The following is a 56,347-nucleotide window of genomic DNA, read 5'->3' as shown; positions in this document are numbered from 1 at the left end:
AGCGCTCCGCTGGTGCGCCGAAGTTTTCCATGCCCTTGCCAAAGTGCTTAAAGGCCGCGGTCTTGCCACTTCCGTGGGCGACGAAGGCGGCTTTGCCCCTGACCTTGCCACTGATGAAGACGCACTGAAGATCATCATGGAAGCCATCGAAAAAGCCGGATACAAACCGGGCGAACAGTTCCGCATTGCCATCGACTCTGCTTCGAGCGAATGGTATCAGGAAGACGGCAGCTACCTGCTCACCAAGAGCCAGAAAAAACTCAGCCGCGGCGAGCTCATCAACTTCTGGAGTGATCTCGTTTCCAAATACCCGATCGTCTCCCTTGAAGACGGTCTTGCTGAAGAAGACTGGGAAGGCTGGACAGACCTTACCAAAGCACTGGGCAAGAAAATCCAGCTGGTCGGTGATGATCTGTTTGTTACCAACCCGGCCCGTTTGGCCAAAGGCATCGAGTTGGGCGCCGCAAACTCCATCTTGATCAAAGTAAACCAGATCGGAACTTTGACCGAGACCCTTGATGCCATCGAACTGGCAAACCGCCACAATTACACCGCCATTGTTTCTCACCGTTCCGGTGAAACTGGCGACACCACAATTGCCGACTTGGCAGTGGCCCTCAACGCCGGCCAGATCAAAACCGGTGCCCCGAGCCGCAGCGAGCGCGTCGAGAAATACAACCAGCTTCTCCGCATTGAGGAACAGCTGGGTGAAGAAGCCTATTTCCCGGGCCTCTCTACTTTCTACAACATCTAATCGCTACGCTTCTTGCGTACCAGTTGTATAGGGTCTTTGTACCACAGAAAAACCCCCAATCATTACGATTGGGGGTTTTTCCTTTGCCTGTTTGCCAGGGCAGCCGACGCGGCAGAAACTTATATCATTCTGCGACTATCACACCTGCTGCGGCAAAGCGGTCTTTTCAAACGTGATGACATCGTCTTTGATAACGGTATTGACGGTATCGCCCGCTTTAATTTTGCCTTCCAACATTTCCTCGGAGAATTTGTCCTCGATCTTAGCCTGAATGGCACGGCGCAACGGACGCGCTCCATAGATCGGGTCAAAACCCTCTTTGGCAATATGGGCAATCACCTCATCGGAAAAAGTGATGTCAACTTCCAATGTTTTGATACGCTTGGTGATGGTACTGAGCATCCGCCCGGCAATCTGCTGGATATCCGCGCTGGTGAGCTGATGGAATACGATGATATCGTCGATCCGGTTGAGGAATTCCGGGCGGAATGTGCGGCGCAGTTCGCCCATCACATCGCTCTTGATCTCCTTATCGGTGGTACCAGCCGGCAAGTCCGCGTTGGCGAAACCCAACTTGCGGTTGTCGGTAATCATGCGTGCACCAACGTTAGAGGTCATAATAATGACCGTATTTTTGAAATCGACCTTGCGGCCCTGCGCGTCTGTTAAGATGCCATCCTCCAGAATCTGGAGCAACATGTTGAACACATCCGGGTGTGCTTTTTCGATCTCATCAAACAGCACCACCGAATAAGGTTTGCGCCGCACTTTCTCAGTGAGCTGACCGCCCTCGTCATATCCCACATAGCCCGGAGGCGACCCGACCATCCGCGACACCGTGTGTTTCTCCATATATTCGGACATATCCACGCGGATCATGGCATTCTCATCCCCGAACAGCGCTTCGGCCAGTGCTTTGGACAATTCGGTCTTGCCGACGCCGGTCGGCCCTAAGAAGATGAACGAACCCACCGGACGTTTGGGGTCTTTGAGGCCCACACGCCCGCGGCGAATGGCCTTGGAAACGGCGGAAACCGCTTCATCCTGACCCACAACCCGCTGGTGCAGCACGTCTTCCATGTGCAGCAGACGCTCGCTTTCCTCTTGAGCCAGTTTTTTCACAGGCACACCGGTCCAGCCCGCGACGATCTCAGCGATATCCTCTTCGCCAACTTCTTTGACAGAACGGGCATTGCTGGTCATCCATTCCTTTTTGGCGTTGTCCATCTGCTCACGCAGCGTTTTTTCTTTATCCCGCAATTTGGCCGCATGTTCAAAGTCCTGCGCCTTGACGGCAGATTCCTTCTCTTCCGCCAGCTTTTTCAGCTTTTCTTCCAAATCGCGCAGATCCGGCGGCGCGGTAAACGCCTTGAGCCGCACACGGCTGGCCGCTTCATCCATCAAATCAATGGCTTTATCCGGCAGGAACCGGTCGGAAATGTACCTGGAGGACAGCGTAACCGCCGCTTCAAGTGCCTCGTCCGTAATGCGCACTTTGTGATGCGCCTCATATTTGTCGCGCAGACCTTTGAGAATCAGGAGCGCCTCCTCCTCAGAGGGTTCCCCCACGGTTACGGGTTGGAACCGACGTTCCAGCGCGGCGTCTTTCTCAATGTGTTTGCGGTATTCGTTCAGTGTGGTCGCGCCAATCACCTGAATCTCCCCGCGTGCCAGCATGGGTTTTAGGATGTTTGCAGCGTCTATTGCGCCTTCCGCTGCACCCGCACCGATAATGGTGTGCAACTCGTCAATAAAGAGGATGACATTACCCGCCTTGCGCACCTCTTCCAACGCTTTCTTGATGCGCTCCTCAAATTCACCGCGGTATTTGGTACCGGCGATCATGCCCGTAAGGTCGAGCGTGACCACCCGTTTGTCTTTTAGTGTTTCCGGCAGGCGGCCTTCCACAATTTTTTCCGCCAGTCCCTCGGCGATGGCGGTCTTTCCGACGCCCGGTTCACCGATCAGGCAAGGATTGTTTTTGGTGCGGCGTGAAAGAATCTGGATGACCCGTTCAATTTCTTTCGAGCGGCCGATAACCGGATCAAGACGCGAAACTTTTGCCAATTCGGTAAGATCGCGCCCAAACTGGTCGAGCGTCGGGGTGTTGGTATTGGCACGGCGTGCAGGCTGCGGATTGACAGGTGCCGCGCCCGCACCCTCGCCCTTGGCCTGCGGCTGCTGGGTGCTGCCGCCGATGGCGTGCACGATTTCCGTATACAGTTCTTTGGGGTCGCATCCCAGCCGCACCATGACGGCTACCGCCACACTATCAAATTCGCGAAGCAGCGCCATAAGCAGGTGTTCGGTTCCTACATAACCGTGACCCAGGTTCTGTGCTTCCATATAGGCCAGCTCAATGATATGCTTGCCGCGTGGGGTAAGGCTCTGTGCCGTCACGTGAGATGGCTGTGCGCCTTTGCCCACGGATTCGGCCACCAGCGTTTCCACTGTATCCGCTTGAATGCCGTGCTGTTCAAGGACCTTAGCGGCTACGCCGCTGCCCTCGCGCAGCAGGCCGATCAGGATATGCTCAGTTCCCACATAGGTGTGCCCAAGATCCCGGGCGCTTTCCAACGCAAGGTTCAGAGCGGCTGCGGCTTTTTCCGTAAATTTATCAAACATGTGCGTATCCTCCTTCAGGTGGTCCCATTTTCATTGGAGTGCAGGTGTGTAAGGGTCTCGCGCACAAGCTGCGCGCGCAGAATGTCGCGTTCGCGTTCATCCATCTGGTGATCCGACTTGGTTTGCAGCGTGGCGGGCTGTACCTCCCCCAGCAAAGCATTGACAGCTTCAAGCGGCACTTCCGTTATGATTCCCATTGTAATCCCAAAACGCACATCCGAGATGAGTTTCATAAATTCCTCGGATGTGAGCATCCGCGCGTTGGTCAAGATACCGTAGCTGCGGAAGATACGATCCTCAAACACCGGGCCGAGTTTCTTAAATTCCTCCCGAATACTACGCTCCTGTGCAATGATCTGCCCCACAATTCCAGTGAGGGAACGCAGCACCTCGTTTTCTGAAATACCCAGTGTCACTTGATTGGAAATCTGGTAAAACGCGCCTGTGCCTTTGGAACCCTCCCCATACAATCCACGGATGGTGAACCCCAGCTTGGTAATGGCTTGGGCGAGACTGGGCAGCGACCGGGAACGGGTCAGCCCCGGCAGATGAACCATCATACTGGCCCGCATTCCGGTGCCAAGGTTGGTAGGACACTCCGTCAGATAGCCAAAATCCTCATCAAATGCATAGTGCAAATGCTCGTCCAACAGGTCGTCGATCTGATTGGCTGTCTCCATCGCTTCTTCCAGCCGGAACCCTGCATAAAGCGCCTGAATGCGAATATGGTCTTCTTCATTGATCATAATGCTGACGGATTCGTCCTTTTTAAGCAAAAGTGCGCGGCCCGCCTGCTCTTTGGCAAATTCGGGGCTGATGAGATGTTTCTCGGCATAGGAAACTGCGCGCGACGGCGTCAGCTTCTCCATATCAATATAATCAAACTCCTGCGCAACCGCCTGATCAGCCATCAATGCATTTCTGGTCAGTTCTTCCACCTTGCGTGCCTGTTCCAGATTCATCTTGCAGGGAAACGGCATATCGCTGATATTCCGTGCCAAACGTACCCGTGTGCTGATAACGGCATCCCCTTCGGGACCGGTTTCCAAATACCACTTCATTGCTCCTCACCCCCCTGCTCAATGGCCTTGATCTGGTCGCGCAGCTTAGCTGCTTGTTCATATTCCTGTTTAGATACCGCGTCGTCCAGCTGGTGCTTGAGGGTACCGACCTGTTGCAGCCGGACGGCCTCTTCTCTTCTGGCGACGATATCACGCGAAGCACTGCGGGGAATCTTACCCACATGATGGGTTTTCCCGTGGATGCGTTCGATGGACGGCAGCAATTCCTGATAAAATGTTCGATAACAGTGCGGGCAGCCCGCCATGGCGTTTTTGGCAAACTCTTCAAAGGTGGTATCGCAAAAGCTGCATGATTTCCCTGCGGGTCCGTGGCTGGGCATCGCCTGTGAAAAGAGGCTGCCCAGAAAATCCTGCCAGTCCGGCGTCATCCCGGTGAACGGGGCGTGGCTGGCAAGCAGCTTGTCATACCCCATCTTGGCCGCACACTCGCTGCACAAATGTACTTCGTGGGTCTGCCCGTGGACAGCCTCATGAAAATGGACGGTGGCTTCGTTTTTTCCGCAGTGGTCACACAGCATAATTGTTGCCTCCTTTATTTGAGCAAGACGGCCAGCATTTGCTTGAAGATGGTCGCCCTAAGCGCATCCCTCATCTCCTGCGGCGCGGCCCGCAGCGCTGGGTCCGAAAGAGCGGCGCCGATAAGCCCCGCGGATGCCGCACTCAGGATACCGCCCTCGCGCAAGTTGGATAAAAAGATGCGGGCTGTTTCCCGATCCAGCTTCTCACCGACCGCATTGATCACATGCATGATCGTCTGCCCTCTCTCCAGCCGCACGCGGGAGATACGGATGTATCCGCCGCCGCCGCGTCTGGATTCGACAATATAGCCCTGTTCGGGCGTAAAGCGTGAAGTGATAACGTAATTGATCTGGCTTGGCACACAGCCGACACGACTTGCCAGCTCATTGCGCTGGATCTCCGCGATGCCGTTGTCTGCTTCGCGCAGCATCTGTCGGATGATATCGGAAATCATGTCGCTGAGTTTCATACAAGCACCCCCTATCATCATTTGACTTTCCTTGACCTTTTGACTTTATTATATCTCATTTTTCCATCAAGTCAATAGGGCTCAGAGAGATTTAGCTTAATTTATATACCATTTTGGTACATTTTTCGGCACCAAGCACGTTTTTTTACCCCGGCAAGATGTTTTTACTTAAAAAGCGGTTCAGCACCCTCTCATAAAATAGCACACTTCAGCGCAAATGCATATGCTGATAGTATCCGGCGCAGACCGGATGCGGAAAGCCCGCTCACATATAGGCGAAGGCGACGCAGGAACCCCAGACAGGCGTTCGCCATAATATGTTGATGAAAGCATTGAAAGGAGGTCTTTTGCATGTCTTGTGGCAATGGTTTCTTTGGAGGAAGCAACAACTCCTGCCTTTGGATCATACTTATCCTCGTCGTTCTGTTCTGCTGCTGCGGCAACGGGAACAGCGGCTTCGGCGGCTGTGACGACTGAGCCCCTCTACCCCCTTCTCTTATGAAAAAGCGCCGGAAACAAGAGTTTCCGGCGCTTTTTCCGTGCGTTGTTTTTACCATACATTTTTGGTACAATAAAAGGAACCGCTTTCTTTGCAATAAAAAGGATAGGACTATGAATAAAGATAAACTGACCCGGTATCTGCTGGCCGTCGCAATCCTGCTGTTCTGGCAATGCATCGGGTATTTTATACCTCTGCCGTTTTCTCCTATTTTCACCTATACGAACACATCGTCCCACATGAGCATCGTCGGCACGCTGATCGCCTTTTTCTCGGCGTTTATCGCGGACATTTTTCTGCGGCGCTATCAAAAAGCACATCCGCGCTCTTCAAAACCTGCCCGGAACACAAAAAGAAAACAGAAATAACTTTGTTTCAGGCACCTCTACCGATCAAACAGCAAGGTCTTGGGCAGAGCGAAAATCTCCCGCAGATAGAGATACCCTTGCAGCCGCCAATCGGTATCGGCCGGGACACCATAGGGCGTCAGCCCTTTCCGCCGAGCGATGATGCCGGCACGATAAAGATGGAAACCATCCGACACCAGCGCCACATGGGTAGAAAGACCCTTTTTGCGGATAATGGTCCGCGCGTTGTGCAGGTTCTGCATGGTGTTGGTAGACGTGTCATCCATCGCGATACGGGATGGGTCAATGCCGTGCCGCCACATGAGTGTATCCCGGATGCTTTCCGCCTCAGTAATCGCTTCCTCCGGGCCTTTGCCTCCCGTGGCGATACAGAACGCCCGGGGATGCGCGCGCAGATATGTACCCGCAGCATCTATCCGACCCATCAGGTCGATGGTGGGCACCTTGCCTTGCACCTTTGCACCCAGCACCACCACGGTGGCATCCTGTGGAGGCACTTCTCCAAAGCTGTGGGCAAAAATCACGCCGAACGACACAAGCAGCCAACCCAAAACCATAATGCAAACAGCTGCAAGCAGGCGCAACACCGGCCGTGCATACCTGCCGCAAAGCCTACGGATGAGCCACAACAGGGCAGGCAGGAAAATGACGGCCACACCGAGAAAAACCGGCATCAGGACAAAGCTGTTCATCACTTTCAGCTGCATGGGCGGCAATGCGGTAGCCATCAGCAACAGGCCGACCGCAACACGGGCAATATGTCCAACAAGTGTTCGTCGCTGCATAAAAGTCCTCCACTCAAAAAACCATACGGAACGGCGTCATCTATCGGTCGAACAGCAAGCTTTTGGGCAAAGCGAACAACGCGCGCAGATAGTCTCTCCACTGCCACTGCAGATGCGTAGCGGCTGGTATACCATAGGGGTGCACCCCCTGACGGTCAGCCAGTATCTTGGCGCGCAGCATGTGATAATTGGGCGTTATGAGTGCAATATTCTTGGAAAGCCCTTTCTGTTGAATAATGGCCGCCGAGTATTTCATATTTTCAAAGGTGGTCTGGGAGCGATCCTCAAGAATAATGCGGGAGGAACGAATGCCGTAGTTTGATACCAGCACCTCGCGCATTGCTCTTGCCTCCGTGGTGGTTGTCCCACGCATGCCGCCACTGGCGACACAGACCGCGTGTGGATGCGCTTGCAGATAATCCCCAGCTTTCTCGATAGACAGCATTAAATTAGTAGAGGGTTGATCACCCATCATTCCCTCTCCCAAAACCACCACCGTGGCATCTTCGGGCGGCTGTTGGCCAAGGCCTCCGAAAATAATCGCACAGCTTTCAATTATCAAACCGCCAAAAATCACCAAACAAGCGCTTGAAACACCCCAGAACACCCTGCGGCTCAGCTTTTGAAATCGCTGGCCAGGCAACTTAAGCAATATTGGCAAGGCAATCATGATGATGCCCGTCACAACAAACAGGGGCACAAACCGGGTTAATGCTTTGAGGCCCAAATTGGGGATGGCGGTAGCTATCAGCAGCAGTCCAACCACATTACGGGCGATTGATGAGACGGCGGTTCTTGCTTCCATTAGTCACTCCAAAACCAAGAAATTCCCTACACTAGGTTCCTTTTTCGCAGGAATCCGGATGAATCAGATGCAACCACATTCTATTCACAGCCACAAATGTTATGCGTCCTCCTGCACGGTATGTTTAGCAGTGTCATTTTAAAAAAAGCCGCCGGTTTTATCCGACGGCTTTCATAAGAGCCAAGCGCTTATTTTTCGGGTTCGTCGTCTTGATTGGCAGATTCTTCGTACCCAACATCGTCGTCATCGGTGCCAAAATCAAATTCCAACTTTTCCCCGCATTTGGGGCAAGTCATCTCTCCGTCAGAAAGCAAGTCGTCATCGAGGTAGACTTTTTCGCCGCACTTGGGGCAGGTAAGCTCATAATAATCGGAATCGTCGTCCTCATCATCATCGTCATCATCTTCGTCACCGTAAAAATCCTTTTCAAGATCTTCCAGATCCTCATCGATGGCGTCTACCTGCTCGGCCACTTCCGACACGCTGTCTTCCACTTCGGAGACCGTCAGCGCCACATCATCGAGCACTTCGACAATGGCCTTAATGATCCGGCCTTCTTTGGACGTTTCGTCCACGCCAAGACCTTCAACCAGTCCCTTGAGATACGCTACCTTTTCTGTTACTGTCATTTCAAGCGCCCCCTTGCGCCGCGCTATGCGCAGCATGTATGGACAGCGCGCGAATACGCGCCTCCGTTTGTTGCCGGCCGTGCCGTATACACATCATTGATTTATGAAACAGGAACCCGCAAATAGTATAGCCTTATGCGCGTTCCATATACTCGCCCGTGCGCGTGTCCACGCGGATCATGTCGCCCTCATTGATAAACAGCGGCACACGAATCTCCGTACCAGTTTCCAATTTGGCGGGTTTGGTCACATTGGTGGCCGTGTCGCCTTTTATGCCCGGCTCGGTTTCGGTAATCTGCAATTCCACAAAAGTAGGTGGTTCAATACCAAACACCTTTCCCTTATAGGAAAGCACTTTGATATCCATATTTTCTTTTACAAATCTAAAATTGTTACCGATATCAGCCGCGCTGACGGGCAGTTGGTCAAAGCTTTCCTTGTCCATCAAGTAGTAGATATCGCCGTCATTGTAGAGGTATTGCATATCTTGGCGCTCAATATAAGCCACGGGGAATTTGTCAGTGGGATTGAATGTTTTTTCCACTACGGCCCCGGTGATCACATTTTTCAATTTGGTGCGCACAAACGCCGCACCTTTGCCCGGCTTGACGTGCTGGAACTCTACAATGGAGAACACATTGCCGTCCATGTCAAATGTCAGACCGTTCCGAAAATCGCCTGCTGAAAGCATTCGTTAACCCTCCAAAAACAAAGAGCAAACCTGTGCCGCCGACACCAACCGGGCCGGGGCAAAACAAATCCGCATCATTTCACAATTACTCTGATAAGTGTATCCTATAAAACAGATTTTTGCAAGTGTTTACCCGGCAAAAGCGGACAATCCTTCCAAAATCCAGCCGCACACAGGTACTGCCACGCAGACGCGCTCACAGCACCAGCAATTCTTTGGGGCTTTGCGTAAGGATCTCGCAGCCATTGTCGGTAAGCACCGCCAAATCCTCGATGCGCACGCCGAAGCGCCCCTCCAAGTAAATCCCCGGTTCAATGGTCATCATCATCCCGCTTTGCAGCGTTTCATGGCAGGCGGGGGAGAGCCGCGGTTCCTCGTGAATCTGTAGGCCGACCGAATGCCCCAGCCCATGCCCGAAGCAACCCTCGTAGCCCGCACCGTAAATGATGTCACGGGCAATTTTATCCACCTCGCTGCCCGTTTTGCCGGGTGCCAGCGCCTGCTCGGCAGCCAACTGGGCTGCCAGCACTGTGTCGTAAACCTTACGCATCTCGTCGGTCACAAATCCCAGCGCAACCGTACGCGTCATGTCCGAGCAGTAGCCATCCACAATAGCGCCGGTGTCCATGGTGATGAAATCCCCCGCCTGTAGCTTGCGCGCGCCCGGCACACCGTGCGGACGGGAGGAATTTTCACCGGAAACCACAATCAAATCGAAAGATGGACCGGATGCTCCGTTTTGCCGCATAAAATATTCGATCTCCAGCGCGAGATCGCGTTCCGCCGCGCCCGGTTTCAAAAACGGCAGGATGTGTTTGTACGCATCATCTGTAATGACCTGCGCCCGCCGGATGGCGTCCAATTCCTCCGTGCCTTTGACCATGCGCAGACGCAGAATGGTATCATTCAGCGCATTGCCGTCGTCGAATGTTATATCCGGAAACAGCGGGCGGAACCGGTTGAGTTCCGCTACAGGCAGCTCGCGCGATTCAACACCCAACGTGCGCACACCCTCAGCCTTGAAAAACGCTTCCATTTGCTTCACGCCGTTCTGCAACAGTTCCACCTCGCAGCCACGGACTTCCTCACGGGCGGCCTCGATATAGCGGGAATCCATTAGCAGCATGGCGCGCGTCCGCGTCACCAGCAGGATGCCGTCTGTAGCGGCAAAGCCGGTGAGATACCGGCGGTTGTGCTCTGAAAGAATCAGCCCGGCATCCATCCCGTCCGGCAGCGCGTGCATAAGTGCGGTACAATGTTCCATTGGAAAAACCTCCTGTCAAAACAATCTGAACGGTGGGGCAGCGCAGCTTGAAATAATCTATATGGTCCCACCTGAACATAGCTGCGGACTGTACCCGCTAAAAAAGATCTTTTAAGCCCTGCAGGGCGAGAATATAACTATATTTTCCAAACCCCACGATAGCCCCCGCACAAACAGGCGCAATCACCGATTTGTGGCGGAATTCTTCCCGCGCCTGCACATTCGACATGTGCACCTCCACCGTGGGGATACGGATGGCGGCAATGGCATCGCGCAGGGCGATACTGTAGTGCGTAAGCGCCCCTGCATTGATGACAACGCCGTCAAATTCTCCGCGTGCACCGTGCAGCAGATCGATTAACGTCCCCTCGTGGTTAGACTGCCGAATCTCACAATCAATACCCATTGCCTGTGCGGCAGCTTGAATCTCCGCGTTGATATGTTCTATGGTATCTTTCCCGTAAATTCCTGTTTCACGCTCGCCCAGCAAGTTGAGGTTCGGTCCATGCAACAGCAACACCTTATGCCTTGGCATAACAAACATCCCTTTCTGTCTTCTTAAAAATACTTTTTCTTTATCAGAATCACATCAACCGTCATATTCCACGCGCCGCACGTTCCTACGGCGATATACATGCCAGATACCGGTCTTTCATACAGCGCGCATCTGCCGCCTGTGTCCCCGCGGACTCACAAATAACGGTGGGGCACAGCCCCCTCGCGGCTAATTCCTCCGCCAGCGGCGCAAATGGAGGGCCATATACCGTGTCGGCAAATGTGAGATGTCGTTTTTCGCCGCCTGCCGTATATTCAATCTTAGAAAAATGTGCATGGAACACGCGTAGCCTGCCCGTACCCAGCGCTTGCCCGATTGCATCCAGCACCGCAGCGTAATCGGCACGCGTGGCAAGCCCGCCGCCGGTACGGGCGTTCAGGTGCCCAAAATCAATGCACGGCAACAAGCGCGCATCCAGTTTGCAGATAGTCAGCACCTCTTCCAACGTGCCGAGCTGCCCGATTTTGCCCATCGTTTCCGGGCAGATGTAAACGTGCCCCAGACCTGCCGCGTCCAATGCATCTAATGCCCGACTGAACGTCTCACACGCCAGTGCCAGCACATCCGCGCGTGGGCGCTTTCCGCACGCACCGGGATGCACCACCACCCGTTCCGCGCCCATCCAGTCCGCGGCACGGGCGGACTGGAGAATATACGCTACGCTGCGGGTACGGATAGCCGCGTCTTCACTTGCCATGGAGATATAATATGGGGCGTGCAGTGAAAGTGCAATACCGGCTTCTTTGGCCGCCTGACCCACCGCCTCCCCGCCACTCTGTGAAACCCGTACGCCATGCCCGCACTGGTACTCATACGCATCCAGTCCCAAAGAGGCGACATAGGCGGGCGCCTGGACCGTATGCCGAAAACCCGCCGCAAAAAACGCATCTTCGTTCCCGGCCACGCCAAACCGCGGTTTCATCGATGTGCCTGTCCATCTTCGGGCGCACGGGCATGGATAAACGGTTTTTCCAACATACGCCGCAGATGATAAAACGGGGAATGCCCGCCGCCGCCATAGGGCGACACCATCCAAACCCGCAGACCCGCCAGATGCCCGCCGAGGACATCTGTATAGATCTGATCGCCTACCGCCACCACCTCTTCTTTTCGCAGATTCATGGCCTTCACAGCCAATGAAAACGCCAGCGGAAATGGCTTGAGCCCATTGGCACGATAAGGCAGCTGCAGTGCGCGGGCAAACCGCGAGACTCGGTTATGGTGGTTGTTGGAAAGGACATACAAACGGATGTCCGCCTGTTTGAGGGCGGTGATAAATGTCTGAATCTCGCTGTCCGGCAGCGGCGTGGATCTGTCAGCCAGCGTGTAGTCGATATCAAGCACCAGGCCCTTCACGTGCTCACGCGCGAGAAACCCGGCATTGATCGACGCAATATGCAGGAAACGTTTGTCCGGTACCAGAAGCACAGCGCCACCCGCCTTATCTGTTAGAATGATGTGTGAAAAAGGGCATACATGCGAAAAAGCGGGCACAAAGCCCGCTTTTAACGTTTCATCAATCTGCAATCAACGATGCTTGCGTTTACGCGCCGCCTCGGATTTCTTCTTGCGTTTGACAGAGGGTTTTTCGTAGTGTTCCCGTTTGCGCACTTCCGCAAGAACGCCAGAACGTGCACATTGCTTTTTAAAGCGGCGCAGCGCGCTGTCGAGCGATTCGTTGTCTTTGATTCGGATTTCAGCCATTTTTATTCCCTCCCTCCGTCTAACGAACGGATTTTCACCAAAAAATCGGCGCAAGCTCTAAATAGCCCATACCCCGTCGCTCAAAACGATGGTATGCGTGCGGCCTTTCAAACAAAAGACCCACAGATGGTATTTTCTATTATACAGCGCCAGTACATTGTTGTCAAGAGCAGTGTGCGCAAACACACCCGCCTTAACGGCATTTTCTTTTTGACGTGGAGGGCATGCCTGCGCCTTGCTGATTTTTTGTGGAAATCCTTACGTCCCCTATGCGCCGCCCAGAAAAAGGGGCGCAATACCCATCTTGTCCAGTTATATGGCGTTATACTCCAAGTCTTTATCCGGCTGCCTTTGAAAACACGCCTATTTTTTATCAAATATATGTACAGCGGTACTTTTTCAGATGTTTCCATTAAAACCGTTTCGGCGTGCATTGATTTTTGGAAAATAAAGGCGTACAATAAAGTAGGTTTATTGGCAGGCATAGCGGTGCGAAAAACGGATGCATGCCCTTTTTTTATCGATTCAATCAGCGGACAAGGAGAACATTGCGTGGATACACAAGTGCTGCAAGAGCAGGCCGAGCGGGTTAACCGCGCACTCGACCGCTACGGCGTCAAATTTGGCGTCTACAAAAACGGAGAATTTCACGAGCAGCTCTTTCCATTTGACGCTCTTCCCCGGGTTATCCGCGCCGACCAGTTTGACAAACTTGAAAAAGGTCTCATTCAGCGGGTCTGTGCGCTCAACCTTTTTTTGTGTGACATTTATTCTAAACGCTGCATCCTGCGAGATGGCATCATCCCGCAGGAATTTATCTATTCTGCCAAGGGCTTCCTGCTTCCCTGTCAAGGCATCCGCCCCCCGCAGGATGTTTACAGCCACATTTCCGGCATTGATCTCGTGGAGGCACCCGACGGGTGGTATGTGTTAGAAGATAATCTGCGTGTGCCGTCCGGCGCTTCTTATCCCATGATTGCGCGGGAAATTGTGCGGCGTACCAATCCAGCTGTGTTCGAGGAACACAGCATCTACGAAAACCGCAACTATGCCAAACTGCTGGCAAACATGTTCAGCGAAGTGCAATGTCCCGGCATCGTGGTGGTGCTCACACCCGGACGATACAACTCCGCATTTTTTGAACACGCATATCTTGCGGAAAAAACCGGCGCGACCCTTGCCTTCCCGGAAGATCTGGAGGTCACGGGGGACGTGGTCTATTATAAAAGCTTTAACGGGGGAAAACAGCGCGTAGGCGCTATCTACCGCCGGGTATCAGACGAATTCCTTGACCCGCTCCTTTTTGACGAGCATTCGGTCATCGGCGTGCCGCATCTGATGGAAGTATACCGTAAGGGTAACGTATCGCTCATCAATGCACCCGGCAACGGTGTCGCCGATGACAAAGGTACATACTATTTCGTCCCTCAGATGATTCGCTATTATTTGGGGGAAGAGCCGATTCTGCAAAACGCGCCCACTTACGTGCCCTATTACAAGCATGACTTGCAGTATGTGCTTGCACATCTGAAAACACTGGTTGTTAAGGACGTTAGCGAAGCGGGCGGTTACGGCGTCGTGTTCGGGCGAGACCTCTCTGCCGCGCAACTTGAGGATCTTCGTCAGGCCATTCTTTCCAAACCGCGCCGGTTCATCGCACAGGAAATTATCAATTTCAACGACCTTGGCGTGTTTCTGAATGGCAAGGAAGTGCCGCGCAAAGCGGACTTCCGCGCGTTCGTCGTGCAGGGAAAAGATATCCGGGTCTGGCACAGCGGCCTCACCCGTTATGCGTTACAAGCCGGTTCGTTCGTTGTCAACTCGTCACAAGGTGGAGGATTCAAAGACACATGGGTACTATCTCGATAACACAGGCTGAAAAGCTTTACTGGCTTGGTCGCTACGCGGAACGCGCCTATACACTGATTGGTCTGCTCGTGCGGTATTACGACCGTATGCTTGACGCGGACGCGGGCGCCTATCGGGACTACTGCTCCAAGTTGAGCATTCCGGATATCTACCGCGACAAATCGGATTTTCTGCACCGGATGCTGAGTGAAACAAGCAACGAGGCAAGCATTGCCTTTGCCCTGGGGCAGGCCAACTCCAACGCCATGCTTTTGCGCGACCGGCTGGCAACCGAAACGGTGTCTTACATCCAGTCATCCTACAATGCCGTGCAACGCAAATTCCAGTCAACGATCACCGTGGCCGCAATACGGGATGTGCAAAGTCTCCTGCTGGCGTTTTGGGGCGCGGTGGACGACCTGATCCTTGCGGACGATGTGCGTGATTTTATCAAAGCAGGCAAGTATACGGAGCGCGTAGATATCTACACACGCTTCGCATCGGATTCGGAAACCTTGGATGCGGCAAAACGCCGTCTCGCCCGTTCGCTTGCCCATCTCGACAGCGCCGGTGTTTGCAAGGACCTTGCCGACATGCTGGCCAACGGCCGCAGCGTGACCGCCCGGCAGATTGACAGTGGCATCCTTGATATGCTCCAATAACAGAAACAATCCGCATTTATGTTTTATTATAGATTGCGTTGAATGAAACAAACCGGGTCATCGGGTTGAAAGCATTTTCGTCAAAAACAATGCACGTCTATCCTGATACGCAAACGCCTTTATCCACAGGAGGAATGACCTATGAAACGGTTTTCTTTTTTATACCAGTCGGCCATCCGGTTCAGTCATCCGGTCAAGGCACATCATTTTCGACTGAAATGTCTGCCCGGGCAATTCCCGTTCCAGCACATCTATCAAGAGCACTGTGCCTTGGCCGGCGAAGTCGCGCCGGTGGAGGGAATCGACGCATTAGGCAACCGCACCCTTGCGGGAACTATTCCGGAACCGCACGACCGGTTTGCTTTCACGATCACGGGCAAGGCGCTGCAAAGTTATTACCTTTCACGCGAGCCTCTTGACGATTTGTTTCTCTATGAGACCCCTTTGACGCGGATGAGCGATGCAATGTCAGCATTTGGGGAAAGCGTCCCCAGCGGAACGGCAGGCGAACAGGCACAGGCCGTCTGTAAGGCCGTCCACGCGCAGCTGACCTATCTGCCGGCTTCTACGGATGTGGACATGCCGGCAGCCGACGCGTTTGCGCAAGGCAAAGGCGTCTGTCAGGATTATGTACAGATCGTGCTGGCACTGCTGCGGAGCCGGAACATCCCCGCGCGCTACTGCGCGGGCCTGATGCCCGGCGAAGGGGAAACACACGCGTGGGTAGAATATTATGAAGACGGTGCATGGCGCGGAATCGACCCCACCAATGACCAGATCATTGATTACGGATATATCAAGCTGTCCCACGGGCGGGACAGCGCAGACTGCAGTGTGGACCGTGGCTGCTTTGTAGGCCCGGCCGAACAAGTCAAGCAGGAAATGGAAATCCATGTTAAAGTAGGCGAAATAGTTGATGAAGAAAGTGAAGACAGTCAGTCGAACATGTCTGCCTGTCGATGAGACCCTGTGTATCAAGCGGTGCCGCTATCAGCCGGATGGACTGACCGAGGCGGAGATTGCCGCACTGCCGCGCATCTCCCTCGTCACCGGCGTGCACGGCGACGAACTGGAAGGGCAGTTTACCTGCTACGAATTGGGCCGTCTGCTGTCGCTCCAGCCGGAGGGCCTGACAGGCATTGTGGATATCTACCCGGCAATCAATCCGTTGGGCATCGAATCCATTTGCCGCGGCTTTCCCGGTTTCAACCTGGAGATGAACCGCCTGTTTCCCGGAAACCCGAACGGTTCTCTTGTGGAAAAAGTGGCAGCGGAAGTATTGGATAGCCTCCTCGGCTCCAATCTGGTTGTGGATATTCACGCCAGCAACATTTTTTTGCGGGAACTGCCGCAGGCACGCATCAATGAGAACAATGCGGAAAAGCTGACGCCGCTCGCGTCTCAGCTTAACCTTGATTTTTTATGGATACACCCGTCGGCCACCGTGCTGGAATCCACGTTGGCGCATTCGCTCAACACGCGCGGCACCCCTTGCATCGTGGTGGAAATGGGCGTGGGGATGCGCATCACACGCGACTACGGCCTCCAGCTCGTGCACGGCATTTTTAACGTTATGCGCACATTGGGCATCTGGAACATTCCGGGTGCGGACACGCCGCACGAAACGCTCAACTCTTTGGAGCGGCAGGTCTATTTCCTCAACTCAAAAGCGTCCGGCATCTTCGTGCCGCACGTGCAGCATTGCGCCATTATGGCAAAAGGGGAGGAGATCGGCCAGATTCTCGATCCGCTGGAAGGTGTTGTCAAAGACCGCATCACCGCGCCATGCAACGGACTCGTGTTCACACTCCGGGCATACCCGGTGGTCTACACCGGTTCACTGATCGCGCGGATGATCGAGGGCGTGGAGGATTACAAGCTAAGGACATGAAAAAAACGTGTATTTTTGAACTGGACGCGCCTTATCGGGAACCGATGCGTATTCAGTCGTTCCTGTTCGGTGAGCAAACGGATTCCGCACGTCAAGCGGGCTGTGCCATCATGGGGGCTACCCGCGGCAACGAAGCACAGCAGATTTTCACGTGTGCGCACATTGTTGAAAAATTGCGTGAGCTGGAACAGCAGGGCTGTATCGCCCCCGGCAGACAGATTTCCGTCATCCCAACGGCAAACCCCTACTCCGTTAACACCGCCCGTCGGTTTTGGCCGATGGACGATACCGATATCAATCGGATGTTCCCCGGTTACAGCCTCGGAGAAACTACCCAGCGCATCGCCCATCAGGTATTTGAAGCTGTCAGGCCCTACCAATATGGGATACAATTTGCCAGCTATTACATGCCGGGCGAATTCATGCCGCACATCCGCATGATGCGCACCGGCTATGAGGACACCGCCGCCGCCGCGCTCTTTGGTCTGCCATATCTGTATGTACGGGAGACGCGTCCATTTGATACCACCACGCTCAATTACAACTGGCAGATCTTTGAAACCAGTGCATTTTCAATCTTTGCAGGCAAGACCGATGAATTAGATGAGGCCGCTACCGCGCTTTCGGTACGCGCCACTCTGCACTTTTTAAAAGGCGTAGGCATTCTCACGGCACAAACACAAATCCCGAGCGTGCCGGAGCGTCCACCCATCCGCATCATCACCAATCGAGATCTCACCTTCGTGCAGGCAAAGACCGGCGGACTCATGCGTCGCATCCGGCACGCAGGCGACATGGTGAAATGCGGCGACGAACTGGGATTTATCCACGACCCATACGACAACAGCATCCGCCAGACGCTGCTTTCCCCACGCGATGGGCGGGTGTTTTTTGTACACCGCAATCCGTTCGTTTATGAAAATACCATTGCTTACCGCATCCTGCATGTCTGAGGACGCGCGGCGCCCATCCGGTTCCCATTTTTGCAAACACCAAGCCTGTTGTTATGTCTTTTTTCCTCCGGCGGCACATACCGTTTAAAGAAGCGCCGCGCCAAAGGAGGGTTTTCCATGACTTGGCTCACTGTCCTGCCTTCTCTCACACCGTTTTTAACGGCGGCAATTTTTGTCACCCTCAATGAACTGGGGGACAAAAGCCAGCTGCTCACCATTGGGTTTTCCAGCCGCATGAACTGGATGAAAGTGCTTTTGGGCGTCTTAATTGCCACAATAGCCAACCATGGGCTTGCCGTAGCGGTGGGTACATTGCTGGCACGCGTGCCTGGCTGGGACGGCTGGGTACGGTTTCTGGCCGCCATCCTGTTTCTTTTTTTCGGTCTGTGGGCGTTGAAACCGGAAAACGAGAAGGACGAAAAGCCACCGGAAACAGGCCGATTCGGCGATGTGGCGACTGTCGCATTTGCATTTTTCTTTGCGGAGATGGGTGACAAGACGCAATTGGCAACCATCGCGTTGGCGGCGCAGTTCCCCGCAACCCCGCTGCTGGTACTGGCAGGAGCGGCAGTGGGCATGCTGCTCGCGGACAGTATCGGCATGATCGTGGGCATTTTGCTTCATCGCAGACTGACGGCTGGTACTTGCCGCTTGGTCGCTTCGGTCACATTTGTATTGTTCGGGCTGTTTGGCGTCTATGAAGGGCTTATTCGGCTGCTCCGCTTTTCAGGTGCGGGCGCCGCCGTCATCGTCACATTGGCCGCAGCCTGTATTATTGTCATCGGCGCGGGGTTGCGGAAAGAGGAAAAACGGCGGAAGGATGCATAAATCCGTTACCACAGACAAAATTTTCATCACCTTGCCGGTTGACAGTTTGTCTAAATATTGATATGCTTAATAAGCGGATATACCATATGTTGTGTATATCCGCCATATTCACCTATAAATGCAATTTCAAGTCCGGTTTCCCTCTATAGAGGCCGGGCGTGACCATACAGGAATGGATACTCGCCCACATGCGCAAATTGCGGGGCGCGCGTCTCAAAACAGGAGGAACCATCCATGGGTATCACACAGAATGCACGCACCGTGCTGGAAAAACGGTATCTGATTCGCGACGCAAATGGCAAGGCAAGCGAAACCGTTGAGGAACTGTTCCATCGCGTTGCCGCCGCCATTGCTGCGCCGGACAAGTCCTATGACGAACATGCCGACATTAAAGCCGTTGCCGACCGATTTTATACACGGATGACCAATCTGGAGTTTCTGCCCAACTCGCCCACCCTCATGAATGCGGGACGGCCACTCGGACAACTTGCCGCTTGCTTTGTACTGCCGGTGGACGATAGCATGGAAGACATCTTCGAAGCCATCAAGCAGGCCGCGCTCATTCATAAATCGGGCGGCGGCACGGGTTTTTCATTTTCCCGCCTCCGGCCGAAGGGCAGCGCGGTCAACTCCACAGGCGGTGTAGCATCCGGTCCCATCAGCTTTATGCGGGTGTTCAACACGGCCACCGAAGCAGTCAAACAAGGCGGCACCCGCCGCGGCGCCAACATGGGCATCCTGCGGGTGGATCACCCGGATATTCTTGAATTTATCGATTGCAAGAAAAACAACGCGGACATCACCAATTTCAACATCTCGGTAGGCATCACCGAAGATTTTATGCGCGCGGTACAATCCGACTCGGAATACGATCTTATTGATCCAAACACCAAAGACAGCGTCGGACGTCTTTCGGCTCGGGAAGTATTTGAAAAGATTGTGGACGCGGCGTGGCGCAACGGTGAACCGGGCATCATCTTCCTTGACCGCCTCAACCGTGACAATGTGGTGCCCTCGGTCGGCCCCATCGAATCCACCAACCCTTGCGGCGAGCAGCCCCTTCTGCCCTACGAAGCGTGCAACCTTGGTTCCATCAACCTGCACCAGATGTTGACACGGCAAGATGGCGATGCAGCGCACATTGACTGGGACAAGCTGGCAGGCGTGGTGCGGGACGCCGTACATTTCTTGGACAATGTCATCGACGCCAACCGCTACCCGCTGGAGCAGATCGACCATACCACCAAGCAGACCCGTAAGATCGGTCTGGGTGTAATGGGCTGGGCCGACCTGCTTTTGGAACTGGGTATCCCCTACAATTCGGACGAGGCTGTGGTGTTAGGTGAAAAAGTGATGGGGTTCATCACCGACACCGCGCGCGCGGCAAGCGCGACACTTGCACAGACACGCGGCGCATTTCCGCTCTTTGACGAAAGCACGCTCAAAGACGGCACAGCGGTACGCAACGCCACTGTCACCACCATTGCCCCCACCGGTACGCTCTCCATCATCGCAGGATGTTCCAGCGGTGTGGAACCCGTCTTTGCCTATGTGTTCATCCGCAACGTGATGGACGGCACCGAAATGGTGGAAGTCAATCCCGTACTGCGTCGGGTACTAGAGGAACGCGGGCTGTACAGCGACGAATTGATGCGGGAGATTGCACAGGCGGGCAGCGTGTCTCATGTAACTGCATTGCCGGAGGATATCCGGCGGGTCTTCGTCTGTGCGCACGACATCTCACCGGAATACCACATTAAGATGCAGGCGGCATTCCAGCGCCGCACCGACAATGCAGTATCCAAAACAGTAAACTTCGCACACGATGCAACCATTGCAGACGTACGGCGGGTCTATATGCTGGCATATGAGCTGGACTGCAAAGGCGTGACCATCTACCGCGACGGCAGCCGTGATGCACAGGTGCTGAACATCGGCAAGGTCAATGCGGAAAAACCTGCAGCAACAACAGCACCGGCTGCCAGCACGTCTCTGGCCGGTTTGCAGCCGCGCCCGCGTCCGAATGTGACCACCGGCTTCACCGAGCGTGTCAAAATCGGCTGCGGAAACCTCTATATCACGGTCAACTATGATGAAAACGGCATCTGCGAGGTTTTCACCAACACAGGGCGGGCGGGCGGCTGCCCGTCGCAGAGCGAGGCAACGGCACGGCTGGTCTCTATCGGCCTGCGTGCGGGATTGGACGCAGACAGCATCATTGAGCAGCTTAAAGGCATCCGCTGCCCCTCTACCATCCGCCGTCCGGGTATGCAGGCGACTTCCTGCCCGGATGCTATCGCGCGTGTCATTGAAAAAGTCAAGTGCATCCAAGCCGGAGAGCCAGCGCAGGTGTCTGCCGCTGTCGCGCACACGGAAAACGAACCGCGTATCCAACACTGGACACCACCGGAAAACACACCCATTATGAAGTACTGCCCCGACTGCGGCGCTAAAATGGAGCATGAGGGCGGCTGCGTGATCTGCCGCAATTGTGGTTTCTCCAAATGCGGGTAGGCACAGCCTACCTTTAAAAGTCCAAATGCAGCAACAGCAGATGACATCTGCACAGCCTGAAATAGGTAGAACCGGCCCACCTTTCAACTTAAGCAAGCATGTCCCCATGCAAAGTGCCGACCTGCTTTCATCAATATAAAACCACCCGTATAACCATTCAATGGATATACGGGTGGTTTTTCTATGCTTTAACAAGCTGTTGTTTTATGTGATAAAATCCTATTTGTCATACTCCATGCCGATACCGATTGCCTTGATGTTGGCATCCACCAAATCTGCTTTCCGTGCAGGTACGGATTTACGCAACCCGGCAACCACGGAGTCATATGCGGCAAACTGTGTTTCACGCAGCAGCTTGCCCAGCATAATCATATTGGCAAGACCGTCAAGTTTATTTTCGCTGGCCAAACGGGTGGCGGGGATGTAAAACGCGCGGATATCCGTTCGTTCCACTTTTTTGTCAATCAGAAACGAATCCAGTACCGCCACGCCACCGGGTTTCACATCTTCAATATATTTGAGAAAAGACGGCAGATTCATCACCACAAATGCATCGGGCGTGGTCACCAGGGGTGAGCCCACCGCCTCCTCCGAGATGCACACACCGCAGTTGGCGGTGCCGCCACGCATCTCCGGTCCATAGGACGGCAGCCACGATACTTCGCGCCCCTCCAACAGTCCGGCATAGGCCATCACTTTGCCCGAGAACAGGATGCCCTGCCCACCGAATCCGGCAAACAATGTCGTCATCGTATACGGCTCCGCGACTGATACCGGCACATCGGTTTTTTCAGCAGTGGTCGTTGCCATCATACATGCACCTCCGCCTGTTTCTGCGCGTCCTTGTTCACATTTTCCCCATATTTATCTTTGAACACACCCAGCGGATAATACGGCATCATATTTTCACGCAGCCATGCAAGGGATTCCACCGGGGAAAGCCCCCAGTTGGTCGGGCAGGTGGAAAGCACCTCCACCAGCGAAAAACCTTTTCCATCCAGTTGGTACGCAAACGCTTTTTGAATCGCTTTCTTTGCGGAACGCACATGCGTGGGGCTATCTACCGCCACGCGCTCAATATACGCCGTACCGTCCAATGTTGCCAGCATCTCGCAGATACGCACCGGGAAACCGGCCGTCTGCGTATCCCGTCCATATGGGGTAGTCTGTGTGATCTGATTGGGCAAGGTGGTCGGAGCCATCTGCCCGCCAGTCATACCATAGATGGCATTGTTGACAAAAATCACCGTGATATTTTCGCCGCGCGTTGCGCTGTGAACGGTTTCCGCCGTGCCGATGGCGGCAAGGTCTCCATCACCTTGATAGGTGAACACAACGCTCTCCGGCAGCGCGCGTTTGATACCGGTCGCCACAGCGGGCGCACGCCCATGTGCCGCTTCCACCATGTCACAAGAAAAATAATCATATGCCATCACCGCGCAGCCTACCGGGCAAACGCCGATGGTTTTTCCTATAATATCAAACTCATCCATTGTCTCCGCCACCAACCGGTGGATAATGCCGTGCGTACAGCCCGGGCAATAGTGCATTGGTGTATCAGTCAGGCCTTTGGGTTTTTGAAATACAATCGACATTACCGATCGCCTCCCAGTATCCGCTCAATTTGTTCCAACACCTGCGCCGGCGTGGGGATGACGCCACCGGTACGTCCGTAAAAGTGCACCGGGCGGCTGCATCCAATGGCAAGACGCACATCGTCCACCATCTGCCCCATATTCATCTCAACACTCAAGAACGCCTTGGCGGTTTTAGCCGTTTGAGCGAATGCTTTTTCGGGAAACGGCCAAAGCGTGATGGGGCGCAGCAGCCCCACTTTCAGCCCTTTGGCACGGGCTGCCAGTACCGCGCTTTTTGCCACACGGGCCGACGCGCCAAACGCGGTCACAACCAGCTCGGCATCCTCTATGTAAAACGCTTCGGAACGCTGCTCGTTCTCCATGACGGTTTTATACCGTTTGAAGCGCTCAAAATTCAATTCTTCCAGTTCTTCCGGCTGGAGATAGAGCGAATTGATGATGTTGTGCGGACGTTTCCCCGCATGACCGTTGGTCGCCCACGTTTTAGGCGGCAGTTTGGGGGGCTCCGGTTTCTCAAGCAGCACCGGCTCCATCATCTGACCCAGCATCCCATCGGACAGGATCATGGCCGGGATACGATACTTCTCGCTCAAATCGAATGCCAGAAATACATCATCCACCATCTCCTGCACGGAATCCGGCGCAAGCACCAGCAGATGGAAATCCCCGTGTCCGGCAGCTCGGGTCGCCTGCCAGTAGTCAGACTGTGACGGTTGAATGCCGCCCAACCCCGGCCCGCCGCGCTGCACATTGACAATCAGGCAGGGCAGATCGCAGGCGGCGATATAGGAAATGCCTTCGCTTTTCAAACTGATACCCGGCGATGAAGATGAAGTCATGGCGCGCACACCCGCGCAGGCGGCGCCATACACCATATTGATGGCGGCCACCTCGGATTCGGCCTGCAAATAGGTGCCCCCGATTTTGGGCATCCGTTTGGCCATAAAGGCGGATACCTCCGTCTGCGGTGTGATAGGATAGCCGAAGAAATGCCGGCAACCAGCGCTGATAGCTGCTTGCGCAAGCGCTTCGTTTCCCTTCATCAAAACTTTTTCAGGCATGAACCCATCCCTTACCTTTCCACCACAATGGCCACATCCGGGCACATCATCGCACACATGGCGCAGCCGATGCAAAGTTCCATACGCTCCACATGAGCGGGATGATAGCCTTTACTGTTCAGTGTTTCCGATGAAAGCGCCACGATCCCCCGCGGGCAAGCGGTCGCACACAGGCCGCAGCCTTTGCAGCGTTCTTCATCCACAATCATCTTTGACATATCAAATACCCTCCTGCCGCGCGTATTGGTCTCCGCCGCGCGATCATTGCTTTTAGAAAACTGCGGTCACCACGGGGGCATGACCCACATGGTAAGCGGATAAACGGCAGGCAGACAGAGACGCACGGCCTCCGCCAGGTCCTGCCGCACGCCAGTGCAAACCAAGGGCAGACCAGCGAGCGCCGCCGTCTGTTCCGCAAATGCGGCCGACGCCGTCAGCACTGCCATATCGGTTTCCGCACCCAAGTTGGTGTTGTTCACCAAGCCGGTGGCGGGCAAACGGGAAATCGACTCGATTTCCCGCAGCACCCGCACCGTTTCCTCCGGTGTGGACGTGAGCGGACGGCGGGCATTGAACACATAGAACTGTGCATAGCCCGCCTCGCGGAATCGGGCGGCATACGCGCCAAGCGCCGCGGCGCCCGCGTCGTCTCCGCCAACATCAAGCACCACGGTATAAGTGGGGTCGTCAAACATGACGGCCAATTCACCCGGAAGAGCAGGGCTGTCCAGATTCGTTCCCGCGTAAACGGGCGCGATAACCCGCACGCCTGCGGCCTCCAACGTCTTTCGGCTGTCTGCCGCACGAAAATACGGGTTCACGATGTCCATATCCGCCAGACAGACCTTGCGCCCCGCGCGGGCCATATCCAGTGCAAGATTAACGGCAAACGTTGTTTTGCCGCTCCCGTAATGTCCAGTAATAATTTGCAAACGGTCTTGGAACATCCGTTTTCCTCCGGAGGAATCATACAAAACACGCATTCCATGTTTTGCCTGTACCCGGCTATTATACCATCTGCGTGGGGAAAAAACAATCTGTAATAGTTGGGCGACGGGCATGGACCGCCTTTCCACTCAAAAAAGTTAGCATGTTGTCTTTTTTGTGTATGCATGAAATTATCCTGCCATCTTCTCCATTGACTGAGATGCTATCGGGTCGAAAACTTACCGCGTAGAAAGGCAATCCGCCTGCTGTAGATTTGCCCAACAGGTATTGTAGTCCTACAATCCGGCGGCAAGTTCTACCTGCTTTCGCTTGAATGAACCGTCATGATATGCTATACTCTTTTAAATGGCGTAGTGCCGTTTATCGGCATAATTCTGTCCGCCCAAGGAGGAACTGTGCACATGTCTCAACAATTACCGAATGAGATCGTGCTTCGCCCCGCAACGGCAGCCGATGTGCCTCTGCTGCTTTCATTGATAGGCGAACTGGCTGATTACGTACACCTGCGTGACCAGATGGACATCACGGAACAGGGATTGCATAAAGCGCTGTTTGCAAAACACGTAGCCAGTGCGCTCTTGATGGAATGGCGAGGCGAGACGGCGGGTTATGCCATCTATTTCTACTCTTTTTCAACATTCACAGGGCTATCCGGCATCTATTTGGAAGACGTGTTTGTCCGCCCGGCCTATCGGGGAAAAGGCATTGGCCACGCAGTCTTTACCCACTTGGCACGCAAAGCCTGCGAGGAAGGATGCGGGCGGATGGAATGGGAATGTTTGAATTGGAATGAGCCCTCCATCACGTTTTATGAAAAACTGGGCGCGGTGCAAAAAAAAGATTCGAGAGGATATCGTCTGTCTGGGGACGCGCTGCGCACAGCGGCGGGCCTTTGACCGCCATGCTTTCGGATCATTAAATTCATTGAAAATCCGGCGCCTAACGGACGCCGCTCTATTTATGTAAAGAGATATTGGCATCAGTCAACAGCGGGAGTGTACTTGCGTTTTGAATATTGAAATGAAAGATATCGCGGCAGCGGCCGCAAATCGTGCCACTTTTGAGCACGGCGTGGAATATTACAACCAGCACCGTGTTTCCAAGCTGAAACGAATAAAGGACGAACAACACGCTTGCGAAAAAGTCACTGCGGAAGTGCACGGCGGCAAGTATAATTACGAAGTGGAGGTTACGTTTGATCAAAACGGGGAGACAAAAGAGAGCTGGTGCGACTGCCCGGCCTTTTACGAATACGAGGGCTGCTGCAAGCACATTGTAGCGGTGCTTCTCTGTTGCTATGCCCTGCAAAAAAACGACGCGGGCGGCGAGCGCAATGGAAACGACAACAAAACCGACCACTATGCCGGACGGATGCTGGGGCATTACAGTAAAAAAGCGCTCAGCGACGCCATGGCGCATTCTATTGTCAAAAAGGCACGGCTGGTACCGTCGCTTGAATACGACTACAACGGGCGGCTCAACCTATCGTTCACTGTCGGCCATGATCGGCAGTATATCATCCGGGATCTGTCCAAATTTTATTTCGAGATGCGGCAGGGCGGCACAATGGACTATGGCGCCAAGCTCACACTCACCCACGATATTGCAGCTTTTGAAGAATCCGCGCGGCCATTGGTGCGTTTCTTCATGTCGCGGTATGCGGACTATATGCAGTTTGCAAGCGATGCGGGCGGCTATAAGGCCGGCAAGCGAAGCCTGACGCTTTCAAGCAGTGCTTTTGATGAATTATTTCAATTGCTGGTAGGGCAGAAAGTTTCGATGCGGGTGGATTTCCGCAATGAGAAACAGGTGCTGTTTACCAGCGAGAACCCCGTGCTGAGCCTACAGGTGCAGGATGCGGGTGAATCATTCCTGCTGCACCTCTCCGAGCTGCCGCTTTTCCTCTATATGGGGGAGAAGAATGCCTATGTCATGCTGGACGACAAGCTTTACCGCTGCACGGAAGATTACACATCTTCCACACGGGAATTTTTGCGTGCGTTTGTAGACAAAGGCGGCGAGCTTACCGTCAACCGCAACGACATGCCCTTGTTCTGCTCAAATGTGCTGGACACTATCTGCACGCACGTCGAGGTGGAAGATGCGGAGACGCTGGACCATTTCCGCCCCGCGCCGTTAAAATCCAAGCTGTTCCTCGACATGCCCTCCTCCATGATGGTGACAGGCACTTTACGATACTGCTACGACGGCACCGAGATCAACGCCACCGACGAGCAGCCCACCCCGTCAATCCAGCGGGATGTACGGAGCGAATACATCACCCGTTCGTTGGTGGACAAATACCTCCCTTCCTATGACCTCCCGCACCGGCTTTTATATGTAGACGATGAGGAAAAGATCTACACGCTACTCAACGAAGGTGTCGCAGAACTTTCCACTGTGGCGGAAGTTTACGCCACCGACCGTCTCGGGAAGGTGACCATCCGCAAACCGCCTGCTGTGAGTGTGGGTGTGCGCCTGAAAAGCGACCTGCTGAATGTGACGTTCGACACCGGCGATTTTCCCCGTGATGAGCTGCTAGACCTGCTCAAGGCCTATCGGCAGCACAAAAAATACCATAAGCTGTCCGACGGCAGTTTTGTTTCGCTGGATGACGACACGCTGGGCGAGGTGTCCGAACTGGCACAAAGTTTGGATCTTTCGGACGACCAAATCAAAAACGGCGAGGCCGACGTGCACCGTTATCGCGCCATGGTGCTGGACAATATTTTAAGAGACAGCGCGCTCATCCAGTCCCAGCGGGACACGGGGTTTAAGTCCATGCTGCGGGAGATTCGCAGCATGGACGATGCCGACATCCAGCCCCCCGAAAGCCTGCGCCATATCCTGCGGAATTACCAGAAAAAGGGCTTTCGCTGGCTCAAAACGATGGCGCGCTACGGCCTCGGCGGTATTCTGGCCGACGACATGGGTCTCGGGAAAACGCTGGAGACCATCACCTTTTTGCTGCACAACCACGAGGAAGACACTGCGGACAAACGCATCTCATTGGTGGTTTGCCCCACTTCACTGGTGCTCAACTGGGTCAGCGAGATCACGCGCTTTGCTCCTAGTCTGAAATCACTTGCTGTCATGGGCAATGCCGCACAGCGCGCGGAACTAGTGGAGCAGATCCCGCAGAACGATATCATTATCACCTCCTACGAGCTGCTCAAACGGGACATCAGTCTCTACAAGCCCTATACGTTCGATTGTGAAATCATCGACGAGGCGCAATATGTCAAAAACGCCAGCACACAAAATGCGCGCGCCGTCAAACAAATCAGCAGCAAACACCGCTTTGCCCTCACCGGCACACCGGTGGAAAACAGCCTTGCCGAATTGTGGTCCATTTTTGATTTCTTGATGCCGGGGTATCTCTATAGCCACTCCAAATTCCGTGAAACATTTGAGCTGCCAGTGGTCAAGGGCGGCGACGAACGGGCATTGGAACGGCTGCGGCGGATGCTTTCCCCGTTCATCCTGCGCCGCCTGAAATCCAGCGTACTCAAGGAGCTGCCGCCCAAGACCGAGACTGTGCTGTATGCGCCTCTGGACGGAGAGCAGCAAAAACTCTATATAGCGAACCTCGCGAGCATCCGGCAGGAATTGACCGGCACCTTGCAAAACAGCAATAAACTCATCGTGCTGGCTATGCTCACCCGCCTGCGCCAGCTGTGCTGCGACCCGTCGCTCTATTACGAGGACTACACGGGAGGCAGCGCCAAACTAGAACTTTGTATGGAGCTGCTGCGCTCCGTCACCGAAAGCGGGCACAAGGTTCTGCTGTTCTCGCAGTTCACCTCCATGCTTTCGATTATCGCCGACCGGCTGACGGGCGACGGCATCGGGTACTATGTGCTGAAAGGCTCGACTTCCAAAGAGGAACGCGCCCGGCTGACTACCCGTTTCAATGATGATGATACGCCCGTATTCCTTATTTCCCTCAAGGCGGGCGGCACCGGGCTGAATCTCACAGCGGCGGATATCGTCATCCATTACGACCCTTGGTGGAACGTGAGCGCGCAGAATCAGGCGACCGACCGAGCGCACCGCATCGGGCAAAAGAGCAGCGTGCAGGTCTACAAGCTGATTGCCAAAGACACCATTGAGGAAAAGATTCTCAAGCTCCAGCAGGACAAACTGAAACTGGCGGATTCAGTCATCAGCGAAGGGGACGGTATCATCTCCAAAATGTCGCCGCAGGAGCTGCTGGCCCTGTTTGATTCCTCACCGGAGGACCAAACCGCAGGATAACCACAGATCAAGCAAATCATCTCCAATAAAACGAACAGGAGATTCGAACATGCATTTTCGAGAATTCGGTGATTCAACTCTTCCCTCTGTCATCCTGGTCCACGGCGGAGGTCTGTCTTGGTGGTCTTGGCAGCCGATAATCGACGCACTGGAAGCACAGTACCATTTGATTGTGCCGACCATTGATGGGCACGACGACGATGGAGACACCACATTTTGCAGCATCGCCGACAGCGCGGAAAAACTCATCGCTTATGTGGATAAGTCCTGCGGAGGACAAGTCTACGCACTTGCGGGGCTTTCCATCGGGGCCCAAATCATTGTGGAGGTTCTTGCGCGACGTGAGAAAATAACACGCTTTGCCGTTATCGAAAGTGCACTGGTTTATCCCATTCCCGCATCCGGACTGATGGCGGCGCTGACTCCGTTGGTTTATGGGCTTCTTAAATATCGGTGGTTTGCCAAACAGCAGGCAGCGGTCTTGCAAATACCAGACGCTGCATTTGAGCGATATTATACTTCCAGTTTACGCATGTCCTGTATGTCACTTCGTAATATCACACGCAGTAACGGACAATACCCACTTCCCTCGCACATCGAGGCGACCGATGCGAAGGTACTCATCCTGGTGGGCGGAAAAGAAATCGGCATCATGAAAAAATCCGCCGCGCAGCTTCACGAAGCCATACCGGGAAGTGTCCTGCACGTATTACCCGGCTGGAAACATGGTGCAGCCAGTCTCATCCATACCGATGTGTATCTGCATCTGTTACAGGATCTTTTTGACGGGGAGACAGCGCCGGTTCACTGACATTGTCCTCCTGTCCTTCTATCGTTTATCAATAAAGAGAAAGCACCGGCGATTGTTCGTCGGTGCTTTCTCTTTATTTCTCGCGTTGCCCGCGTCAGTTTTTCTCTTTGTTTTGTTCCGGCGTATCCGTCTGCGACGGGGGGGCATCCGGATTTTGTGGTACATCCGCATCGGGGGATTCCGGCGGCGTCTGCGGTTGCTCGTCCGCCTCAGGTTCTTCTTTGCCCGTCGTACAGTCGTGCGCCTCAGCATCCTCTTGGCACTTGCATTTTGCATTATAGCGGCGGCAGAGCTTGAGGGCAATCAGTGATGCAATCAGCACGATTACAAGGGCCAGGAGCAGAAAACGCCAGCCAATAATTTTGCCAAATACCGTGAACAAGATAGCAATGATACTGAGTGTGGCGCTGACCGCGTACAAAAACCATACCGCCTGCTTTTGAGAAAGCCCCATATCAATAAGCTGGTGATGGATATGGCTGCGGTCGGCCGCAAAAGGGGATTTCCCCTCAGAGAGCCGCCGCAGGATAGCGGATGATGTATCCAAAATCGGCAGTGCCAAAATGAGGATCGGTACCAGAAACGAGATAGCCGCATAGAACTTAAACAGCCCCTGTATGGAGATAACACCCAGCACATACCCCAAAAACATCGCGCCGGTATCGCCCATGAAAATCCTTGCCGGGTTTCTGTTATAGGGCAGCAAGCCCAGGCACCCTCCCGCCAAAGCGGCGGTAAGGACGGCAACCGAAAGCTGCGGGCGCCCTTGCAACGTGGCAAGAATGAGCAGTGTGCCGGACGCAATGCTTGCGATGCCGGCGGCCAAACCATCCAGACCGTCGATCCAGTTCATGGCGTTGGTCATTCCCACGATCCAAATCACCGTAATAAGAATGGACAGCCAGTTGCCAAGAGCGATTGGACCTCCAAACAGCCGTACCGGCAGAGAAACAAACTGGATGCGTGCGCCCAGTGCCACCGCGATGCCCGCCGCCACGCACTGCATGGCAAGACGCGGCAGCGGCGGTAAATTGAACCGGTCGTCAAAAAACGCCATCACTGCAATGATTGCCGCGCCGGGCAGAATCTGAATCATGAGCTGCGCAATGCGCGGTGGATAATATTCCGAGAACCGGCCCAAGATCAAGAGGACAATCAGCGTGGAAAGCAGAAAACCCGCTATAATGGAAAGGCCGCCCAGCAACGGTATGGGCTTTTTATGCATTCGCCGTTTGTCTTTGGGAATGTCAAGCCAACCAATGCGGTACGCAAGTTTGATGACAAACGGGGTACAGACATACGCAATAGCGATCGCCAATATCAGCGTCAGTCCAATGGTGCCATAGGTTTTCAGCGACATGGAAGCATATCCTCCCGTTTAGCGGGCTGTCGGCGGCACCAGCCCCAATTTTTTGCAGGCTTTTGCATAGGTGCGTCCGGCAAGTGCCCGCGCTTTTTCCGCGCCTTGTATATAGACATCCAACAGATGGTCTTTGTTTTTCATCAAGTCGGCATAGGTTTCCCGCACCGGACGCAATGTTTCCGCTACGGCCTCGCCTACGGCAACCTTAAAGTCGCCGTAACCTTTTCCGGCAAACTCCCGCTCAATCTCCGCTGTGGTCTTGCCGGTCACGATGGAATAGATGGAAATGAGATTATTCACGCCGTCTTTGCCCGCACGGCAAACGACCTCGGCCTCTGAATCGGTGACCGCACGTTTAAATTTGCGCAGGATGGTATCGGTGTCGTCCAACAGCAGGATGTATGCGTTGGGGTTCTCATCCGATTTGGACATTTTTTTCGTCGGTTCCTGCAGTGACATCACCCGTGCGCCCGCTTGGGGGATATACGGTTCCGGAATACGGAAGACGTCCCCGTAAAGGCCATTGAAGCGCCCGGCTACGTCCCGCGCCAGCTCCAGATGCTGTTTCTGGTCGGCGCCCACCGGTACCAGGTCGGTCTGGTAAAGGAGGATATCCGCCGCCATCAACGTCGGATAGCAGAACAGACCCACATTGATATTATCAGGATGTTTGGCTGATTTATCCTTGAATTGTGTCATACGGGACAATTCACCGAACTGGGTATAGCAGTTGAGCAGCCATGCCAGCTCCGCATGGGCAGGCACATGGCTCTGGATAAACAGCTGGCTCTTTTCCGGGTCGATGCCGCAGGCCAGCAGCAGTGCCATCAGCGAAAACGTCTGCTGGCGCAGTGCCGCCGGTTCCTGTCGGACGGTGAGCGAGTGCAAATCCACCACCGAATAGATGCAGTGGTATTCTTTCTGCAACAGCGGCCAGTTGCGCATCGCTCCCAAATAATTCCCAAGCGTGGGAATGCCGGTGGGCTGTATGCCGCTGAACACATTTTTCTTTGGGTTTTCCATTCGTGGTCTGCCTCCGCTTTCTATAGAGCACGCACATAGGCTGCTTTTTTATTGAATAGGTATCTCGCCGAGCAGTTCCAGACCCTTTTTGATCTGTTCTTCAGACGGGGTGGAAAAGTTCAGCCGGAACGACCGGCTCTCACCCTGTGTATCCGCCAAAAATGCAGTGCCCGGCACCACCGCCACGCCTTTGCCGAGAGCAGTTTTGCAATATGCAAGCATATCGTTTTTCTCGGGCAGGGTACACCACAGGAACAGGCCGCCCTGTGGTGTTGTATAGGCGATACGCGGGTCAAAATTGTGGCGAATGCCATCCAGCATCCTGCCGCATTTCTGCCGGTAGAGCGCACGGATACTTTGCAGATGTGCATCAAAGCCATCCCACTTTAGGAACCGTTCCGCAATCATTTGCGGCAGCATGGCGGTATGGACATCCTCACCCTGCTTGGCCACCACCATCTTCTGCAAGACCTCCGACGGGCCAAGCGCATAGCCCACGCGCATCCCGGCAGACAAGATTTTGGAGAACGTGCCCAAATAGATGACGCGTCCGTCTTCGTCCATGGACTTGATGTGCGGTAAGTCGTCCCCCGCAAAACGCAACTCGCCATAGGGATTGTCTTCCAAAACCATAATGTTGTATTTGCGCGCAAGAGCATAGACCGCGCGGCGTTTTTCCATGCTGGTCGTGATGCCGGTGGGGTTTTGAAAATTGGGGATAATATAGAGCAAGCGAACACGTTCCTCGGTGCGCAGTGCCTGCTCAAGCCGTTCCACATCAATGCCGTCGCTCTGGAGCGGGATGCCTTTGAGCCGAATGCGCAAAGACCGGAACGCGTTGAGCACGCCGATAAAGCTCGGGTCCTCACAGAGCACGGTGTCGCCCTCGTCGCAGAGTGCCTTGGCGGCCAGTTCGGCGCCCTGCTGCGCACCCGAAACTACAATCAAGTCATCCGCCGGCCGCACGCAGCCATAATTGTTCTGCATCCGTTCCCGCAAGAGCGTGCGCAGAGGCATATACCCTTCGGTGATACCATATTGCAGCGCCACCACCGGATTTTCTTCAAGAATCTCCCGCGTGAAGGTGCGAATCATATCCACCGGAAATGATTCCGGCGCGGGGTTGCCTGCCGCAAAGGGAATGATGGATGGGTCAGTCGTCGCTTTGAAGATTTCACGGATTGCCGATGGCTTCAACGCCGAAAGGCGTTCGGAAATCTGATATTCCATTAAAAAAGACCTCTTTACAATATATAGGAAAGCACCGGTCGATTCGAGGCGCATAGCATTCGACCGGCGTTTCCGCACAATAAACAAAAAAACGGTTGGAACCGCCGCATTGCATCATATAAGATTATTTTATCACAATGCCCGCACCTTGACAATAACACCAGTCTAAATGTATGATAAAGGGTGTGCTGTGGCACATTGATAAGGATCAAAAACCGCCGCCGGCCGTTTTTATACTATGCCGCCCGGGCGGTTTATTTAGAGAGGAAGTTGCACATGGGTCAAACAGAAGTGCGCACCCGTTTTGCGCCCAGCCCCACCGGTTACATGCATGTGGGCAACCTGCGCACGGCGCTTTATACCTACTTGATTGCCAAGGCGCAGGGTGGGAAATTCATTCTGCGCATAGAGGACACTGATCAGGAACGTTACGTGGAAGGCGCAGTCGAAATTATTTACAAGACATTGCGCGAAACCGGCCTGCTCTGGGACGAAGGTCCGGATATCGGCGGCCCGGTGGGACCGTATATCCAGAGTGAGCGGCGGGGAACGTATGCCCGCTACGCCAAGGAACTCATCGAAAAAGGCGGCGCGTATTACTGCTTCTGCGGCAAGGACCGGTTGGATGAACTGCGCAAAATTCACGAGGCCAGCGGTGTGCCCCACAAATATGACGGTCATTGCCGCAATCTGCCGCCCGAGGAAGTAAACCGTCTGCTGGCGGAGGGCGTGCCTTATGTGGTGCGTCAGAAAATCCCCGAAGGTTCCACCACATTTCAGGATGTGATTTTCGGCGACATCACAGTGGAAAACGATACGTTGGATGACAACATCCTCATCAAGACCGACGGTCTGCCTACCTACAACTTTGCCAATGTGATCGACGATCATCTCATGGGCATCACGCATGTGGTGCGCGGCATCGAGTACCTGTCCAGCGCGCCGAAATACAATCTGCTCTATCAGGCGTTTGGGTGGGACATCCCCACCTATATCCACTGCCCGCCGGTCATGCGGGACGCCAACCACAAGCTGTCCAAACGCAACGGCGATCCCACATATGACGACCTCATCACGGACGGCTACCTCAAGGAGGCAGTGCTCAACTATGTCGCCCTGCTGGGCTGGAGCCCCGGAGGCGAGCAGGAAATCTTTTCGCTGACGGAACTGGTCAACGCCTTTTCTATCGACGGCATCTCCAAGTCGCCGGCTATTTTCGACATCGCCAAGCTCAAATGGATCAACAGCGCCTACATCCGCGCCATGAGCCTGGAGCAATTCCATGATCTGGCGCTTCCTTATATCAAACAGGCAGTCAAACAGGACGTCGACACGCGTCTGATTGCCGAAGTTTTGCAGCCGCGCTGCGAAAAACTGACCGATATCCCTGAGAAGCTGGACTTCATCGACGAGCTGCCCGTGTATGACAACGCGCTCTATGTGAGCAAAAAAATGAAAACAAACCCAGCAAATGCGTTAGAAACTCTTCGGGACGCGCTGCCTGTGCTGGAAGCATTGGAAGACTGGTCGCGAGAAAGCCTGCACGCGGCGCTGTTCGGCCTCGTGGAGAAAAAGGGCGTAAAAAACGGCGTGGTGCTCTGGCCGGTGCGTGTCGCCGTCTCCGGCAAACAGTTCACGCCAGGCGGCGCAGTGGAACTCTGCACACTGCTTGGAAAAGAGGAGTCCCTGCGCCGGATACAAAAAGGCATCGCGTTGCTCTCCGCCCAGGCATAATGGTGTATATTTCGACGATTTGTAAATGCTTCTTTTTGGTAAATGAGTGGAATTACGCATAAAGTCGTCGAAAACGTGCATACTTTACACAGTCTTTACAAAATCTTTACCTTCATTTGCTTTTGACCCCTCTGCAAAAAAGGTATAGTGGAAATGGTAGAGATAGTATGCAACACTAAGGAGAAAACATTTTATGAAGAAGCTTTTGGCAGCAGTCGCCTCAGTGGCAATGCTGGGTGTACTGTTTACGGCGTGCAGCAACTCGAACGGGGCCTCCAGCAGTTCCTCCGACTCCAGCGCGGTCAGCGGTACCGTCACAGCGGCAGGTTCCTCGGCGCTCAAACCGTTGGTAGACGCGGCTAAAACAGCCTTTCAGCAAAAAAATCCTGATGTTTCCATCACTGTCAGTGCGGGCGGATCGGGCGTCGGTCTTCAGCAGGTTGCAGCCGGCACAGTCGATATCGGTAACTCTGATGTGACCGCCGAGTCCAAGCTGCCTGCCGATCAGGCAAAAACACTGGTTGACCATCAGGTTGCTGTCGTTGGCGTTGCGGTCATTGCCAGCTCCGATGTGAAAGTGGCCAGCCTCACCAGCCAGCAGCTTTCTGATATTTTTACCGGCAAGATCAAAAACTGGAGCGATGTCGGCGGTACGAATGAACCCATTACGTTGGTTACCCGCCCGTCCAACTCTGGCACCCGCGCGTTGTTCAAACAGTATGCGCTGAATAACGTCGAAGAAACTGCCTCCTCCCTCAACACAGATGATTCCGGTGTTCTTTTGCAGGACGTTTCAGGCAACAAGGGCGCGATCGGTTATGTCGCTTTATCCTACTTGGTCACCAGCCCGAGCGTTAACACCATTAAGATTGACAATGTTGCGCCGACACTGGATAACATCTATTCCGGCAAATACAAAGTCTGGGGCACCGAGCATATGTACACTAAGGGTGAGGCCAAAAGTGCGACAGCCGCATTCATCAAATATATCCAGTCTTCCGATTTTGCAACACGCGCAGAAACCCTTGGATACGGTGTGGCCAGCAAAATAAAGGTACCGCATACGGACTCTTCTTCCTCCGCGTCTTCTTCGGCGGCGTCTTCGGCGTCCTCTGCGGCATCTTCCAAATAAGCATACAGCTTGCAGCAGCTTAGTCAATGCATCCCATTGTTTCGCAATGACATATGCACCTGCGTAGCGGTAAAGGCCGGCGGTTTTTCCGTTTGGCCTTTACCGCTACGCAAACGCTAAGGGGTATAAAGGATGGAGAAAGTGCTTTCAAAAGAACAGCAGATTATAAAAAAGAAAGTTGATAAACGGCCGGTTTTTCGGCTGGACTATTTTAGAAAAGAGTCGCTTGGGCGATCCATTGTCACGATTTTTGGGATTTTCACGGCGGCCATCACACTGATTATTGGCATTTTCCTGATTGTAAACGGGCTGCGAACCTTCACCGTATACCACCACAGCGTTTGGGAATTCCTGTTCTCCTCCAAGTGGTCTCCGATAGACGGTCCGATAACCGGCGGGCAGTATGGACATGTAGGTGCAGCCGTCTTTATCTTTGGCTCCATCTCTATCTGCTTTCTGGCGTTACTTATCTCCACGCCTTTTAGCCTAGCAGCGGCGATCTTTATGGTTGAAATCTCCCCCAAAATGGGCAAGCGCTTTCTACAGCCGGCCATTGAGATCTTTGTAGGCATTCCGTCGGTGGTTTATGGCTGGACGGGCCTGGTACTTCTGGTACCCTTTATCCGCGATGTATTTCATTTGCAAATCGGGTTTAGCGTGTTGGCTGGTGCCATTGTGTTGGCAATCATGATTTTTCCGACCATTACCAGCATCTCCGCAGATGCCATCCGCCATATTCCTTCGGCTTATAAAGAGGCCTCCTACGGACTGGGTTCCACCCGGTGGCAACTTATCTGTAAGGTGATTATGCCGGCTGCTTTGCCCGGTGTCCTTACAGGCATCATCCTTGGTCTTGCACGCGCTTTCGGCGAGGCTCTTGCGGTCGCTATGGTTATTGGACCAATGAACGCTTTTCCAAAGAACATCCTTTCACCAACCAGCAACCTCACTACCATGATCGCCGGTGCGATGGGGAATGCATCACAAGGCGGTGAGCTGCAAAGCGCCTTGTGGACAATGGCACTTCTGCTTCTTCTCATCTCGTTCGCCTTCATTATGATTGTCCGCATCATCGGGAAGAAAGGAGCGTCACGTTCATGACCAGTTCTGTCAATAAAGCTCACCCTGTCAGCAAAGCAAGGCGCGCTGACCATATTGCGACCGGCGTCCTGTACGGTGTAGCAAGTTTCTTCCTGCTGCTGCTTGCGGCATTCACCATCTTCATCCTCTACCGCGGCGGACGGGCCGCATACATTCTCTCCGGTACGCCGGGAGTCGGCATTGGGGCGCAGCTCTTTAATACTGTTTATCTGGTCATCCTCTCTCTGGCCATCAGCACCCCAATCGGCATCTGCGCAGGTATCTATATGGCTGAATATATGCGGGAGGGACGTCTTGCGAGTTTCATCCGCACCTGCATCGAAACACTTTCCTCCCTGCCGTCCATTGTCGTCGGCCTATTTGGCTACCTGGTGTTTCTGGTGATGACGCATTCTTCTTATAACCTGCTGGCTGGTGCGTTGGCTGTCTCTATCCTGAACCTGCCGCTGGTAACCACTACCACGGAGGATTCCCTGCGTGCCATCCCCAAATACTACAAGGAAGGCAGCCTTGGCATCGGCGCAACTCACTGGCAAACCATCGTGCGCGTGCTGGTGCCCGCCGCCATTCCCCGCATCATCACCGGCATCATCCTCGCGGGAGGCCGCGCATTCGGTGAAGCGGCCGCGCTTCTCTATATCGTGGGCACAGGAACAGACATCAATTTCAGAAACTGGAACCCGTTGAGCCGAATGTCCCCAATCAACCCGTTCCGTTCCAGTGAAACGCTCGCCATGCACATCTGGGATATGAACACCAATCCATCCGTACCGCACGCGCATGAACAGGCCGATTTTTCGGCGGCTATTTTGATCATCATGGTCTTTGTATTCAGCCTGGGCGCACGTATTATCGGCAATGCTTTGGAACGTAAAATGACCGGAAACAAAAAGTGACGCGCTGGAGGAAAAACAATGAAAGTCAAAATGACCGCAAAGGATGTCAATCTGTACTACGGTGAAGTCCAGGCATTGAAAAATGTCAACCTTGCTGCCTATGAAAACCACATCACCGCGCTGATTGGACCGTCCGGCTGCGGTAAGTCCACCTTTATCAAAACGCTCAACCGCATGAACGATTTGATTTCTTCAGTACGCGTGGATGGGGAAGTCACCCTGGATGGCGAGGACATTTACGCCCGTGACATGGATGTCACCCTGTTGCGCAAACGGGTGGGCATGGTATTCCAACAACCCAACCCGTTCCCCATGTCTATTTATGACAACATCGCCTACGGTCCTCGCATCCACGGCACAAAAAATCGTGCAGCGCTTGACACCATCGTAGAAAAGAGTCTGCGCGGCGCCGCCCTGTGGGATGAAGTAAGTGACCGCCTCCGCAAGAGTGCGCTGGGGCTTTCCGGCGGCCAGCAGCAACGTCTTTGCATCGCGCGCGCGCTTGCGGTGGAACCGGAAGTGTTGCTGATGGATGAACCAACCAGCGCACTCGACCCAATCTCCACCATGAAGATTGAGGAGTTGGCCGGTGAACTCAAAAAGCAATACACCATTGTCATTGTTACACACAACATGCAGCAGGCCGCCCGCATCTCCGATTTCACCGCATTTTTTCTGCATGGAGAGATCGTCGAATTCAGCGAAACGAATACGCTTTTCTCTATGCCGAAAGACAAGCGTACTGAAGACTACATCACCGGACGCTTCGGGTGAATATTACCGCTGTTCTCCGCATATATGATACTGGGACAGCACCGTCAATGGATACCCACTGTTTCTTTATTGATTCCATGCCGAGAAAAACACATTTGGCAAACATGTATTTCATATATTGAGGGGGAAAAGCGTGAACGTGCGTACTGAATTTGAAAAAGAGCTGGAACAGTTACACCTGCGTTTGATTCGCATGGGGGGATTAGCGGAAGAGGCCATCGACCGCTCCATCATTGCATTTGAAAAACAGGATATCGCTCTGGCACAATCGGTCGTGGAAAATGACAAGCAAATTGATGATTTGGAGCGGGATATCGAGACCCAGTGCCTGCGGTTGCTTCTGCGGCAGCAACCGGTAGCCAAAGATCTGCGCGCGGTATCCGCCGCGTTGAAGATCGTCACCGATATGGAGCGTATCGGTGACCACGCAGTGGGTATTGCGGACATCCTCGTGCGTTTTGGAGAACATCCGCCGACCCAATCCATTGAGCATATCCCGTTGATGGCCCACATCGCGTCCTCGATGGTAAAAGACAGCGTCAACGCGTTTGTCCACAGTGATATGAAACTCTCTCGGGAAATCATTGAGCGCGACGATGAGGTGGATCAGCTGTTTCATACCATCCAACAGGAAATCGTGACCATCCTTGTGCAAAACCCAAGCAATGCCGATGAAGCAATCGATCTGTTGATGATTGCAAAATACATTGAGCGCATTGCGGATCATGCAGAAAACATCGCGGAATGGGTTATTTTCTTCGTGACCGGTTCCATCAAGGACCAGCAAATCCTATAAGCGGCAGGGTTGTTTCCAGACGATTGAGACTGGGCGTCTCGGTAATGGACTTGTATAAACACGCATCTCCACGATTGAAATACAGGAGAAAATCGGCATGGCAAAAATGGCATTCGTGGTGGAAGACGAAGAAAACATCCGGGAAGTCATCAAATGCGCATTAGAATCCTGCGGTCTGCATGTCTTGGGATTTGAGGAGGCCGAATTGCTTTTTCCAGAGATGGAAAAACATCTGCCGGATCTGATCCTGCTGGACATTATGTTGCCCGGCATGGATGGATTGACTGCACTGCGCCAGATTAAAGCGGGGCCCGCGGCCCATGTACCGGTTATTCTGCTCACCGCCAAAAGCAGCGAAATCGACAAAGTGACCGGTTTAGATTTGGGCGCCGACGATTATGTCACCAAACCGTTCGGCGTATTGGAACTCATGGCCCGGGTACGCGCCGCTCTGCGGCACACCGACCAATCGGGTTCCAGCAAAAGCGTGCTGACCTCACATGGTATCCGCCTCGATAAGGAGCGTCACGAAGTCACTTTGAATGAAAGGGCCGTCGAATTGACGCTCAAGGAATTTGAATTGCTCAAGCTGCTCATGGAAAATCAAGGGAAGGCTATGACACGCAATAGCCTGTTGGACAATGTTTGGGGCTATGGGTATGCCGGCGAAACCCGTACGCTGGATATGCATGTACGCAGTTTGCGGCAAAAACTAGGTGCGGACTGTGATGGCGGGCGTTTTATCACCACGGTGCGCGGTGTTGGATATAAGTTCGACGGTTGAGAAAAACAATCACCTTTATTATATGGCCGTGTGCGCTCAGCTCGCACACGGCCTTCCGTTTCCGCAAAACAAATGTATTCGGTGCAGGGGGAATTAACATGCTCAAGCGTTCCGTTTGGTGGGCATCTGCTTTAGCGGTGCTGGTAGGCGTATTGGCGTGCAGCGGCACATTGGCTTTGTTCACAGATACTATGCAACCCACCGCAGGCTATGAAAATATTGTTTACAGTTTGCTTTTTGGTCTGCTGGCAGGCGCTGTTACCGCGCTGTTCACCTGCCTGCATGTGCAAAGACGTACGGAACAATGCATGAACGGCATCATACAGGTCTTGGAACAATTGCGTCAAGGCGTTCGAGACAGCAAGCACATCACCATACAGGATGCATTCCTTCCGGGCCAGGCCCGTGTTGGGGAATTGCTGATGCAGATCTCACAGGCGAGTGAAAAAGTGCATTCTGAACGCGCACGTGCCGATGATATGCTCAACAATATGAATGAAGGCCTTGTAGCCTTGGACAATGCCCTCACCATTGTGGTAATGAACAAACGGGCAGCCGAGTTTTTCAAATCCGGCGATGAAAACATGCTGGGGCAAAACCTGCTGCATTTGACCCATATGCCAAGGCTCATTGAAGCCGCCACCCAAACGATTGCAACCGGCCAAGCGGATTCGTTTGATTGGGAGGACACCGAGCGCCGCCTCACGCTGCAAATCTCCATCAGCGCCGTGAATGGGATTGTTGCGGAAAAAAGCAACGGCGTCATCCTTTTGATTACCGATGTGACCGCCGTGCGCCGCACTGAACAGATTCGCTCTGAATTTGTAGCCAATGCGTCACATGAACTCAAAACCCCGTTAACTGCTATTAAAGGGTTCGTAGAACTGATGGAAGCTGACATCATTACCGAACCGGAACAAGTAAAGGAATATTTGGGACGCATCCAAAAAGAAACAGAGCGCATGATTGAACTCATCAACGACATTCTTCACTTATCAGAATTGGAATCGGTGAACGCCGATGTGGGCTTCACCACCGTCAGCATGAAGTTGACCGCCCAGCGTGCGGTTGAATCAGTTGCATTGTCGGCCCATAAACGGAACATAACAGTAGAAGTGAAAGGTGACATGGGGACATTGCGTGCCAACCCGGATCGCATGACACAGCTTGCGTTAAATCTCATCGACAATGCGGTCAAATATAACAAACCGGACGGCCGTGTGCAAGTGGAGATCTCGTCTAAAGACGGCAATGTTCTGTTTTGCGTCAGCGATACCGGCGTAGGCATCCCCCCCGATTCAACACAGCGTATTTTTGAACGGTTTTACCGGGTGGACAAAGGTCGCAGCCGCCGTCAGGGCGGCACTGGATTGGGGCTGTCCATCGTCAAGCATATCGTGGGGCTGTACCGAGGTCACATTGAGATTGAAAGCGCTGTTGGAAAGGGCACGACCATCACTGTTATTTTGCCTGCCAACCTATAATATTACCCCGGCACTTACCTATAGAAGCGTATTGTCACCGAAACAGTGCACTGCATGGCCATTTAATCTATGATTACATTAGCACTGTTGCTTTGTTCCTCATTGCCAATGTAATACTTGCTCAAGCAGCGCATAGACCGGTATCGCCGGTCTATGCGCTGCTTGTTGCCAGGCTATACGCGGGAATGGAAATTTGCTATAATACAGACAAGAATCCAAATCAAGGCGCACACGGCTTGTACAGCCGCCGACAGGCGGGTCGTATTAAAAGGAGGGCGTTGCATGAAACGATATCACATGCTGGTGTCCGGCCTGGTGCAAGGGGTCGGTTTTCGTTACTTTGTCTGGCAAACAGCCCTGCGTTTGGGCCTGATTGGTTGGGTAAAAAATCTGGACAGTGGGGAAGTCGAATTGGAAGCGCAGGGCGCACCCCATAAACTGGACCGTTTCACCAAAGAGGTGCAAAAAGGGCCTCGTTTCTCTCATGTAGACCATGTCGACATACAGGAGGTTGAGACAACCTCTGATACCGGATTTCAAATTTTAAATTGAATAGACCGGATGTCTCCGGGATATGCCGCGTACAACAAGCATCCCCGTACAGGATAATTCCTGCACGGGGATGTATCATATGAAAAGGGATTCATATCATCGTTTAGAAAAGATCGTTTACACTGCCTGATTGAGCGCTTGATCCAAATCCGCAATCAAATCATCCGGATCTTCAATCCCAATAGAAAGCCGAATTGTCTCCGGACCAAAGCCCGCAGCCTTCTGCTCTTCCGCTGTAAGCTGCTGATGCGTTGTGGAAGACGGATGAATGACCAACGATTTGGCATCGGCCACATTGGCAAGCTGCGAGAAAATCTCCAGACCATCAATGAATTTCTTGGCTGTGTTAACGTCGCCCTTCACATCAAAGCTGAAGATCGAGCCGACGCCTTTTGGAAAGTACTTCTGCGCCAGCGCATGGTATTTGTTTGAGGGCAGACCCGGATAGCTCACATCTGCCACTTTCGGATGCTTGCTCAGGAAAGCCACAATCTTCTCCGTGTTGGAAACATGGCGCGCAACGCGCAGGGACAAAGTTTCCAAGCTCTGGATAAACAGCCAGGAATGCCATGGGGCCAACGTGGCGCCCAGATCGCGAAGCAGCTGTGCGCGCACTTTGACAGCAAATGCCACGCCTCCCAGATCAACATACTTGATGCCGTGGTAGCTTTCATCCGGCTCGGTAAAGCCGGGGAATTTTCCGCTGGCCGCCCAGTCAAAATTGCCCCCATCCACGATTATTCCGCCGATGGCTGTGCCATGCCCACCGATGAACTTGGTTGCGCTATGCACCACTACATTTGCACCGTGTTCAAAAGGGCGGAACAAATACGGAGTAGCAAAGGTGTTATCCACAATGAGCGGAATGCCCGCATCATGGGCGATTTTGGCAACTGCATCAAAGTCAATAATATTGATACCTGGATTGCCCAGCGTTTCGATGTAGACCGCCTTGGTCTTGTCATCGATGGCATTTTTGAAGTTTTCCGGTTCATCAGGGTCCACAAATGTGGTGGTGATGCCATAACGCGGCAGCGTGGTGGCAAACAGATTATAGGTGCCACCATAAAGTGTGCTGGCCGACACAATGTTATCGCCCGCGTTGGCCACATTCAAGATGGCATAGGTGATAGCCGCCGCGCCGGATGCCGTCGCAAGACCTGCCGTACCGCCTTCGAGCGCTGCAACGCGCTGTTCAAACACATCTGTGGTCGGATTGGTCAAACGGGAATAAATATTTCCCGGGATTTTCAGACCAAAACGGCCCTCAGCCTCTTCGGTATCTTTAAAAACATAGGAGGTCGTTTGATAGACCGGAACAGCGCGGGCTCCGGTAGTCGGGTCGGGCGATTCCTGACCGGCATGAACCTGCAATGTATCAAAGCTGTATTTTTTCTCACTCATGTGTAAAGCAACCTTTCTTTTTACCGTTCTATTCTGATGGATGCCCCTAGAGGATTCTGCGGGGCAATACGGATGTGCCTGACCCGATCCTCCGGATCAGCCGCCGCAACAGGCTATGCAAACCTGCCTGTGACACATTCGCCGGGTCGCAAGTTCCGCAGCAGACCATCCGATCATGTTAGCCATCCGCCTTTCATATAAATAACTAAATATATTGGATTTATATGTATTACTATAACCTAAACATGCGTATCTGTCAACACCCATTATGTAATTTCCACAACTTCTTTAGTAGGAAATCAGCCCTGCTTTATTGAGGAGGAAAGAACCGCGTTCATGCTTCCGGTCCGATAGCCGTTCAGATCAAGTGCCACATAAGTAAACCCTAATGCTTGTAGTGCTTGATGCACCCGCTTGGCATTTCCATTTTCAAACATGCGCGGCATCTCGTCGGGCGAAAGTTCGATGCGCGCAATATCACCGTGATGGCGCACCCGCACCTGCCGAAAACCCATATCCATAAGCAGCTGCTCTGCCAAGTCAATATCGTGCAGCTTTTGACGGGTAATTTTTTCACCATACGGGATGCGGGAAGACAGGCAGGCAAAGGAAGGCTTATCCCACGTGAGCAGACCCAGTTCCCGTGAGATAGCGCGGATATCGGCTTTGGCCAGTCCCGCGACACGCAGGGGGCTATGAATGCCCTGTTCCGCTACCGCCTGCAAACCCGGGCGAAAATCCCCCAAGTCGTCCAGATTAGAACCCTCCGCAATCTCCGACACCCCGAATTTGTCCGCAACCTTGCGGATTTTATGGAACAGCTCATTTTTGCAGAGATAACACCGGTCGGTCGGATTGTTTTCAAATCCTTCGACATCGAGTTCTTCCGAAACAATAATCTCGTGCCGCACTCCAAACGCTTTTGCGAGCGCAGCAGCTTCACGCAGTTCACGTTCGGGATAAGTAGCGGAGCGCGCCGTCACAGCCAGCACATGATCTGCGCCAAGTGCATCACAAGCGGTGCGCAGCAGCAGAGAAGAATCCACCCCGCCTGAAAATGCAACTGCCACACTGCCCAACCCGCGGAGATATGCAAGCAACGCCGCATGTTTATTTTGCAAAATAGAATCCATGATATCCATCCCTTCTATCAAACAGCTTGAAACAATATCGGCCTTAATCATGTCGTTCTCTGGCCGAAAACCGCGGAAACGGCGGAAGGCGGGTGCTTTTGCCGCCATCCTGCGGCAGCACTTCCAGCACATCCAGCAAGAATACCGCCAGCGGCAGCCCGATAACCAATCCCCACAGCCCTATCACGTGCTCTGCAATCAACAGCACCAGAAATGTAATGAATACCGGCAGCTGTGTCTTGTTGGACATCAGTTTCGGGTTAAGGACATAACCTTCCAGTGCGTGTAGAACGGCGACAAGGATTAGCACCCAAATCACCTTAGTAACACCGCCGGTCGCGTATCCCACGATACACAACGGTATCAGGGAGATAAATACGCCGGCCACGGGAACCAGTCCCAGCACAAAGATCATTGCAGCCAAACCTATGACGCTTGGAAACCCCATGATAAACAAGACAACGGTGGAAATCACTGTGTTGATACAGGAAATCAGCAGCTGTGTCTGGATGACGCTACCAAATGAATTGGAAAATTTCTTTGTGAAATATCGCATGTCTTCATACATCCAGTGCAGCTTGCTTCCTTTAAACTGCCGCAAAAAAGCACGCACCGAGGATTTGCCCAGCAAAAAGAACAGACTAAGGATCAGTGCCATAAAAATATTGACGCTGGCGGTGCCGATATTGCTCAAGAACTGCACGATGGTCGTGCCGCCATTCGCCAGATATTTGGAAATATCCACATGGCCGGATACAAACGACACGATGGATTGCAGGGAAAATTGGCTGCTGTCGGTTATTGCCGTTTTTGGTGTCGATGCAAATGTCTTATTCATACTGGTGATCAAATCGCCAATCTGGTGAACGATTACCGGGATATAGATCCACATCAAAATGACCAGCGCCAAAATGACCAGTGCATATAAGATAATCACCACAACGCGTGGATTGGTTTTTCGTTTAAACAGCTTTAGATACAGTCCACTGACGACTTTTTCGGCACTGTTTCCAAAATAAATAAACATGAACGTCAGCAAAAAAATCGAAAGCATCTTGCGCAGCCAAACCAGCACCACTATGATCGCTATAAAAATCAATATGCGCCGCACATAAGGCTTTTTGAAAAAAGCAAACAACGTTTCCATGTATGGAGCCTTTCTTCAATTCATCAACTCGAATAAATGTCTGTAATAATCTAAAACGGGGTCGCGGAAAATCAGTTTCCAGCGACCCCATGTCTTACGGAAAACCCACCGTTCCGCGCCAAGCGACGCAAGAAAAAACGGGACTGTCTCTATCATAACGCACCCTCTGGCAGGTGTCAAGTTTTTCGGTGTTCCACATTTTCCTTCAATAAATACCCTTCGCAAAAGACGACGTCCCCGTGATTTTTTTAGAAAAAACGGTGAATGGATATCATAATCCTGCCTGCGGGTGGGATACTATGCGTGTACCAAATGAAAGGAGTGTATCAATATGTCTCAACTAAACCAAATGGAATTACAAAACCTCCGGCACATGATTGGTTCTCACGAATCCGCTTATCAGAAACTGCAAGATTATGCGCAGCAGGCAAATGACCCGCAAATCAAGGCGTTCTTTGAAAAATCCGCGCAGGGCGCCCAGAGCACCAAGCAAAAACTGATGTCATTTTTGAACTGAGGAGGTATCTAATATGTTGCAGGAAAAAACCATGGTCAACGATGCGTTGGCCGATGAAAAAACAGAGTTGACGTTCTACGCAAACGCCATCTCGGAATGCGCCAATCCGCAGCTTCGTTCCACGATTCAACAGATTCGCAACAACTGTGAGACTTCGCAGTATGAACTGTTCCAGCTGGCACAGTCCAAAGGATATTACAAACCGGCCCAGCAGGCGAACGACAGCGAGGTTCAGCAGGTCAAATCCCAGCTTCAGGGCTAAATCCCCGCAAAAGTCATCCAAGCAAAAGCGCCCGCCGACACGGTGGGCGCTTTTGCTTGGATGTGCCGCAGAATTGTCTTGTTGAGCAGACCGCCTGCCACAGATCACTACCGGTTTTGCCAAGCGGGCAGCCGCGCAAGCATCTGTTCGGCCAGCACACGCGCTGCCTGCGCATCGATTCCTTGCGTCTTAATCAAAAACCCTACAGTCGCCTCCAGCTTTTCGGGATAGGACTGCATGGTGCCATCCGGCTTTGCACAGTATTTGCAATATGGTTTGCTCACATCTCCCATGGCATGATCGGCAGGCTGCTCCATCGGCATTCCGCAAGCAATACAAGTGGTCATATTAATCCCTCCACATTTGTTTTGGTGTATTCAGTAAAACAAAGCCTGTTGCCATCCGGATCCTCGAACTCCACCGCCGTACCGGTGGCAATGGCAAACGGCTCGGACAGAAACCGCACACTAAAGACACGGGCCCCCTGCACGTCTTTGATAGGTAAAAAAACATTATCATAAGCAATCATAGTGATCCTCCTTTTCTTTATCCTCATTGTTCAGCGCCACACAAATCAGCAATAGGTAATGGTCAATGAGCGTGTCCCCATAGCGCTCCAAAACGTGCCCCTCCGGTGCAAACAATCTAGCATTGAGGAGATAATAGCTAACTAGACCCATCCATGCGTTAAAGTGCAGGCTGACCGGCGCTTTTTTAATGGTTCCTGCTTGCATCCCGTGCTCTAATGCAGGGCAAAGATGAAAGGAAATCGCCGATTGCACTGCAACCCACGCCGCGCGGGCTGCTGGTGGAAGATTTTCTGTGTCGCGCAACAAGCGTGCATAAAACATCTCATATTTTCGCATGGCTTCCATCTGCGCCTCCATCACTGCACGGACAGAAGTACCGTTTGCCGATGACAAATGCGTTTGAATAGCCATTTCTTTGGTGTAGGTCTCTATCATCTCAACCACCAACTCGTCTTGTGTCCGAAAATGGGCAAAAACCGCGCCGTGAGAGACCTCCGCCGCTTTTGCGACATCCGCTGCCCGAAAAGACTGAATACCGCCATTGCAAAATTCCTGATAAGCCGATTGCAAAATTCGCTGATGCGTTTCTCGTTTTTGCTCTTCTCGCGTTTTCATTTAATTGACTCCTTGGTCATTGACTATAGTGTCATTATAATGTTTTTTTGAAATTTGTCAATGCAATGCATCCGTTTTGTGATAAACTATTCTATAGATGTACACCGCATCATATGATACGTGCAGATTTTCTCACATCTGCACAAATCAAATACTTTACGGAAAAATCAGGTGCTCTTATGGTTATAATCAAAAAGCTCCTTTTCGCATTTAAGCAACGATATCCCGCATTTTACCAACTGGTCGGGTTCTGTGTGGTGGGTGCTAGCGGTCTACTGGTCATGCTGGCGGCCTATTACCTGACGCTGGCCTTTCACGCAGACAAACAAGTGGCAAATCTTATCGGATTTGCCTCCAGTACTGCCTATGCTTATTTGATGAATTTCGTTTTTGTCTTTCAGGCCAAAACAGTGCCACCCAAACGCGCCGCAGTCAAATTTTTTGCGCTGTATATTGTTTTGTATATATTCAGTGCGTATATGGTGCATGTCTTTACAGATTTGCTGCATATCAGCGTGTTGCTCGTACCGGTTCTTAATTCTATTTTAATCACTCCGCCAAGTTTTTTGGGCAGCAAGTATTGGGTGTTCCGTGAGAAAAAGCCACAGCCTACCCACCACGCACCCTCATAACCCCTTCCGGACGGTGAATTCTGCGTGCTCTTTACAAGCGTGCGTATTTCTGATATACTATTTAGGCTATCCCGATATCAATATTTTCCCGTCCTGCTTGTTGATTGTACTTCGACAGGCGATGGGGTTATACGATTTCGAAACGAATACTTAGCACCGGTATCTCTTATACGCGCTTGTAGCTCAGCTGGATAGAGCGTTAGACTCCGACTCTAAAGGTCGCAGGTTCGACTCCTGTCAAGCGCACCAAAAAAATCCATGTGTCAGGATTCAAACTGGCATGTGGATTTTTTCTTTTTGCTATACTTGGTTTATGTTATTTATAATGCAGGAAGGAGCAAAACTATGGCACAGTATGAATATAGGTTTGTTGAAATTCCCCTCTCACCGATGACTAAGCAAGCTGATGATATTAAAAAATGCAAAGAGGTAATTGCTTCTGATGCCCAAAATGGTTGGAGACTTAAACAAGTTGTTGTACCATATCATGAGCGGTTCGGACTATTTAGAGCAAAAGGCTATGAGATTATTTTTGAAAAGGAAAATCATTAATCATGACTTCGATATGAGCATAATCAGAGCCTACATCTAAATTGAGCAAATGACACATTTTTAGGAAGAACCAGTGAAAGCAGATTGTTTTCACTGATCAGCCTGTAGGCAAAAGACACCCATCTATGGTATAATAGACCATAGATGGGTGTCTTTTGATGCATATAACAAGACCTTTTCTCAATGGAACGAAATCTTTGTCGACGTTACCATCGCTTCCGCGATTCTCGACCGTGTCCCGCACCACTGCACCGTCGTCAATATTAAGGGCGAGAGCTACCGGCTCAAAGAGAGAAAAGAATACATGAAGCAGAAACAGCGCATTGTCAACACTCTTCTTGGACAGGGGCAAACCTGATTTTTTAACATTCACTCACCGCTGTTTTCCTGCATTTTTTAACCCCCAAACCTACAAATTCAAATCGGCGTTGACAGTCATACGACATATTTAGCAGCCTACTATCTGTTTATACACATAAATACGGATAGGCTGTGGAAAATGCAGAGGTAGGAGAGCAATGAACATTGCTATATGCGACGACGATTCCAGCGAATTGAAACGGTTGAAGGCCTTACTTTATCATATCACGTCGCGCCTTGAACATATGGTACAGATCCATACATACAGCAAAAGTGCTGATCTGTTGTTCGATATCGAGGAAAACCCCAGGGCATTTGATATCTTGTTCCTCGATATGTACATTGACGAGCGTATCGGCCTGGATGTCGCTCGATATGTCCGCAGCAGAAACATCCAATGCGGGCTGGTGTTTATCACGGCTTTTCCGGATAAAATGGAGGATTGTTTTCAGTATCGCACATCCGGATACCTGCTCAAACCAGTTACGGAGGAAAAACTGGAGTGTGTCCTCTGCACGGCGCTTCAACATTTTCGGGAGAGAGCAAGATCCGTGTTCCGTCTCGATTTGAAAGATCGAGAGGTCGTCATCCCCTATGAAAAGATTCTGTATTTCGAGAGCCGGCTGAAGACCGTTTATCTATATTGTTCCGACGGCAAAGAACCACTGACCTTTTTCGCAAAGCTCACGGGAATTCCCGACCTGCCTACGGATTACTTTTACATCTGTCATAAAAGTTATATTGTCAATTTCCTATACGTCCATGAACTTGATAAATCAGGGCGCAAATTCATTTTGTATAATGGGCGGGAGATCCCCATCAGCCGCCCCTATTACAGCAAGGCTCTGGAAGCATTTACCGCCTTTCATTCCATCAAAAGGTGACGCATTATGTGGAGGTCCTTTGTCAATCGATTGATCCGTTTTGTCATCCCCATATGCTCGACAATCGCATTCGCTTCCATTCTCATCAGCGAACTGGTATTTACGAGATCCGACAGTCTCTTTGTAATGCTGAATATTATAGGGTTCGCGCTCTCCATCGTCGGGTATAATCTGTTCGCACTGCATTTGATACAGGCCATTTTAAGTCGCCAAAAACAAAAGAAACAAGACGAATGGGCAAACAGGGAACTGGGATTTCTGTTGCAGCAAACCGACCGGATGGAGTCACATCAAAAGGACATGTACAAACTGCATCACGACCTGCGCAATCACATGGGATTGGTGGATACCATGCTGCTGGAGGGTCGCTCAAAAGAGGCGGCTCTCTATCTGCGCAGCCTGCTCGAAAAACTTCCGGGGGGTGACCTCTGATGCGGCAAACGCCCTTTTCTCCATTTCTGCTGACCTATTATTTTCTCGGCTCGGCTGGAAATTCAGCCGGTATTGTTTTTTTTCTGCACCAGTTTTTAAAGCCAAAATATCGCACGTCTCTGATCTTTTTATTCTTTTTCATACCCGGGGCAGCTTTCGCGGCGTTTTATCTGGTGATCCCTCCTGTCGTACGCGATATCGCCACTATCGCTCTGACCGTCGTCATCACGGTCTTTTCCTATCATGGAACATTGAAAAACAGGATATTGACCGCTATTTTATTGCAGCTGGTCATGGAAGTCTCGGGTTTTTTCATTCTGTTGGCCCTTTTAATGAATGACATGACGGACGCGGAACTGTACCAAAACTATGCCCTCAACCTTTTCTCCAATTGTATTTTGATCAATGCCGTGCTGATCCCGCTTTCCCTTTTGCTGAAATCCATTCTCGGCCGGTTCGACGCTATAAAGGAATTTGTCAGCCGGTCTCTATTGATGTTCACCACATTGGCGCTCCTTTGCTGCCATCTTCTTCTTACAAATTATATCTTCCAGAATATCACTGCACATCATATGGTCACGGTCGTCATCAGCAGTTTCTGCCTCGTCTTTATGCTCAGCAGCTTTCTGATTCTGCTATGGATGATCCGAGGCATTTCCAGCGCGGAAAAAACGGAACGGGAAAGCATTCGGCTACGGCAGGAACGCATGCTTTCGGAAGAGCGGCTGCAGCAAATACGTGCATACAGCAAAGAACTGGGCGCACTGCGCGATCATCTAAGCACGATACTGTCGCAGGCGCTCCGTGATGTTGAATCTGGCCGTACGGAGAGTGCGATCCGCAACATTGAGCGACAACTATCGGAAACGCAGAGGGTGCGACGGCCCAAACTGATTGAAAATCATATTGCAGATTATTTCACGGAGAAACTGCGACAGCAATGCGTATGCAACCAGATCGAATTTCAATCGGCTGTCTCTTTACCAGACAAAATTGAAATTGAGGACATGGACTTCTGTACGATACTTGCGAATATAGTCGATAACGCGGTAAAAGCGAGTCTTGTATGCACGCAGGGTCGGTTTATAAGGCTGGAAATACATAATAACCTGAATATTCTGTTTGTGGGCTGTAGCAACTCCACGCGGGTGCAAAATGACGGCCGCAAGGAAAAACGGCGGTTTGGGTCATTCGGTCTTCAAAACATCCGGGAGGTCATTGACAAATATGGAGGGGACCTTCAGATACGGCGTGAATCCGAGACATTTACCATCCAGGCGATCCTTTATCTGCGCCGGTAAACCTGTGCAATTCTGCAGTTTCCTCCGCTAATTCTGTTCATTTTGAAAGACAGCGCTGTTTTCCGCTATTATGTGGAAAGCGGCGCTGTTTTGTGTAACACATTTTAGGCCGTGGACACACAGCACGGCGGTGCATCATGGAAAGGGTGGGGGATTCTATGTCATTTTTTGACGAAATCGGGAATACATTGTCAGCCAAAAGCAAAGACGTGGCCCAAAAGGCAAAAGATTTTGCGGAAGTGACCAAACTGAGCAGTCAAATTTCGCACGCTGAAGAGGCCATTCAGAGGATTTATACGCAGATTGGCCATCAATACTTTGAACGTTTTGCAGAAAAAGACGATTCTGTATTTGTCAACGAGATCCGCCAGATCAGACAGAATCTTACCGACATTGCATCCATTCAAAAGCAGATCAAGCTGATTCGCGGTGTATATCCATGCCCGCAATGCGGTGCAGATGTTCCGAACGGCAGTGCATTCTGTCCGAGTTGTGGGCGTACGATCGACGCGGCAAACGCTGCGTCGGATGTATTGCCGCAACACACCTGTGTTGCCTGCGGGGCGGCATTGCCGCCTGACGCGCGTTTTTGCCGCAATTGCGGCGCGAAGCAGGAACAGGGCGCATCAGACACGACCCGCGGCACGGATGCGCTCTAACAAACAGATACTTATTTTTCCAGTGGAGGGGAAGAACACATGTTTTGCGTACATTGCGGAAAACAATTGAGAGAGGGTACGGTGTTTTGCCCGGGCTGCGGCATGAAGCAGGCCACCGCACAGTCGGGCACCACGGACATCTCCAGCTCGCCTGCAGCAAGCACCACGACCGTACAGCTCTCAGCAAAAACGAAAAAGATTACGGCGGTAATCGCAGCAATGGCGGTCGTTTTGATCATTATTCTAGCCGCGGTGCATTCCGGCAATGGCCTCACGGGCACATGGCAGTCCGGCCTGGGGCAAACGATGGAATTTAAAGACAACGGCACCGTCATTTTGAGCCAAGGGGGCTCAACTGCCACGACAAAAGTCCGCTACACCAAAAGCAGGAATATTCTCACTTTCTATGATTCGAGCAACGGAAGCAACCCGGTCAAGCTGGTTTTCACCATCAACCATGACACACTGAAAGTTACAGGCTACCAGACCGGCAAAAACACTGTTAGCGACTATAAAGACAGTACATGGATGCAGTTCCAGAAGACAAAAAAACAGAGTTCCTAAAAACAAGAACAGAGGAGAATGCGATATGGCCTACTGCACCAAATGTGGCACGATGACCGCAGACGGAGAAAAATTTTGCAGACATTGTGGAAACGCGATGGAACATGATCTCAGCGCGTCTACCACCGCAGCTGCGACTGCGGCATCTGTCTACCGCACCCAGGCACCCGCACAAAAACTTCTATCGCCCAATCCGGCTATCAACCTGCTCAAAACCCACGGCTCTTCTGGAAAGATGCTGGTGGCCGCCATTCTTTTTTCCCTAATGGTATTGATCAAACTTATTACGGCATTCCAAGGAAATAATCTGATTAATTACATTAAACAGATACTTGGAGACAACAACCTGGGTGGACTTTCCAGCTCACTGGATCCGTTTCTCGAACCGATCCAGCAGGGAATAGTCGCCTTTAATCTTCTGTTGCTTATTCCCAATATCTTCATTCTGGTTGGACTATGGCTGTTTTTTAACGCCTGTACCGACACTACAAACCCTCGAATCAATACCAGCGGACTGACGCTCATTCAGGTCATCGTCATCATTCAGCTTGTAGGTATCTGCATCCTTGGCGCCATTATTGAGATTGCGCTCATCGCTGCTACCGCCTACACCGGGAATCTGGCAAACGGATTCGGGGCCATGGAATATGCTCAGGGAAGCATCGTTTTGTTGATAGTTGCCATTCTGTTGGTGGCGGGAATCTTCACTTTGATTATTCTGTACTACTCTGCCATTCTTTCCACAGTTAAATCGGCAAAGCATACGGTGCAAAGTGAGCGGGTCGCTGTTCCCAAATTGGCTGGTTATCTGGTATTTGTCAACTTTGCCGGGGCGGTCATCGCGTTGATTGGGGGCGCAGTATCCGGAAACGCCGCACAATTTTTTGCCTCGTTGCTCAATGCGGTTTTTCTTGTTCTGATTGCGTTGGTCGTAAGCGGTTATAAATCCGCAGTACATGGAATTTGAGGATAATGATATGAAAAAAACCTTTGGAATTTTCATAGGGATGATAATTATTGCCACACTTCTTACATCCTGCAATATGCTGATTCCAAAATCATCGTCCTGGAGAAGTCAAGAATGGTGCAGAGTGTGAACACCCCAAAGCTACGGTTAAGCAGCGAGACCTTTCGCAGCCTGCCGATACACGGTAGGCGGTAAGCCGCCCGGATTGCTGGTATAAACGCGGATGCGGTTATAATAGGTCATGATATACCGAAAAACAATCGTCTTGACCTGTGCCATCGGCATCTGTTCCGCCCGGATTTTATAGAGCTTTTCCTTTTTCAGCGTAGCAAAGAAGCTTTCCATCCGCGCATTGTCATAGCAGCGCCCGGTACCGCTCATGCTTTGCACGGCCTCATATCGGGCGAGACTTTCCCGAAAATCCGCGCTAGTGAACTGACTGCCCCGGTCACTGTGCAGAATCATACCGCGTACGTCGCGCGCCCGACAGGCACCTTCAAACGCGCGGATACACAGCTCCTTTCTCATGTTGTCGTCCATGGAAAGGCCGACAATTTCGCCATTGTAGCAGTCCAGAACGGCGGCGATGTAGAGTTTTCCGTCCATGCACGCAACTTGTGTGATGTCAGTCAGCCATTTTTGATTGGGAGCAGCCGCGATAAAGTTCCGTTGAATCAGGTTTTCCGCCTTTTGTGCCGCGGCATCTGCTTTTGTCAGTCCTTGAGGCCGGCGGACTGGCGGCTTCAGCAGGCCGCCCTTTTTCATGGCGCGCCGTACGGTGGAACGGCTGGCCTTCACGCCCCTTTGCTTCAGCGCCAGCAGAATCCGTCCCACACCGTAATTCCGGTTGTCCGGATGTTCTTCATAAATCTTTCGGATCTGGACCAGAAGAAGCTGCCACGGTCGGAGCGTGTCCTGCACCCGAAGGGAGCGGTAGTACCCGGACTCGCTCACTTTCAGGAAGCGGCACAGAGCGTGGGTACTGTACTGCCGCCGGCGTAATGTGACATATTCATGCAGCCGTTCCGGCTTTACTTCTTCCGGTCTTTTGCGAAAAAACCAAGCGCATCCTTGAGAATCTCATTAGCCTTTTGAAGCTCTCGGACTTGCTTCATCAGTTCCCTCTCGTTTTCGGAAAGCGGTGCGTCACGGCGGATTCCGCTGCCGACGAAAGCATGGTCCCCGTAGGCCTTTCGTTTCTGACGCCATTCCGCCAGCGAGTAGTACGGAACCCCGAGCTGCGCCGCCGCCTGCTTCACGCCAACCTCGTCGGACAGTTTGACCGCTTCCTCTTTAAATTCTTTGTCATATTTGCGCATTTCAAACACCCCATCATTCTTTCTTTAATTCTATCACATTTGGGGTGTTTGACCTCTGCACTTCTATGATATCCCTCCA

59 protein-coding genes, 1 tRNA gene and 3 pseudogenes (1 of these 63 cut by a window edge) are annotated in these 56,347 nt (G+C 52.4%); 34 read left to right on the top strand and 29 right to left on the bottom strand.

The annotated features are described in order from the left end of the window. Positions 1-754: the 3' portion of a phosphopyruvate hydratase gene (gene eno, locus ABF463_RS01055; protein ID WP_415531678.1), read on the top strand. 539 nt of this gene lie to the left of the window's left edge; the window shows 754 of its 1,293 coding nt (coding positions 540-1,293); its start codon lies off the left edge, out of view; it ends in the stop codon at positions 752-754. A 138-nt stretch (positions 755-892) separates the two neighbouring features. Here eno and ABF463_RS01050 read toward each other — a convergent pair whose 3' ends face one another. Genes ABF463_RS01050 through ABF463_RS01035 form a run of 4 tightly spaced genes read right to left on the bottom strand, consistent with a single transcriptional unit; the run spans position 893 to position 5,449 of the window. Then, positions 893-3,379, bottom strand: coding sequence for an ATP-dependent Clp protease ATP-binding subunit (locus ABF463_RS01050; RefSeq protein WP_415531677.1), 2,487 nt, complete (start codon positions 3,377-3,379; stop codon positions 893-895). A 14-nt stretch (positions 3,380-3,393) separates the two neighbouring features. Further along, positions 3,394-4,440, bottom strand: coding sequence for a protein arginine kinase (locus ABF463_RS01045; RefSeq protein ID WP_415531676.1), 1,047 nt, complete (start codon positions 4,438-4,440; stop codon positions 3,394-3,396). Then, a complete protein-coding gene (locus tag ABF463_RS01040; RefSeq protein ID WP_415531675.1) occupies positions 4,437-4,979 on the bottom strand; it encodes a UvrB/UvrC motif-containing protein in 543 nt (180 codons plus the stop codon). The genes ABF463_RS01045 and ABF463_RS01040 overlap by 4 nt, the downstream gene beginning before the upstream one ends. Before the next feature lie 14 nt (positions 4,980-4,993). Beyond that, positions 4,994-5,449, bottom strand: a complete 456-nt coding sequence (locus ABF463_RS01035; protein WP_415531674.1) for a CtsR family transcriptional regulator — start codon at positions 5,447-5,449, stop codon at positions 4,994-4,996. Between the two features lie 351 nt (positions 5,450-5,800). On the opposite strand from ABF463_RS01035, the gene ABF463_RS01030 reads away from it, so the two are divergent. Together ABF463_RS01030 and ABF463_RS01025 are read left to right on the top strand one after the other, a co-directional pair. Then, the gene (locus tag ABF463_RS01030; protein WP_415531673.1) at positions 5,801-5,926 is read left to right on the top strand and encodes a hypothetical protein; all 126 of its coding nucleotides are present in this window, start codon (positions 5,801-5,803) and stop codon (positions 5,924-5,926) included. A gap of 135 nt (positions 5,927-6,061) precedes the next feature. Further along, positions 6,062-6,316, top strand: a complete 255-nt coding sequence (locus ABF463_RS01025) for a hypothetical protein (RefSeq protein WP_415531672.1) — start codon at positions 6,062-6,064, stop codon at positions 6,314-6,316. Between the two features lie 17 nt (positions 6,317-6,333). Here ABF463_RS01025 and ABF463_RS01020 read toward each other — a convergent pair whose 3' ends face one another. The 9 genes from ABF463_RS01020 to rpsU form a co-directional block, all read right to left on the bottom strand. After that, positions 6,334-7,101, bottom strand: coding sequence for a YdcF family protein (locus ABF463_RS01020; protein WP_415531671.1), 768 nt, complete (start codon positions 7,099-7,101; stop codon positions 6,334-6,336). 40 nt (positions 7,102-7,141) lie between these two features. Further along, entirely contained in the window at positions 7,142-7,906 is a 765-nt protein-coding gene (locus ABF463_RS01015) for a YdcF family protein (protein WP_415531670.1), read from the bottom strand. 188 nt (positions 7,907-8,094) lie between these two features. Then, on the bottom strand, positions 8,095-8,535 hold the full coding sequence (locus tag ABF463_RS01010; RefSeq protein ID WP_415531669.1) for a CD1247 N-terminal domain-containing protein: 441 nt from the start codon (positions 8,533-8,535) through the stop codon (positions 8,095-8,097). A gap of 133 nt (positions 8,536-8,668) precedes the next feature. After that, the gene (gene efp / locus ABF463_RS01005; protein WP_415531668.1) at positions 8,669-9,226 is read right to left on the bottom strand and encodes an elongation factor P; all 558 of its coding nucleotides are present in this window, start codon (positions 9,224-9,226) and stop codon (positions 8,669-8,671) included. Between the two features lie 196 nt (positions 9,227-9,422). Continuing rightward, positions 9,423-10,490, bottom strand: coding sequence for a M24 family metallopeptidase (locus tag ABF463_RS01000; RefSeq protein WP_415531667.1), 1,068 nt, complete (start codon positions 10,488-10,490; stop codon positions 9,423-9,425). 97 nt (positions 10,491-10,587) lie between these two features. Continuing rightward, positions 10,588-11,025 carry a type II 3-dehydroquinate dehydratase gene (aroQ, locus tag ABF463_RS00995; protein ID WP_415531666.1) on the bottom strand — a complete coding sequence of 146 codons (438 nt, stop codon included), beginning with the start codon at positions 11,023-11,025 and terminating at the stop codon, positions 10,588-10,590. An 85-nt stretch (positions 11,026-11,110) separates the two neighbouring features. Next, positions 11,111-11,968 (bottom strand): TIM barrel protein, encoded by an 858-nt coding sequence (locus tag ABF463_RS00990; RefSeq protein WP_415531665.1) that lies wholly within the window; start codon positions 11,966-11,968, stop codon positions 11,111-11,113. After that, positions 11,965-12,474, bottom strand: a complete 510-nt coding sequence (locus tag ABF463_RS00985; RefSeq protein WP_415531664.1) for a YqeG family HAD IIIA-type phosphatase — start codon at positions 12,472-12,474, stop codon at positions 11,965-11,967. Before ABF463_RS00985 ends, ABF463_RS00990 begins: the two co-directional genes overlap by 4 nt. A gap of 99 nt (positions 12,475-12,573) precedes the next feature. Further along, positions 12,574-12,750: a 30S ribosomal protein S21 gene (gene rpsU / locus ABF463_RS00980; protein ID WP_013484190.1), complete on the bottom strand. Its 177-nt coding sequence runs from the start codon at positions 12,748-12,750 to the stop codon at positions 12,574-12,576. Positions 12,751-13,302: 552 nt separating this feature from the next. Here rpsU and ABF463_RS00975 point away from each other — a divergent pair. From ABF463_RS00975 to ABF463_RS00945, 7 genes and pseudogenes are all read left to right on the top strand, one after another. Then, positions 13,303-14,619 carry a circularly permuted type 2 ATP-grasp protein gene (locus ABF463_RS00975; protein ID WP_415531663.1) on the top strand — a complete coding sequence of 439 codons (1,317 nt, stop codon included), beginning with the start codon at positions 13,303-13,305 and terminating at the stop codon, positions 14,617-14,619. Then, complete coding sequence (locus ABF463_RS00970; RefSeq protein ID WP_415531662.1) at positions 14,601-15,260, top strand: alpha-E domain-containing protein; 660 nt, start codon at positions 14,601-14,603, stop codon at positions 15,258-15,260. Before ABF463_RS00975 ends, ABF463_RS00970 begins: the two co-directional genes overlap by 19 nt. A gap of 141 nt (positions 15,261-15,401) precedes the next feature. Continuing rightward, entirely contained in the window at positions 15,402-16,223 is an 822-nt protein-coding gene (locus ABF463_RS00965) for a transglutaminase domain-containing protein (protein WP_415531661.1), read from the top strand. After that, positions 16,177-17,151, top strand: a complete 975-nt coding sequence (locus ABF463_RS00960) for a M14 family metallopeptidase (RefSeq protein WP_415531659.1) — start codon at positions 16,177-16,179, stop codon at positions 17,149-17,151. Before ABF463_RS00965 ends, ABF463_RS00960 begins: the two co-directional genes overlap by 47 nt. Then, a complete protein-coding gene (locus tag ABF463_RS00955; protein ID WP_415531658.1) occupies positions 17,148-18,104 on the top strand; it encodes a M14 family metallopeptidase in 957 nt (318 codons plus the stop codon). The genes ABF463_RS00960 and ABF463_RS00955 overlap by 4 nt, the downstream gene beginning before the upstream one ends. A gap of 117 nt (positions 18,105-18,221) precedes the next feature. Continuing rightward, positions 18,222-18,932 (top strand): TMEM165/GDT1 family protein, encoded by a 711-nt coding sequence (locus ABF463_RS00950; RefSeq protein WP_415531657.1) that lies wholly within the window; start codon positions 18,222-18,224, stop codon positions 18,930-18,932. A gap of 228 nt (positions 18,933-19,160) precedes the next feature. Continuing rightward, positions 19,161-21,446: pseudogene (locus tag ABF463_RS00945) on the top strand (vitamin B12-dependent ribonucleotide reductase); the annotation flags it as partial. A gap of 219 nt (positions 21,447-21,665) precedes the next feature. On the opposite strand, the gene ABF463_RS00940 reads toward ABF463_RS00945, so the two are convergent. The 5 genes and pseudogenes from ABF463_RS00940 to ABF463_RS00920 form a co-directional block, all read right to left on the bottom strand. Further along, positions 21,666-22,259, bottom strand: coding sequence for a 2-oxoacid:acceptor oxidoreductase family protein (locus tag ABF463_RS00940; protein ID WP_415531656.1), 594 nt, complete (start codon positions 22,257-22,259; stop codon positions 21,666-21,668). After that, the gene (locus tag ABF463_RS00935) at positions 22,256-23,041 is read right to left on the bottom strand and encodes a thiamine pyrophosphate-dependent enzyme (RefSeq protein WP_415531655.1); all 786 of its coding nucleotides are present in this window, start codon (positions 23,039-23,041) and stop codon (positions 22,256-22,258) included. The genes ABF463_RS00940 and ABF463_RS00935 overlap by 4 nt, the downstream gene beginning before the upstream one ends. Then, positions 23,041-24,105 carry a 3-methyl-2-oxobutanoate dehydrogenase subunit VorB gene (locus ABF463_RS00930; RefSeq protein ID WP_415531654.1) on the bottom strand — a complete coding sequence of 355 codons (1,065 nt, stop codon included), beginning with the start codon at positions 24,103-24,105 and terminating at the stop codon, positions 23,041-23,043. Before ABF463_RS00930 ends, ABF463_RS00935 begins: the two co-directional genes overlap by 1 nt. 11 nt (positions 24,106-24,116) lie before the next feature. After that, positions 24,117-24,329, bottom strand: a pseudogene (locus tag ABF463_RS00925) (ferredoxin family protein); the annotation flags it as partial. A 60-nt stretch (positions 24,330-24,389) separates the two neighbouring features. Then, a complete protein-coding gene (locus ABF463_RS00920) occupies positions 24,390-25,052 on the bottom strand; it encodes a P-loop NTPase (RefSeq protein WP_415531653.1) in 663 nt (220 codons plus the stop codon). Positions 25,053-25,454: 402 nt separating this feature from the next. On the opposite strand from ABF463_RS00920, the gene ABF463_RS00915 reads away from it, so the two are divergent. From ABF463_RS00915 to ABF463_RS00905, 3 genes are all read left to right on the top strand, one after another. Next, the gene (locus ABF463_RS00915) at positions 25,455-25,949 is read left to right on the top strand and encodes a GNAT family N-acetyltransferase (protein ID WP_415531652.1); all 495 of its coding nucleotides are present in this window, start codon (positions 25,455-25,457) and stop codon (positions 25,947-25,949) included. 112 nt (positions 25,950-26,061) lie between these two features. After that, on the top strand, positions 26,062-29,310 hold the full coding sequence (locus ABF463_RS00910; RefSeq protein ID WP_415531651.1) for an SNF2 helicase associated domain-containing protein: 3,249 nt from the start codon (positions 26,062-26,064) through the stop codon (positions 29,308-29,310). Between the two features lie 49 nt (positions 29,311-29,359). Continuing rightward, positions 29,360-30,121, top strand: a complete 762-nt coding sequence (locus ABF463_RS00905; protein ID WP_415531650.1) for an alpha/beta fold hydrolase — start codon at positions 29,360-29,362, stop codon at positions 30,119-30,121. A 94-nt stretch (positions 30,122-30,215) separates the two neighbouring features. Here the strand turns inward: ABF463_RS00905 and ABF463_RS00900 are convergent, their stop codons facing one another. The 3 genes from ABF463_RS00900 to ABF463_RS00890 are packed head-to-tail and all read right to left on the bottom strand — an operon-like array spanning position 30,216 to position 33,737. Continuing rightward, the gene (locus tag ABF463_RS00900; RefSeq protein WP_415531649.1) at positions 30,216-31,481 is read right to left on the bottom strand and encodes a glycosyltransferase family 4 protein; all 1,266 of its coding nucleotides are present in this window, start codon (positions 31,479-31,481) and stop codon (positions 30,216-30,218) included. A gap of 18 nt (positions 31,482-31,499) precedes the next feature. Next, positions 31,500-32,507, bottom strand: a complete 1,008-nt coding sequence (gene trpS / locus ABF463_RS00895) for a tryptophan--tRNA ligase (protein ID WP_415531648.1) — start codon at positions 32,505-32,507, stop codon at positions 31,500-31,502. Positions 32,508-32,555: 48 nt separating this feature from the next. Then, complete coding sequence (locus ABF463_RS00890) at positions 32,556-33,737, bottom strand: PLP-dependent aminotransferase family protein (RefSeq protein ID WP_415531647.1); 1,182 nt, start codon at positions 33,735-33,737, stop codon at positions 32,556-32,558. Between the two features lie 276 nt (positions 33,738-34,013). Here ABF463_RS00890 and gltX point away from each other — a divergent pair, with 276 nt between their 5' ends. The 9 genes from gltX to ABF463_RS00845 all read left to right on the top strand — a co-directional run bounded on the left by gltX (position 34,014) and on the right by ABF463_RS00845 (position 42,990). Then, the gene (gene gltX, locus ABF463_RS00885) at positions 34,014-35,471 is read left to right on the top strand and encodes a glutamate--tRNA ligase (protein WP_415531646.1); all 1,458 of its coding nucleotides are present in this window, start codon (positions 34,014-34,016) and stop codon (positions 35,469-35,471) included. Between the two features lie 193 nt (positions 35,472-35,664). Beyond that, complete coding sequence (locus tag ABF463_RS00880) at positions 35,665-36,603, top strand: phosphate ABC transporter substrate-binding protein (protein WP_415531645.1); 939 nt, start codon at positions 35,665-35,667, stop codon at positions 36,601-36,603. A 132-nt stretch (positions 36,604-36,735) separates the two neighbouring features. Continuing rightward, the gene (gene pstC, locus ABF463_RS00875; protein ID WP_415531644.1) at positions 36,736-37,704 is read left to right on the top strand and encodes a phosphate ABC transporter permease subunit PstC; all 969 of its coding nucleotides are present in this window, start codon (positions 36,736-36,738) and stop codon (positions 37,702-37,704) included. Beyond that, positions 37,701-38,600 (top strand): phosphate ABC transporter permease PstA, encoded by a 900-nt coding sequence (gene pstA, locus ABF463_RS00870; RefSeq protein ID WP_415531643.1) that lies wholly within the window; start codon positions 37,701-37,703, stop codon positions 38,598-38,600. Before pstC ends, pstA begins: the two co-directional genes overlap by 4 nt. 18 nt (positions 38,601-38,618) lie before the next feature. Beyond that, positions 38,619-39,374 carry a phosphate ABC transporter ATP-binding protein PstB gene (pstB, locus tag ABF463_RS00865; RefSeq protein WP_415531642.1) on the top strand — a complete coding sequence of 252 codons (756 nt, stop codon included), beginning with the start codon at positions 38,619-38,621 and terminating at the stop codon, positions 39,372-39,374. A gap of 133 nt (positions 39,375-39,507) precedes the next feature. Then, entirely contained in the window at positions 39,508-40,170 is a 663-nt protein-coding gene (phoU, locus tag ABF463_RS00860; protein WP_415531641.1) for a phosphate signaling complex protein PhoU, read from the top strand. Positions 40,171-40,267: 97 nt separating this feature from the next. After that, complete coding sequence (locus ABF463_RS00855) at positions 40,268-40,954, top strand: response regulator transcription factor (protein WP_415531640.1); 687 nt, start codon at positions 40,268-40,270, stop codon at positions 40,952-40,954. A gap of 98 nt (positions 40,955-41,052) precedes the next feature. Then, entirely contained in the window at positions 41,053-42,438 is a 1,386-nt protein-coding gene (locus ABF463_RS00850) for a sensor histidine kinase (RefSeq protein WP_415531639.1), read from the top strand. A gap of 282 nt (positions 42,439-42,720) precedes the next feature. Then, complete coding sequence (locus ABF463_RS00845) at positions 42,721-42,990, top strand: acylphosphatase (RefSeq protein ID WP_415531638.1); 270 nt, start codon at positions 42,721-42,723, stop codon at positions 42,988-42,990. Positions 42,991-43,107: 117 nt separating this feature from the next. Here ABF463_RS00845 and ABF463_RS00840 read toward each other — a convergent pair whose 3' ends face one another. From ABF463_RS00840 to ABF463_RS00830, 3 genes are all read right to left on the bottom strand, one after another. Continuing rightward, a complete protein-coding gene (locus ABF463_RS00840) occupies positions 43,108-44,394 on the bottom strand; it encodes an O-acetylhomoserine aminocarboxypropyltransferase/cysteine synthase family protein (protein WP_415531637.1) in 1,287 nt (428 codons plus the stop codon). 299 nt (positions 44,395-44,693) lie between these two features. Continuing rightward, positions 44,694-45,527: an ATP-dependent sacrificial sulfur transferase LarE gene (larE, locus tag ABF463_RS00835; protein ID WP_415531636.1), complete on the bottom strand. Its 834-nt coding sequence runs from the start codon at positions 45,525-45,527 to the stop codon at positions 44,694-44,696. 43 nt (positions 45,528-45,570) lie between these two features. After that, positions 45,571-46,674 carry an AI-2E family transporter gene (locus ABF463_RS00830; RefSeq protein WP_415531635.1) on the bottom strand — a complete coding sequence of 368 codons (1,104 nt, stop codon included), beginning with the start codon at positions 46,672-46,674 and terminating at the stop codon, positions 45,571-45,573. 331 nt (positions 46,675-47,005) lie between these two features. On the opposite strand from ABF463_RS00830, the gene ABF463_RS00825 reads away from it, so the two are divergent. Both ABF463_RS00825 and ABF463_RS00820 read left to right on the top strand, forming a co-directional pair. Beyond that, entirely contained in the window at positions 47,006-47,191 is a 186-nt protein-coding gene (locus ABF463_RS00825; protein ID WP_415531634.1) for a hypothetical protein, read from the top strand. 13 nt (positions 47,192-47,204) lie between these two features. Beyond that, entirely contained in the window at positions 47,205-47,453 is a 249-nt protein-coding gene (locus ABF463_RS00820; RefSeq protein WP_415531633.1) for a spore coat protein, read from the top strand. Between the two features lie 107 nt (positions 47,454-47,560). Here ABF463_RS00820 and ABF463_RS00815 read toward each other — a convergent pair whose 3' ends face one another. Genes ABF463_RS00815 through ABF463_RS00805 form a run of 3 tightly spaced genes read right to left on the bottom strand, consistent with a single transcriptional unit; the run spans position 47,561 to position 48,598 of the window. Further along, a complete protein-coding gene (locus tag ABF463_RS00815) occupies positions 47,561-47,800 on the bottom strand; it encodes a zinc ribbon domain-containing protein (protein WP_415531632.1) in 240 nt (79 codons plus the stop codon). Beyond that, positions 47,797-47,982, bottom strand: a complete 186-nt coding sequence (locus ABF463_RS00810) for a hypothetical protein (protein ID WP_415531680.1) — start codon at positions 47,980-47,982, stop codon at positions 47,797-47,799. Before ABF463_RS00810 ends, ABF463_RS00815 begins: the two co-directional genes overlap by 4 nt. Next, positions 47,969-48,598, bottom strand: a complete 630-nt coding sequence (locus ABF463_RS00805) for a TetR/AcrR family transcriptional regulator (RefSeq protein WP_415531631.1) — start codon at positions 48,596-48,598, stop codon at positions 47,969-47,971. Before ABF463_RS00805 ends, ABF463_RS00810 begins: the two co-directional genes overlap by 14 nt. A gap of 179 nt (positions 48,599-48,777) precedes the next feature. Here ABF463_RS00805 and ABF463_RS00800 point away from each other — a divergent pair, with 179 nt between their 5' ends. From ABF463_RS00800 to ABF463_RS00755, 10 genes and pseudogenes are all read left to right on the top strand, one after another. Then, positions 48,778-49,230 (top strand): GtrA family protein, encoded by a 453-nt coding sequence (locus ABF463_RS00800; protein ID WP_415531630.1) that lies wholly within the window; start codon positions 48,778-48,780, stop codon positions 49,228-49,230. Between the two features lie 172 nt (positions 49,231-49,402). After that, positions 49,403-49,479 (top strand) — tRNA-Arg (locus ABF463_RS00795). 96 nt (positions 49,480-49,575) lie between these two features. Continuing rightward, complete coding sequence (locus tag ABF463_RS00790; RefSeq protein ID WP_415531629.1) at positions 49,576-49,782, top strand: DUF4177 domain-containing protein; 207 nt, start codon at positions 49,576-49,578, stop codon at positions 49,780-49,782. Positions 49,783-49,948: 166 nt separating this feature from the next. Beyond that, positions 49,949-50,140: pseudogene (locus ABF463_RS00785) on the top strand (ATP-binding protein); the annotation flags it as partial. A 160-nt stretch (positions 50,141-50,300) separates the two neighbouring features. After that, positions 50,301-51,026: a LytR/AlgR family response regulator transcription factor gene (locus ABF463_RS00780; RefSeq protein WP_415531628.1), complete on the top strand. Its 726-nt coding sequence runs from the start codon at positions 50,301-50,303 to the stop codon at positions 51,024-51,026. Positions 51,027-51,032: 6 nt separating this feature from the next. Then, complete coding sequence (locus ABF463_RS00775) at positions 51,033-51,458, top strand: hypothetical protein (RefSeq protein ID WP_415531627.1); 426 nt, start codon at positions 51,033-51,035, stop codon at positions 51,456-51,458. Beyond that, entirely contained in the window at positions 51,458-52,759 is a 1,302-nt protein-coding gene (locus tag ABF463_RS00770) for a GHKL domain-containing protein (protein WP_415531626.1), read from the top strand. The genes ABF463_RS00775 and ABF463_RS00770 overlap by 1 nt, the downstream gene beginning before the upstream one ends. A 158-nt stretch (positions 52,760-52,917) precedes the next feature. Then, entirely contained in the window at positions 52,918-53,418 is a 501-nt protein-coding gene (locus tag ABF463_RS00765; protein ID WP_415531625.1) for a zinc ribbon domain-containing protein, read from the top strand. Between the two features lie 39 nt (positions 53,419-53,457). Beyond that, positions 53,458-53,982 (top strand): zinc-ribbon domain-containing protein, encoded by a 525-nt coding sequence (locus ABF463_RS00760; protein ID WP_415531624.1) that lies wholly within the window; start codon positions 53,458-53,460, stop codon positions 53,980-53,982. A 25-nt stretch (positions 53,983-54,007) separates the two neighbouring features. Further along, on the top strand, positions 54,008-54,949 hold the full coding sequence (locus ABF463_RS00755) for a zinc-ribbon domain-containing protein (RefSeq protein ID WP_415531623.1): 942 nt from the start codon (positions 54,008-54,010) through the stop codon (positions 54,947-54,949). A 147-nt stretch (positions 54,950-55,096) separates the two neighbouring features. Here the strand turns inward: ABF463_RS00755 and ABF463_RS00750 are convergent, their stop codons facing one another. Together ABF463_RS00750 and ABF463_RS00745 are read right to left on the bottom strand one after the other, a co-directional pair. Further along, positions 55,097-55,969: an IS3 family transposase gene (locus tag ABF463_RS00750; protein ID WP_415531679.1), complete on the bottom strand. Its 873-nt coding sequence runs from the start codon at positions 55,967-55,969 to the stop codon at positions 55,097-55,099. Between the two features lie 11 nt (positions 55,970-55,980). Next, entirely contained in the window at positions 55,981-56,268 is a 288-nt protein-coding gene (locus ABF463_RS00745) for a transposase (RefSeq protein ID WP_415531622.1), read from the bottom strand. Between the last annotated feature and the right edge of the window lie 79 nt (positions 56,269-56,347).

The sequence above is a fragment of the Ethanoligenens sp. genome, assembly GCF_047718355.1.
Classification (GTDB): Bacteria; Bacillota; Clostridia; order Oscillospirales; family Ethanoligenentaceae; genus Ethanoligenens.
The sequence above is the reverse complement of the archived record's forward strand: the minus strand, read 5'-3'. Positions and strand labels throughout refer to the sequence as shown.

What these genes read in the sequence shown, in the direction of transcription:
- ABF463_RS00790 (WP_415531629.1), top strand. Translation starts at nt 49,576, where the DNA reads ATGGCACAGTATGAATATAGGTTTGTTGAAATTCCCCTCTCACCGATG.
- ABF463_RS00840 (WP_415531637.1), bottom strand. Translation starts at nt 44,394, where the DNA reads ATGAGTGAGAAAAAATACAGCTTTGATACATTGCAGGTTCATGCCGGT.
- ABF463_RS00880 (WP_415531645.1), top strand. Translation starts at nt 35,665, where the DNA reads ATGAAGAAGCTTTTGGCAGCAGTCGCCTCAGTGGCAATGCTGGGTGTA.
- ABF463_RS01050 (WP_415531677.1), bottom strand. Translation starts at nt 3,379, where the DNA reads ATGTTTGATAAATTTACGGAAAAAGCCGCAGCCGCTCTGAACCTTGCG.
- ABF463_RS00845 (WP_415531638.1), top strand. Translation starts at nt 42,721, where the DNA reads ATGAAACGATATCACATGCTGGTGTCCGGCCTGGTGCAAGGGGTCGGT.
- ABF463_RS00940 (WP_415531656.1), bottom strand. Translation starts at nt 22,259, where the DNA reads ATGATGGCAACGACCACTGCTGAAAAAACCGATGTGCCGGTATCAGTC.
- ABF463_RS00825 (WP_415531634.1), top strand. Translation starts at nt 47,006, where the DNA reads ATGTCTCAACTAAACCAAATGGAATTACAAAACCTCCGGCACATGATT.
- ABF463_RS00855 (WP_415531640.1), top strand. Translation starts at nt 40,268, where the DNA reads ATGGCAAAAATGGCATTCGTGGTGGAAGACGAAGAAAACATCCGGGAA.
- ABF463_RS00890 (WP_415531647.1), bottom strand. Translation starts at nt 33,737, where the DNA reads ATGGAATATCAGATTTCCGAACGCCTTTCGGCGTTGAAGCCATCGGCA.
- ABF463_RS00950 (WP_415531657.1), top strand. Translation starts at nt 18,222, where the DNA reads ATGACTTGGCTCACTGTCCTGCCTTCTCTCACACCGTTTTTAACGGCG.
- aroQ (WP_415531666.1), bottom strand. Translation starts at nt 11,025, where the DNA reads ATGCCAAGGCATAAGGTGTTGCTGTTGCATGGACCGAACCTCAACTTG.
- ABF463_RS01010 (WP_415531669.1), bottom strand. Translation starts at nt 8,535, where the DNA reads ATGACAGTAACAGAAAAGGTAGCGTATCTCAAGGGACTGGTTGAAGGT.
- ABF463_RS00775 (WP_415531627.1), top strand. Translation starts at nt 51,033, where the DNA reads ATGTGGAGGTCCTTTGTCAATCGATTGATCCGTTTTGTCATCCCCATA.
- ABF463_RS01015 (WP_415531670.1), bottom strand. Translation starts at nt 7,906, where the DNA reads ATGGAAGCAAGAACCGCCGTCTCATCAATCGCCCGTAATGTGGTTGGA.
- ABF463_RS00760 (WP_415531624.1), top strand. Translation starts at nt 53,458, where the DNA reads ATGTTTTGCGTACATTGCGGAAAACAATTGAGAGAGGGTACGGTGTTT.
- ABF463_RS00810 (WP_415531680.1), bottom strand. Translation starts at nt 47,982, where the DNA reads ATGATTGCTTATGATAATGTTTTTTTACCTATCAAAGACGTGCAGGGG.
- ABF463_RS00770 (WP_415531626.1), top strand. Translation starts at nt 51,458, where the DNA reads ATGCGGCAAACGCCCTTTTCTCCATTTCTGCTGACCTATTATTTTCTC.
- pstA (WP_415531643.1), top strand. Translation starts at nt 37,701, where the DNA reads ATGACCAGTTCTGTCAATAAAGCTCACCCTGTCAGCAAAGCAAGGCGC.
- ABF463_RS00920 (WP_415531653.1), bottom strand. Translation starts at nt 25,052, where the DNA reads ATGTTCCAAGACCGTTTGCAAATTATTACTGGACATTACGGGAGCGGC.
- ABF463_RS00820 (WP_415531633.1), top strand. Translation starts at nt 47,205, where the DNA reads ATGTTGCAGGAAAAAACCATGGTCAACGATGCGTTGGCCGATGAAAAA.
- ABF463_RS01040 (WP_415531675.1), bottom strand. Translation starts at nt 4,979, where the DNA reads ATGCTGTGTGACCACTGCGGAAAAAACGAAGCCACCGTCCATTTTCAT.
- ABF463_RS01020 (WP_415531671.1), bottom strand. Translation starts at nt 7,101, where the DNA reads ATGCAGCGACGAACACTTGTTGGACATATTGCCCGTGTTGCGGTCGGC.
- efp (WP_415531668.1), bottom strand. Translation starts at nt 9,226, where the DNA reads ATGCTTTCAGCAGGCGATTTTCGGAACGGTCTGACATTTGACATGGAC.
- rpsU (WP_013484190.1), bottom strand. Translation starts at nt 12,750, where the DNA reads ATGGCTGAAATCCGAATCAAAGACAACGAATCGCTCGACAGCGCGCTG.
- ABF463_RS00965 (WP_415531661.1), top strand. Translation starts at nt 15,402, where the DNA reads ATGAAACGGTTTTCTTTTTTATACCAGTCGGCCATCCGGTTCAGTCAT.
- ABF463_RS00800 (WP_415531630.1), top strand. Translation starts at nt 48,778, where the DNA reads ATGGTTATAATCAAAAAGCTCCTTTTCGCATTTAAGCAACGATATCCC.
- ABF463_RS00755 (WP_415531623.1), top strand. Translation starts at nt 54,008, where the DNA reads ATGGCCTACTGCACCAAATGTGGCACGATGACCGCAGACGGAGAAAAA.
- ABF463_RS01000 (WP_415531667.1), bottom strand. Translation starts at nt 10,490, where the DNA reads ATGGAACATTGTACCGCACTTATGCACGCGCTGCCGGACGGGATGGAT.
- ABF463_RS00815 (WP_415531632.1), bottom strand. Translation starts at nt 47,800, where the DNA reads ATGACCACTTGTATTGCTTGCGGAATGCCGATGGAGCAGCCTGCCGAT.
- ABF463_RS00830 (WP_415531635.1), bottom strand. Translation starts at nt 46,674, where the DNA reads ATGGAAACGTTGTTTGCTTTTTTCAAAAAGCCTTATGTGCGGCGCATA.
- ABF463_RS01030 (WP_415531673.1), top strand. Translation starts at nt 5,801, where the DNA reads ATGTCTTGTGGCAATGGTTTCTTTGGAGGAAGCAACAACTCCTGCCTT.
- ABF463_RS00850 (WP_415531639.1), top strand. Translation starts at nt 41,053, where the DNA reads ATGCTCAAGCGTTCCGTTTGGTGGGCATCTGCTTTAGCGGTGCTGGTA.
- ABF463_RS01035 (WP_415531674.1), bottom strand. Translation starts at nt 5,449, where the DNA reads ATGAAACTCAGCGACATGATTTCCGATATCATCCGACAGATGCTGCGC.
- ABF463_RS00765 (WP_415531625.1), top strand. Translation starts at nt 52,918, where the DNA reads ATGTCATTTTTTGACGAAATCGGGAATACATTGTCAGCCAAAAGCAAA.
- ABF463_RS01045 (WP_415531676.1), bottom strand. Translation starts at nt 4,440, where the DNA reads ATGAAGTGGTATTTGGAAACCGGTCCCGAAGGGGATGCCGTTATCAGC.
- ABF463_RS00935 (WP_415531655.1), bottom strand. Translation starts at nt 23,041, where the DNA reads ATGTCGATTGTATTTCAAAAACCCAAAGGCCTGACTGATACACCAATG.
- ABF463_RS00955 (WP_415531658.1), top strand. Translation starts at nt 17,148, where the DNA reads ATGAAAAAAACGTGTATTTTTGAACTGGACGCGCCTTATCGGGAACCG.
- gltX (WP_415531646.1), top strand. Translation starts at nt 34,014, where the DNA reads ATGGGTCAAACAGAAGTGCGCACCCGTTTTGCGCCCAGCCCCACCGGT.
- trpS (WP_415531648.1), bottom strand. Translation starts at nt 32,507, where the DNA reads ATGGAAAACCCAAAGAAAAATGTGTTCAGCGGCATACAGCCCACCGGC.
- ABF463_RS00905 (WP_415531650.1), top strand. Translation starts at nt 29,360, where the DNA reads ATGCATTTTCGAGAATTCGGTGATTCAACTCTTCCCTCTGTCATCCTG.
- ABF463_RS00990 (WP_415531665.1), bottom strand. Translation starts at nt 11,968, where the DNA reads ATGAAACCGCGGTTTGGCGTGGCCGGGAACGAAGATGCGTTTTTTGCG.
- ABF463_RS00900 (WP_415531649.1), bottom strand. Translation starts at nt 31,481, where the DNA reads ATGTCGCTGAAAACCTATGGCACCATTGGACTGACGCTGATATTGGCG.
- ABF463_RS00930 (WP_415531654.1), bottom strand. Translation starts at nt 24,105, where the DNA reads ATGCCTGAAAAAGTTTTGATGAAGGGAAACGAAGCGCTTGCGCAAGCA.
- pstB (WP_415531642.1), top strand. Translation starts at nt 38,619, where the DNA reads ATGAAAGTCAAAATGACCGCAAAGGATGTCAATCTGTACTACGGTGAA.
- ABF463_RS00780 (WP_415531628.1), top strand. Translation starts at nt 50,301, where the DNA reads ATGAACATTGCTATATGCGACGACGATTCCAGCGAATTGAAACGGTTG.
- ABF463_RS00805 (WP_415531631.1), bottom strand. Translation starts at nt 48,598, where the DNA reads ATGAAAACGCGAGAAGAGCAAAAACGAGAAACGCATCAGCGAATTTTG.
- ABF463_RS01025 (WP_415531672.1), top strand. Translation starts at nt 6,062, where the DNA reads ATGAATAAAGATAAACTGACCCGGTATCTGCTGGCCGTCGCAATCCTG.
- ABF463_RS00960 (WP_415531659.1), top strand. Translation starts at nt 16,177, where the DNA reads ATGAAGAAAGTGAAGACAGTCAGTCGAACATGTCTGCCTGTCGATGAG.
- ABF463_RS00970 (WP_415531662.1), top strand. Translation starts at nt 14,601, where the DNA reads ATGGGTACTATCTCGATAACACAGGCTGAAAAGCTTTACTGGCTTGGT.
- ABF463_RS00745 (WP_415531622.1), bottom strand. Translation starts at nt 56,268, where the DNA reads ATGCGCAAATATGACAAAGAATTTAAAGAGGAAGCGGTCAAACTGTCC.
- ABF463_RS00915 (WP_415531652.1), top strand. Translation starts at nt 25,455, where the DNA reads ATGTCTCAACAATTACCGAATGAGATCGTGCTTCGCCCCGCAACGGCA.
- larE (WP_415531636.1), bottom strand. Translation starts at nt 45,527, where the DNA reads ATGGATTCTATTTTGCAAAATAAACATGCGGCGTTGCTTGCATATCTC.
- pstC (WP_415531644.1), top strand. Translation starts at nt 36,736, where the DNA reads ATGGAGAAAGTGCTTTCAAAAGAACAGCAGATTATAAAAAAGAAAGTT.